The organism is Planococcus sp. ISL-110, assembly GCF_018613575.1.
Classification (GTDB): domain Bacteria; phylum Bacillota; class Bacilli; order Bacillales_A; family Planococcaceae; genus Planococcus.
Genome location: NZ_JAGGPX010000013.1, coordinates 55,739 through 109,606, shown reverse-complemented (window position 1 = coordinate 109,606; position 53,868 = coordinate 55,739). Strand labels below are relative to the sequence as shown.

Sequence of the window (53,868 nt, the reverse complement as noted above, 5' to 3'; positions counted from 1 at the left end):
GGCAACAGAAGGCCGTGTTCCGGCGGATGCATTGGAAGAAGGCTTAACGGCACACGTTGAACAGCTGTTGACGGCATTTGATGCCTACGCAGCAGGCGATTACGAAACAGCGTACAGCTCGATTCGTGAAGCCTATGCGCATATGACCATGCCGGCAGCTGGCTTGTCAGCGGCCATCGTGGACCAGTTCCCGGAAGAATTCGGGGCAACGGAAATGCCATCTGAAATGCCTGCGACAGGCATGGGCGGCACAGCAGATGCAGGTACGATTCCTTACCTATGGATCCTAGCTGGCCTAATGCTTGCTGGATTGACGACAACCCTTGCATTGCGTGCGCGCAAGCAATAATAAAGACCAAATTGCGGAACAAGGTTAAAGGAAAGTGAAAAGGAGTGCCCTGAAAGCCATCATAAATGGCTTCTGGGCACTCCTTTTTTGCGTTAAATGAAAGAAAGAGATCCGCCTGCACGGTCAGGAAATAAATTTATAGAAATATAAGTGAATGAACTCCAAAAAGACTATTTATTAGCTCACTTAACTGCTAATATATAGAAAAGATTAAGGACTTATTGCTGGGATGTGGCAGTTTGGTATTGATAATATCCAGCGAAACGATAAAGTCTGTTTTCTTTCCATACCAAACTAACTGGAGGCACCGATGAAAAGCATCGTTAAACAATTTCTCTTACTGCTTGGCTGTTCGTCTCTCGCTTATTTCCTCATTTTCAATCAAGGGCTCATTGGCGGATTGATGATTGCCGGGATGTTCTTTTTGGTCTGTCTGGTTGTTTTTTCTGCCAGCATCATAGGTGTCATAAAAGGCAGTCTGAAGTTCATGAAACTCAGCAATGTCAGAGAAGCGGTCGGGTTGATGGTCTTTTCCATTGCCCTATCGCTTGTAGTCACTTTCGTAACCATCATTAATTCGTTCGTTGTTTATACAACCGGAGATGAAAATCAGGCTTTAAACGATAAAGTCAGGTTTTTTGCATCAACTGTATTCCAGGTTTCTTCGCAGCCCGAACTGCTGAAGACTGAAAAAAATGGTGTGACTTATTACCATTCCGAAAACAATAAAGATAGTATCGCTAAAATCGATGAAGTTCTTCAAGAGGAACGGGAAAGCTTTAATTCGTTTCTGGGCACCCATGACCAGGGCGGCTTGACGATTGAGTTTCATGAGGATTATGATTCGCTGGAAACCGGTTATGGGGCAAAAGATGTCGCGGGTTATTACAATCTGGGCAATAAAAGCATTCACCTCGTTCCGGCAGATGAAAATTGGGAGCTGATTCTGGTGCATGAATATTCCCATTACCAAAGCCACCTTTTCTCCAATCAACATAGCTTGCCGATTACACGAATTCCTTCCTGGTTTGAAGAAGGCCTTGCCGATTATTTCGCTGAGGAATCCAGTGGGTGGTATGACTTGGAAAGCCTTGAAATAGTGGATTTTCATGACCTTGACAGCCAACAGGATTACGACACTGCGACTACAGACACGTTTGATCCCTATGCCCAAAGTTTTTTAGCTGTGGAATCTCTGGTGGCGGAACATGGGGAAGACTTTATCCCGGATTTGTTGATGTCGAGATCAACAAACGCATTCTATAAAAAGCTGGAAGCGATGATCGGCATGGAGATTGAGGAGTATGAAGAGATTTTTCTCGAAAAAATGATAGCCGAGCAAGCACAGCTGGATGTTTGGTTTCAGCAGGCTTATGAGCAGTTGGATAAGAAAGACTATTCAGCAGTCGAACAAACAGCAGCAGCTATAAAAAAAGTGGGAGATCCATATGACATATATGCCGCAGAGTGGCTGTTGTTGGATGTTCTATTGGACCAAGGAGAATTTGAACAAGGCGCTGATTTGCTGAACCGGAAAATTGCAGAAGACACGGAAGAATTTCTCATTGACGATTTATTGCTGCTGGCCGAGATCTACCTGCTCATCGATCCGCAACTATCGCTGAAAGCAGCTTTGGAGGCAGAAAGAGCATATGAAGAAAGCGGATATTATTATTACGATGAAGACCTCGTTCCTGTTTACGAGAAAATCAATTCCGAAGAAGCACTCGCCGGATATCGCCAATTATTGCGTGAAGAATGGGTGTATAATCCATACGTGCTCGACAGCCTGAAAGACAAGTTGAACAAGGAATATCCAGGAGAGTTCTAGAAAAAGGGGCAAAGGCAGCTGCATGTCTTTGTCTTTTTTATTCCAATAATATGGATCCATGCAGCCTCTCTGCTGTTGGGCTTGGCACGGCTGTTAAACCGGACAGTAGAAAAGAGGAAATCATATATGGGGAAATTCCTGCTGCCCTCCAATGGATTTTGGATGGAACACATCAAACAGAAATTCCTATCGCTTTTGCCCTCATCAGCGAATAACGCAGTCATCACCAAAACTGCAGCTCCCAGAAAGAAGAAAACAAATCTGCGGTCAAAGCGAAAAAAGATTTGAATAAAATGGAGATTGGCTGCTGTTGTTTCCTTTGGTTTTGAGTTTCGGTATCGTGCTGTATGGCATATTTACGGCTGCCACTGAAACAGCGCCAATCCGCAACTCCATGCTGTTGTCATTGGCGGTATTTTTGCTGGCATTGTGGGCAGAGGTTCCGTTCTTGCAGAACCATGGGCTATGGCTGGCGTTCATCCTATTCAGCCTGGGCAGATCGGTCTTTCTGATTTTGTCTATACCCAAGCTGAAACGGTTGATGGACAAGACTTAAAAAATCTGACTATTCCAGCTTGAAGCAACTGTCCTCTTTGACATCTCTTCTGAAATAAAGTACATTATCATATGGACGAACAATTGTTAAGGTATATAGATATATCATTCGTGTATAGGGGTGTAATTTATGGAAAATGTATTTGATTACGAAGATATTCAGTTGGTTCCTGCAAAAGCAGTGGTGGACAGCCGTTCAGAATGTGATACGTCAATTAAATTCGGCGGGCGGACCTTCCGATTGCCAGTCGTGCCTGCAAACATGCAGACCATTGTAGATGAAAAAATTGCCGTATTTCTGGCTGAAAATAATTATTTCTATATCATGCACCGCTTTGAACCTGAAAAACGGTTGGCGTTTGCGAAAGACATGCAGCAGCGCGGCCTTTACGCGTCCATCAGTGTCGGTGTGAAACCGGAAGAATATGCGTTTGTGCAGCTATTGGCAGATGAAAAGATTACACCGGAATACATCACAATCGATGTGGCTCACGGCCATTCCAATGCTGTGATCAACATGATCCATCACATCAAAAAATTGCTTCCGGAAAGCTTTTTGATTGCCGGAAACGTCGGTACGCCGGAAGCTGTACGGGAATTGGAGCATGCTGGAGCAGATGCGACAAAGGTGGGGATAGGACCCGGAAAAGTATGCATCACTAAGATCAAGACCGGCTTCGGCACAGGCGGATGGCAGCTGGCGGCACTTCGCTGGTGTGGAAAAGCAGCCAGCAAGCCGATCATCGCAGACGGCGGCATCCGCACGCATGGTGATATTGCCAAATCGGTCCGTTTTGGCGCTTCAATGGTCATGATCGGTTCTCTTTTTGCCGGACATGAAGAATCACCCGGAGAAACCATCAACAAAGACGGGAAGCTGCTGAAAGAATATTTCGGCTCAGCCTCGGAGTTCCAAAAAGGTGAGAAGAAAAATGTTGAAGGCAAAAAGATGTTCGTGGAATACAAAGGATCGTTGAAAGACACCTTGGTCGAAATGGAAGAGGATCTTCAATCCGCCATTTCCTATTCCGGGGGAGATAAACTGATGGCAATCCGCAATGTAGATTACGTCATCGTTAAAAACTCCATCTTCAATGGCGACAAAGTATATTGAATCACACAAAAACCCCTCAATCAGCTGATTGAGGGGTTTTTTTCTGTTTGGCTGTCTTTAGCCGGTCCAGCTGCCAGAAGACTATGGACACCATCAAAACGGTAGCGAAGACGATATACTGAACGCTTGTCGGGAAGACCTGTGTAAATCCATAAACGGCAGTTAGTTCCAGAAGAACAGCTGGAATTTTTCCGAGGGTGCTGGCTGTCCAGAACCGTTTCCCGCTTATCTTCGTAAGTGCTGCGCCGGCCGTAACCAAGCCGGACGGCATAAAGGGCAGGAGGCGCAACAGGATCACCAGGCTGAAAACGCGTTTGGGTGATTGGTGCTGGAATTTCTGCCAAAACGGATGACGCAGCCATTTTGGGTTGGCTTTGGAAAATCCGAAGCGGTACAGATAAAACCCAAGCAAGGCACCGAAAATTTCACCGATAAACGTTAAAGCTGCACCACCATATAGGCCGAACGACTGAATGTTGACAGCGGTCACCAAAACGCTCGGAATAAAGCCGGCAGCTCCGACCGCTAAATTGACGATAAGAAGAACTATAAATTCAATTGACGCAGGTATAAATCCGATGAGCGCTGCCTCCTTTTTATGATAAGAGTCTAGAAAAGTCCGGAAGCTGAAAAACATGGTCTTTTCGATAGAAAATCATTGTTGATTTATTTTACCATGGATGCAAACTTGCGTTAAAGAAAATCTGATTAACTGAAGTTTCTAAAGTTACAGCAACTGGAAACTAAAAAATGCTGAAGCATTTAATTTTTATACCGGGAAGACGTTTTGTTTTTTGTGAAACGGATATGGAATAGTAAAAGAAAAGAAGGGGGAGGATTGGCGAGGGATGAATTGACAAATCAGTCGAATCGATGGATAGAGCCAGTTGGTTGAGCATAAGCAGAAAATACCCAGAGGAGGAACTATTCATGAAGATTACAGACATCATGACAACAGATGTGAAGACATGCACGCCGGAAACGTCTATTCGGGAACTCGCGTCCAAGATGTTGGAACTTGATGTAGGGTCTATTCCAATCAGCGATGGCAAGCGGTTGCTTGGAATTGTAACAGACCGTGACATTGTCATCCGCGGAATCGCTGCTCAAGTTTCATTGGATAGATCTGTATCTCAGATTCTCACTTCAGACTTAGTTACTGGCACAACCGATATGTCTATCAAAGACGCCGCTGAGTTAATGTCCAAACATCAAATTCGCCGACTTCCGATTGTGGAAAATGATCAGTTGATCGGCATCGTTTCACTGGGAGACATTGCCGTCAGGGACCGCAATGAAGATAATGCCAGTATGATATTAGAAGAAGTTTCTGAATCTGATGACACGCGACTGCACTAGCAAGTGATAAAATTTAGAGGGGCATGTCCTTTTGGAGGATATGCCCTTTTCTATCGAGATACATAATTTTCTATGCATATAGAGAGCGGAAACTTAATTGCTTCATAAAGTATTAAAGTAAAAGAAGTTAATGCAATGACTAACAGTTTATATAATGAATTCTTATCTAAAGAAGGTTTCTTATTGAAAAACTGTTGAATTATACGAGGATAAAAGGCGGCATCGACAAGAACGGTAAGGTGTTTTTAAAAGATAGATACTAAATCGATAAGTTAAAGAGGTGGGCACTTGCACAATCAAAAACGAATTCGGGATTATGGGGTGGAAATCGGCAGTATGAAGCCAGGAGCGTTAAACGCCATAACAGATGTAACAGGCGTTACCGTGAGCCATGTCACATTGAGTGACGGCAATATGCAGACAGGCGTGACGGCCATCCTGCCGCATCAAGGAGATGTATTCCACAACAAGCTGATTGCTTCAAGCCATGTCATCAATGGCTTTGGGAAAACAATGGGGACTATTCAGCTGGCGGAACTCGGTACGCTGGAAACGCCCATTGTCCTAACCAATACTTTAAATGTCGGCACAGCAGCCAATGCTGTCATTGACTATATGCTGGAGAAAAACCCTGATATCGGGAACACGACCGGCACGGTAAATCCGATCATCGGCGAATGTAACGACATGTTTCTGAATGATGTGCGAGGCCGCTTTGTCAAAGAACAACATGTGCGGCAGGCGCTGGACCAAACCAGTGTGGAATTTGAAGAAGGTGCAGTCGGAGCTGGACGAGGCATGTTGTGCTATTCTCTGAAGGGTGGGATCGGTTCCGCATCGCGCATTCTGGAACTCGGGCACGGAGCATATACGATCGGCGTTTTGGTGCTGTCGAACTTTGGGATGCTGAGCGACTTGACAATCGGCAGCAACCCGATCGGCAAGAAATTGAAGAAACAGATTCTGCAATCCTACCAGGAAGAAGACAAAGGCTCGGTCATGGTCATTGTAGCTACCGATCTCCCTTTATCTGAGCGGCAATTAAACCGCATGCTGAAACGGGCAGTGACGGGACTTTCCCGAACCGGCTCCATCATTACCCATGGCAGTGGAGAAATCGTTATCGGCTTTACCACCGCCAATAAAATTCCACACGCCAAGCCGCCGCAATGCCTGGAAATCAAAACCATTCACGAAGTGGATATGGACGAAGCCTTTCGAGCCGTTGGAGAAGCGGCAGAAGAAGCGGTGTTGAATTCATTGATCACTGCGGAAGCTGTGGTCGGACGGGATGGCAATGAGAGACCGACGTTAAAAGAATTGATGGAAAAGTTTGAATTATCACTCAGGAACCCTTAAAAGGTTCTTTTTTTCTTTGTTAAAAAAGATGGAAGTAAGAATTTAATTGCATAAAAACTAACGATCTTAATACTTTAGGTAAATAATTATATGGAATAAGAATGTCTCCTTAATGAGAGAGTTTTCAACTATATAAAGGGAGTATGTTAAATATACTTTGAATAAAAGGTATTTAACAATAGGGGGATAATTAATATTCCTACCTAAGTGAACATTTCTGACAGGTTTGAAATGCAAAAAAAATGTTAAATTAACGTTAATCTGTTTACAAGTTGTATAATTAATTGTAGGCTTATAGTGTTATGTAAAATGAATTATTTCAAATTAAAAGTAAAAAATATAGGATATAAGACTTTTTATCTAGTAAAAATAAAGAAGTATCATTAATGTTCTTTAACAATATTTTGTTGTGCTATGCGATAAGGATTCTCCGAAGGGATGAAGAAAATGATTATAGCAGATCCGATTAAAGAGATGACGGTGATTCTGGAGAAGGCGCTGGATGCCGAGGTGGAAGTAACCAGCAATCTCTTTTTAGTAAAAAAAATCAGGAATTTAATTGTTAAGTCTGACAACTCAAAGTTTTCGTTCAAGGTGGGTTGCGATATTACATTTCAAGCTATGCAGCAGTCAGGGAAAACGATCAATAATGCAGAAATTTTGCTCTTGCCATCAGAGCTTCCTGTATTTTTGTCTGCTCTGATCAACCATGCCAGTCCGTTGCCGAATAACTATTCCCAGCGATTGGTCATGGAACCGGATGTCTACTGCCTTTACCTGGAATCTCGGGAACTTCCCGAGATCTTCGCCGAACGTCTTGCTGCAGCCTTAAAGGCAATCGATTGTTAGTCTTCCTGCCTGGAACAGCCTTTCTGTTTTTAAAATTGTCATTGACTAGTGCTCAAGCCAACGAACAGTAAAGGGCGGTGTTCTCATGTATAAGAAATATTTCTCGTACATCTCGGCAGTTCTCTTGCTTTTGACGATGCTGCCTCTGACACTGGCAGCGATTCATTGGTTCCATGAACCACTTGAACTTCTGTTGAGTCTTCATCTTCATCTCCCTTGTTTTCTGAGTGGATTGGGAGTTTTGGCGGCGCTGATCGGCACAAAAGGCGATTTGAGATTCAATCTGATATTGTTGAATGTGCTCACATTGAGTTTGTACCTGATTTTCTTAACCGATTTATATTTTCTATAAATCCTTGACTTATACGAGTATGATCGAGCGGCTTACTGATGCGGCCGCACGATCGTTTGAAATAAACAAAAAAGATGGGAAACAGCGCAAACCCGCGCTGTTTCCCATCTTTTTTTATTCCTCAATAACAGGGCGCACCCAGAGCTTGGAAAAATCCACATAACCAAAATGGCTGATGGAAATGTTCATCAGGTCCACTGAAAAAGGGATCTGCCTTTTTTCATAATATAAAGGAAGCATGATGGATGATCTAATCAGTTCCTGTTCGATTTTCAGGTTTAATGCTGTCCACTCTTTAAAAGCGGTATCTGCGTATTGTTGCATATAGTTGCCGAACTGAGGCTGGGATTTCATAATGGCAGCCAATGGCGAATAGCCATTGGAAAGAAAGTGAAAAAACGAGAAATTCTGGTTCATTTCAAACACTTCACCGTGGACGAAAAGATCGGCTGTTTGGTCTTCTTTTGTATCCATCAGCTTGTCCTGAAAAGACAGCCACTGGATCTCTACCGGAATACCTTCGCTTTCCAAAGCTTCTTTCAGCCATCGTGTTGCTCCATTTGTGTAATTCGCCGACTTGATGACCAAGGGCTGTTCGATTTGAGGTTGTTTTGGCAACGGCAGCGAATAGGGCTGATCCTGCTGTCCAATCAGACAGCTCTGGTGATTGGCCATCGCCCGTGGATGAAACAGGCTGATCTTATGGCGGTGTTTGGCGATGGCGTAGTGGACATAATCGCGCACTTCTTGTCGGTGGATGGGCGAGTCCCGGAACGCATTCAAAATGACGACGCCGAACCCCGAATCACTTTCCACTTGAAACGTCTCTTCCGTTTTATCATTTGCCGAAGATCGGTAAGCAAAGTCAAAGTCCTCAGGCACCTGGATAAACTCTACGGTATCAAGCAAAGGGCGCTCCTTGAAATAATTACCAAATGCCTTTAATATCGTTTTTGATTCGTGATTTTCTTCAACAAAAAAGCTTCCGGAACCGATAGGCTGAAAAGGGGATTCCTTGTAGATGCTGGCATTGATCATGCCGAGCATCTGCAGGCAATAGCTGCAGCCGCCGGGAAATGAGATTTCGAGAGCATGTGGAGAAAGGGTTTTGATGGCAGTAACCGGTTTCCATAAAGCCATATAGGAAACATGCATCCGCAGCCGCTCCAAACAATCGACCACATCATCCGCAGTCAGAATCGAACCATCGTGGAAGTTGACTTCTTTTCGCAGGTAGAGGCGAAGCTTCGTTGGCGTCAAGTCCCAGCTATGTGCCAGTTCTGGAGAAACATGGCCGCGTTCATTGACTGACACCAAACGGCTATAGACCGTGGCGACCATATTGGCACTATGGACATCTGCCGCGTAGAGTGGATGGAGCGTCAATAAGGGATACTTCCTGGGAATGATCATCTTGTCGCTGTCGCTTTGGACGTAGCCGAAATTTGAACGGAATTTATGCATCAGACGCTGCTTGATTTCAGGTGACCAGCCGAATAACAGGTATTTGCCGGCGGCTTCGATAGACTGTTCTTCGATCAATTGAGTGAGTTGCTGTTCATAGACATCTTCCACATTCTTATGCCACTTTATATGCGAAGTATTTCCCCTGCCGCGGCCTGGAGTAAAAGTGAACCAGCCTTCGCCGGACCATTTGCGCAGAAGGCGTGTCGTCTGCTTGCTGCTTAGTCCAAGCAATTCGGCCAGCTGGTATTGCTTGATGTTGCCGGTTGGGACAGCCTGCCATAAAGCCAAAAGCATTTTTTCCATAAGGTCTCCTCCTAAAAGTGGACAAGATTTTAAAAATTGTCTATTTTTAGTATCCTTCGTCTAGTTTAATATACATAAGACAAAGGGGGCTGACAAGATGAAATGGAAAGACTATCCACAGAATATCAAAGTGCGTTTGATTACATCATTTTTTAACCGAGCTGTTACTTCAGCTGTCATGCCGTTCATGGCCTTATTTTTTGCGCAGGAAATGAGCAAAGTGTGGGCTGGGTCCTTTTTGATCATCACCGTCTTTATCGGCTTTTTTGTCAATTTGATTGGCGGCTATATTTCAGATCGTTTCCTGCGTAAAAAAGTGTTGGTATTGACTTCCTCACTCAGTGCTGTCATGTTCCTGTTGATGGCCCTCAGTTTGCTGCCGAGCGCAAAGTGGATTGGTCTGTTTGCGCTGGCTTATGTCATATTCATCATCACCAGCAGCTTGGGCCGGCCTGCGATGCATGCCATCATCATCGATTCCACGACTCCTGAAAACCGCAAGGCGATATACGCCATCGATTACTGGATGGTCAATTTGTCGATGGCCATCGGCGCTGCACTGGGCGGCTTATTGTATCTCAATCATCAAATTGAACTGTTTGTCCTCTTGACCGTAACGTCTGCCAGCCTGCCGATCGCCTACCAGATTTGGCTTAAGGATGAACGCGTCCAAAGCATGAAAAAACAGCATAATAACGTTCTGATCGATCTGCTGCAAAATTACAAAGTCGCTTTCCAGGATCGGCCATTCGTGAAAGTGGTGATTGGCTCCATGTTCATCTTTTCAGCGGAGTTTTCACTGAACAGCTATATCGGCGTCCGGCTTGCTGAAAGCTTCGAGACTTTCACCATCGCGGATTTTGATGTTGCAGGAGTTCGCATGTTGAGCCTGTTGAATATCCAAAACATGCTGCTGGTCGTCTGCCTGACTTTTATGGTCAATAAATTCACGGACCGTTTTCCCAAACAGCATGTTCTGTTGGTCGGGTTGTTGCTTTACAGTGTCGGCTATGTGACCATTACCTCAGCGAACAGCTGGTACTTATTGATCCTGTTCAATTTTATCGGTACAATCGGCGAATTGGTTTATTCTCCGGTCCGCAATGCGGAAATGGCGAATATGATACCGGAAGACAAGCGGGGCTCGTATTCCGCATTCTCCAACTTTTCTTTTAGCGGAGCGGATCTGCTGGCGCGTTCGACCATCATCATTGGCGCCTTTTTGATCCCGACGATGATGTCCGTCTATATCGGAGTGTTGCTGATGATCGGTATGCTACTGGTTTACACCGGATTGTTTGTCGGAAAATCCAGAGAAATGCAAGTGACCGAACCGAAAATTGTTTGAAGAGTTGGAACTGAAAAAAGAAAAATGTCAGGAGAGGTGTTATGGTCATAAGAAAAGCAGTTCCAGCGGACGCCGCACAATTGGTTGACCTCATGAAGCATGTGGAAGAGTCGAATTATATGCTGTTTGAGCCGGGAGAACGAAAAACTTCTGCAGAGCAACTGCAGCAGCGGCTCATTGCGATGGATGATAAATCGATTGTCTTGGTGGCGGAAGAGCAGATGGAGTTGAAAGGCTATTTGTTTGCGATAAATGAAGGCGTCAGACGGAAGCGGCATTCCATCTACGTTGCCATCGGGATCGTGCAGGAAGAACGTGGAAAAGGAAGAGGGACGCAGCTGTTTCAGTCTTTAGAGCAATGGGCAAAAGATTCGTCAATTCATCGCATCGAATTGACGGTGCTGGAGCACAACCAAGCTGCGGTTGCCCTTTACAAAAAGATGGGATTCCAAGTGGAAGGGCTGAAGCGGGATTCGCTGTTGGTCGGCGGCAACTATGTCAATGAATTGTATATGTCGAAACTGTTTTGATGTTTGGACTCACTCAGCAACAGGCTCTCCAACCGGTCAGAAAAACGGCCGGTGGAGAGCTTTTTTCATAAAACAAAGGCTTTGTACTGAAAAACAATTTTTCTGATGCATTTCAATCATATATTTGGTTAATGCTGTATTTTATCTGTATTTTTAGATGTGAAAAATGTAAACTACTAAAGGAAGGCTTTTGTTAGGAGTTGTATCGATGAGTTCATTATTTTTTTTCTTTCTTGAAAACATGGCCTTAATCATTGCCTTATTGTATTTAGCCTTAAAGGCAAAGGAATTGTTGTTCCCTGAATTGACTGAATCAAAGCTGTTAGTGGTATTGAGCATACTATTCATCGGTTTTTTGACTTTCTCAGTGATGTATAATCCTTATATCCATGAAGGGATGCGGCTTGATCTGCGGGAAGTTCCGCTGTATTTCATCTCTTATTTAGGAGGTTGGAAAGTAGGCATTCTGTCAGCGGTGTTTCCCTCGTTTTATCGCTATTCCCTCGGTGGTCCCACCGTAATTGAAGGCATTTTGCAATCAGTGGCGTTGCCGGTCATCATCGGCAGCCTGTTCCGTGATAAAAGAACCGTGAATAAGTTTTTTGTCTTACTGGATTTAAAACGAATGATGATAGGGTTGCTGGTTTTTGAAATACTAAAGTCTCTATGGATGTGGGCAACCACACCTGCAACCTTTTTGATCATATTCTCAATGATGCTTTTTGCCGGAATTGCCACTTTGGCAATGGGGATGATCGTGAATGGAGAAAATCATCATATCCTGATCCGAAAAGAACTGGAGTTTTATTCGAATCAAGATCCCTTGACGCATTTGCCCAATATGCGCTATTTCAGAAAAAAGGTACAGACTTTGGTTTCTCAGCATGTACCGGTGGCTATCGTCATGCTGGATGTGGATTATTTCAAAAACTATAACGATACGCATGGCCATCAAAAAGGGGATGCTGTACTCCGCTCGATTGGCCAATTGATGAGGGACTATACGCGCAATAAAGATTATGTGGCACGATATGGCGGTGAGGAATTCATCTTTTGTATCACAGATCCATTGGATGATCATGAAGCATTGGCGATTGTTGAAAGGGTCCGCGAGCAGATCGAGCAATACCCTTTTGAGGGCGAGGAGCTGCAGCCCGAGGGCAAGCTGACCGTATCAATGGGGGTAAGCCTGCATTCCTGCCATAAAACGCTGGACCAGCTAATCGGCGAAGCGGACCAGGCCATGTACCAATCCAAGCGGAACGGCAGAAATCAAATTTCAGCTTTTGCGGCAGAAGAAAAAAGAGAATCCCGAAAGATTATCTGAAGCAAGACAGCGGCCTTCCTCGAAGGCTGCTGTCTTTTTGTATAATCGTACATAGCATGCTGCTAAACCGGGTAGAAGGAACAAAGAGAACTTAACACTGAGTGGAATGTTTCCGGATAACAAAATGAAGATTGGAGGGAAGGCGATGGATCACAATCTGCAACAGGAAATGGCAGTTCTGGAGGCAGCGGCTGTCATATTGCTTTTCCTGGCGTTTCTGCTGTACCCACTGGCGGCTGCATTGACGAGCCTGCGCTATAAAGCATGGCCATTGTACCGGATTTTTCTATGGTGTCTCGGAGTTTTCACGATCGCGATTACGTTTACGGGACCTTTAGCCGACTTTGCTCAGGCTAATTTCGTCGGCCATATGTGGACTCATCTGCTGCTTGGCATGCTGGCCCCTTTGTTGCTGCTGTTTGCGATGCCTATGACTTTGCTGTTGAGATCGCTGCCTGTGCCCATGGCAAGAAACGTATCTGTCGTTTTAAAGAGCCGGCTCTTCAAACTTTTAAGCAATCCGATTGCTGCGTTTACCCTCAATATTGGTGGGATGTATGTGCTGTATCTGACCAATCTGTTCGCGTGGATGCATCAATCCTTGATTGTCTATGCCCTTGTCCATTTGCATGTATTTTTAGCGGGCTATCTATTTACCGCATCCATCATCTATATTGACGTAACATCCCATCGCCTGAGCTATCTGTTTCGTTCGATTGTCCTTGTGCTGTCACTGGCAGCCCATCAGATTCTGTCTAAAATGATCTATGCCGATCCGCCGGCTGATGTTTCACGGACAGAAGCGGAAATGGGGGGAATGGTGATGTATTATGGCGGCGATTTCGTCGAGCTGGTTATCATCGTGATCCTTTGTTATCAATGGTACAAGGCAACTGCTCCACGCAAGACGGAGCCGGCCGAGAAAGTGTAAAGAACTGGTTTTTGCCAGCGCCGCAAAACACGCCACTTTGCTGGTCTGTCTTATGCCCGTCAGAGCTACAAGGGCGCTTCCGCTTTTCTTTCTTGTCCAGGCTCCAGCAGCCAGATTCTCGGGTCATAAGCCACACTGGCTGTGCGGCAAAAAGCGCCGCTTCGCCAGTGCGTCTTATGCCTGTCGAATCTAAACGCCTGCTTCCGCTTTTCTTTCTTGTCCAGACTCCAGCAGCCAGCCCCTCGAGTCGCTTCAGCCTTACCAGCAATGGCAAAGAACGCCATTACCGGTAAGGCTTCCAGCGCTTGTCGTGGCTAGATGGCTGCCTCCACTTTTCTTTTTGTCCAGACTCCAGCGCCCAGCTCTTTGGGTCATAAGTCAACCCAGCTGTGCGGCTGAAAACACGCCGCTTCGCCGGTCTGTCTTAAGCCCGTCAGAGCTACACGGGCGCTTCCACTTTTCTTTTCCCCGGCAAAAGCTTTTGATTTGGGTTAAACTAAAGACAAGCGTTTAGATTCGAATAACTTGCTCCACTACATAGGATCGAATGGATTTGAGCATCACCATCATTAGGAGGCAATTCATGAATAGTTTTATTGTTATGCAAGGAGAGACTTATCAGGAAGAACACAATGCGGGTGTTCTTTGGACACCGCAGATCGACAAATCAGGCATGGTCCCGCATTCCTGGAATCGGATGCAGGAGTTGAAAAAAGGCGATATCGTTTTTCATTATGTAAAAGGTTTTTTTGTGGCCATCAGCCGGGTGCGGAAAGATTGCCAAAAAGGCATAAAACCGAAAGCTGCGGATGAGCAGCAACCAGAAAACGAAGAGGCATATATCGCGCGCACAGAATATCGGGAGCTTGAAAATCCATTATCCGTCAAAGAGTTTTTCCGGGATATTCAGCCATTGCTGCCTGTGAAATATGCAGCATTCCAGGAAGATGCCAGCGGCAATTCAGGCTATCTTTATCCGTGCAATGAAGAACTGGCGATGAAACTTTTGGAGCTTGTCAGCTCTTTGAATATTTTCACGTTGGAAGAGGAACAGCTGGAACTGGCAATGGAAGTGATCAAAAAAACCGAGCACAATCCATTGCTTGGGCTGATCGCGGAAGCCGAATTGGAAATTAAAACAAAAATGCGCAGGGGCAAGGAACAATTCCGTGAAAGCTTATTGCCTTTATGGAACGGTGAATGTCCGCTTTGTGGGATTGCCATTGGCGACGTGTTGAAAGCGAGCCATGCCAAGCCGTGGAAAGACAGTTCAGATGCCGAGCGTCTGGATCCTTTTAATGGGATCCTGCTTTGTGCCAATCACGCTGCGCTGTATTCAGCAGGACTGATCGCCTTTACAGGCGGAGGGCGGCTGCATATTTCGAGCCGGATCCCAGAAAAGGACTATCCGGTCTACGGATTGCGGAAAAACAGGAAAGTGCCGGTATTGCCTGAGCATGCCCCTTACTTGAGATGGCATAAACGGATCGTTTTTGCCGAACCGAGAAAAGTGAAACTGCTGACAAATCAGGAATAAGTCAGTTTCAACAGATAAGTAGGGCCGATCAGTGAACCCTTTTGAGATCCGTGGAAAGCAGACTGTTAAGGTGATTTAAAAATCTACTCTTCTATTTTGAATTACGTATGTCTTTTGGCGTATGGAATATGCTACACTAAGCTTAAGTGAATAATCATGCAGAAAAAAGGTGCTGATTTATCAGCATAACAGGGAACCCGGTTAGATTCCGGGGCTGTTTCCGCAACTGTAAGTGCGTATGAAATAAGAAAATGCCACTGTTCAGGTGATCCAAATCATCTGGACGGGAAGGTTCTTAGAGTAAAATGATGCACAAGCCAGGAGACCTACCTTTTTTTGAACGTATTTTTACTCTTCGGAAGATAAGGGAATCATACGGCAAAGTGTCTATTTTTGACTGCTGGAGTATGTCTCTGAATAGCTATGCCGCCGCCCTCTTTTGAGGGCGGCTTTTTGCTGTTTTGCGGGAGCGTTCAATGCAGTGGTGTTCACCAAACCAAAGTGAGGTGAAAAGATGATAAAAGACATGCGTTACCTTTGCTATCCGTTTATGCGTGAATCAGTATCCACAGTGGATTTTGAAATCAGGACGGATTCGTTGACCACTCGCATTGGGGAGGCAGTGTCGCTGACTGCTGATGTGGAGGCCGTTCAGCGGGATTTGCAGATTCTCCAGCCGATGGCCTATCACTTGAACGGCTCTGTGCGCGGCAAACTTGCCATCGGAGAAGAAGACCTGAACGCGCTGAGTGACATGTATGATTATTATGTAAACGTAACAAGGGACAAAATCGCTAATTTTGTTTTGCCGCAGGGAACGCAAGCTGCCTGTGTTTTACATGTGTGCCGCAGCGAGGCGAAAAAATCAGTTCGCGCCTTGCATAAAGTGAGTTTGGAAAGGGCGGTACCCGAGATCCTCTTTGATTACGCCAACCTTTTAGCCAATGTGCTGTTTACGATGGCTGTGTATGTCAATCAGCATCATGGCGTGGCAGAAATCCCGTTTGTCAGCAAGTCCTATCCAACGAGACCCAAAAAGAAAGAAGTGGCCAACGACTAATGAAAATAACCTTATTCAAGTATGCATCTATCGGAGCAATGGCATTAGCCCTTGGAGCCTGCCAATCCGACACAACTGAACCTGCCGATACGGAAACGACAGCTGAACCGGAGAAACAAACGGGTTACACTGTAACCGATGACCTGGACAACGAACTGACATTTGAAGAAGTACCTGCAACTGTGGTGTCGCTGATTCCGAGCAACACGGAAATTCTGTATGAAATCGGAGCGGGAGACAAACTTGTCGGCGTCACCGATTACGATAATTATCCGGCTGAAGCATCTGACGTGGAGCGTGTATCCGATTCTGTTGCTTTTAACGCAGAACGCATCATCGAAATGGATCCCGATGTTGTTATCGGCTATTCAACTGGCGGGCCTACAGGGTTCGAAGATCTTGAAGCGGCAGGTATCCAGGTATTTGTCATCGAATCAGCCCAATCTTTTGAGGATGTCTATGGTGATATCGAACAGATTTCCACTGTTATGGGCCTTGAAGACAAAGGCGAAGAGCTGAACAGCTCTATCCAGCAGCAAATTGAAGGCGTTCAGGACAAATTGGCGTCTGTGAAAGAAGAAAAGCAGCTGTATTTTGAAATCAGCCCATCTCCGGAAATCTACACAACGGGCCAGAAGACTTTCCAACAGGAAATATTGAACCACGCCCAGGTGGAAAACTTGTTTGGAGACCTGGAGGGATGGCCGCAGATTTCTGAAGAAGAAGTTATCGAGCGGAATCCAAAAATCATTGCCACAACGGTCTCGTATATCGAAGATCCAATTGACGAGATCAAAGCTCGCGAAGGCTGGAGCGATATTGAGGCGATTCAAAACGATCAGGTCTTTTTCCTGGATTCGGATATTACTTCACGGCCAGGACCAAGAATCGGCGATGCCGTTGAATTGGTGGCTAAAACCGTTTATCCGGAAGCGTTCGAATAAAACCGGAAAACCCCCCGCTATTTTTAGCGGGGGGTTTTTATGTGCACCAGTATTCTATTGAAGCTGTCTTTCGAGTGCATCCTGGTCGATGCCGAACTCCTCTTTCAGAACGCGTCTTTTATCGGCTGCCGACAGTTCTACCTTTTCTTTTTTTCCATTTTCTGAGCGTGTCAGCTGGCTGCCGGATAACGTAATCCGCCCATCGGCAGTTGCACGCGTCACCAGATCATCATGGGTGAAAGGAGAGGCTGTTGAAACTTGGTTAAAGACACAGCCTTCATGAAAATCAGCCAGTTTCTTTTCCTCAGTGGAAAACCGGTACAAAGTTTTTTCCTTCCCATCGGTTTCCCGGATCAACTCATAATAAACGTCATCCACTTGCTGAATGCGATAGGTGCCGCTATGGTCTGTATGACGTTCACCGCCGATTGGAATCGGACTGATGGTGGAGTCGCCGAATCCGGCATCGACAAGGTAAAGGGTGTCTAGCTCTACCAGGATTGCAGCATGAGTATCGGCTTTTGACCACGTGCCATCCGGTTTTTGGACAGTGGCGGAAATCAGTTTTGCATCAAATCCCAGCTGATCCAGCAGCCAGTGGAACAAGCCATTCAACTCGTAGCAATAGCCCCCGCGGTGATGGTTGACGATTTTGTCGTAAATGCTTTCGAGATTCAAGTAAATCGGTATTTTGCGGATGACGTCCAGATTTTCAAAAGGGATATTCTGCATATGCAAAGTTTGGAGTTCCGTTAAATTTTGCAGGAAGTTCTCTTGAATAGCGGCAGCCTTGAAACGGGTTAAATACTTTTCTTTATTCATGAATAATATTCACCCCTTTTTTAAGTTCGTTTGAATAACATAAAATTATTTAAAATAGGAGTCTGGGGAAAAATTTCTTTAGTTGAATGTGTCGTGAATATCGTCTTGTGTTATAGTGAATAAGTAGTGAATCGTAAAAATGAATGATTGGTTAAGCTGGTCAAAAAAATAGAAAGCAGGGTGATGAATTTGGTATCAACTACTGATGTCGCAAAACATGCAGGGGTATCGCAAACGACTGTTTCACGTGTATTGAACAAGCCGGATCAAGTTAAGAAGGATACGTATGATAAAGTGATGGCGGCAGTCAATGAATTGAACTATTCAGCCACAGGTGCGGAAGATGCAATTCCGGTGGCTAGAAACACGAAAACAATCAGCTTAATCGCAGGTCCCTTGGATGATCCGATCTTTATTGGCTCTGCTCCTACAATTATAAGCCTTGCGAAAGAAAGAGGCTATCAGGTTAATGTGCATTTTGTTACGAAAGAAAACGAACACGAAACCTATGACGCCGTTTTTTCCAGTAAAGCGGATGGCTTGATTTTGACCTCGGTCCAGCTTGATAAAGCAGTTCATGAAAAGTTGGTACAGTCAAAAATTCCCTTCATCCTACTAAATTCGAGCTATCCCGGCAGCCCGCACTCTATCGGGCTGAATAATGTGGAAGCAGGGTATCTGGCAGCAAGCCACCTGCTGGACAACAAGCATCAGGAAATTGCCTGGGTAGGCGGACCATTGAATAATCCCACTTATAAGGAACGTTTTCTTGGATTTATCCAAGCGCTCCAGGAAACTAAAAGCAAAATCCGGAAAAAACGGCTGGTGGTAACCGATCCGGACAAAGCGTCTCTGTTGAGAGCGTTCGAGGAGCTTCAGGCCTTGAAGAAAAAACCAACCGCCATTGTGGCAGCCACGGATGAAATTGCCATTCAGCTATTGGATTTCTATCATGAAGCAGGCTATCGAATCCCAGAAGATGTCAGTGTCATCGGCATCGGCAACTCGGAAATGGGGCAGCATTCAGCCCTTGGACTAACTTCCGTCGGCACGGCTGACAGCATCGCGAACCTTGGCCAGGAAGCCGTCAAAAGGCTGCTGGATATGTTGACGCTCGACCAGGACGAAACATTCAATGTGAGTAGGGAAGTACGCCTGCATGAACGGAAAACAACCGCGTCTCTATAATGGACTGATAGCATGAGAAAACAGTGATTGCATTTTCCGTGCATTATAGCCTTACCCTTGTAAAGAGCAACTGTAAACCAAAAAGAGCCATGCTGGAAGCAATTCCGGCATGGCTCTTTTTCGGTTTTGTCATTTCATTTCTTTGTGAGTAAACGGGCATTTTCCTTGGATCGGTTCGCTGTCGTCACCGATGAAAAATTGTTTCCACTCATTGTGTTCCGGGTCGCCAAAGTGGCTGATGTCGGGATGTGTCGGCAAATGATCCCATGCTTCTACGCGCTGGCGTACTTTGTCGCGCGACATGACGCCGCCTTTTTCCGTCCCTTTCAATCCTTCAAAGATCCGGCGCGGCTGAAAGCCAAGAACCATGGCATTGCCAAGGTCGCGGGTTTTCCGCTGCTTGTAAGCCGGGGTGTTGCCAAAGATGAAGATCGGCTCGCCCTGGAAAGTAAAGTCCCATAAATAATGGCCTGGATCCCGTGGGGCATCTTTTGGCCATTCCATTTCATCTTCGTCGTGCAGGTATTGAAGAATGTCCCAAAATTGCTGGCGGTACACATCCAGAGAACCTTCTTCCTTGAACGGTTCAACAAAGACGAACAACCCGTGGCGCTTGTGTTTCGGATCATTGAATAGGGTCAGAAACGATTCGACAGCGGCAGGCAAATTGCTCCAGTCCTGCTGGGTGATATAGGCGTAGCGCAATTCCCCTTTCAATTCCCCGCTCATCCCGAAGTAGCAAGGAAAGGTTTTATCTGTTACGGTTTCGTGAAAGTTCTTGTATTCAGCCAAAAGCCATTCCGGCAGATCGGTCCGTAGTGAAAAATCCTCTTTTGTCAATAAAGGTGAGTTTGTTGTAATCATTGTTTGTTCCTCCATATAGAAAAAATAGCGTCCTCTTTCATGTTCCCTAAGAAACAGCAGGCAAAACAAAAACGGCCTAGAAAAGTCTCAGCCGTTTTGTTTTGTTTAAAAAGCACCCGAGCCTCCGCCGCCCCCGCCGACACCACCGCCGGCAGACATGGAGCCTGTCCCGCTGGCCGAGGCGCTGCTGCTGGAATTGGCAGCAATGAAAATGCCCGTCAGCAGGACCGGGTTATAGAACACGCCAAAGTCTGCAAATGCCGATTCACTATAGGCGTTGGTGAAGCTTTGCGTATTGCGGTTTGCCGAGTTTTCATCCGCCCCCAGGACGTAGGCAAAAGCACGCATTTTTTCGTCCGGCGTCAATCCGTTCCATGCTGCCTCGTCCAGGTTTTCCATGGCAGCGCGCAGCTGTTTCCATTCCTGCCGGATTACGTGTCCTTCGTAAGTGATCGGAGAGTAGAAACAAAAAGCGATAAAGAAAATGCCGAACACGATGGAGAAAAACATTAAAACAAACAAGTTCAAGAGCCCGAAAAAGACAGCGGCTGCAAACAACGCCAGTCCAAGAAGTCCGGCTGTCCAGCGAAACACGGGGTGTTTGCCGTATAAATCATGCTGTTTCACTTCTTCTGCGACACCCTGTTGCCAGTCAGCGATCGATTCGTTGTAGGAGGAATGGTTTAGTTCGTTTTTCGTATAGCTTTCAAGATCTTTGGTTTCAAAGGTTTCACCATCGCCGACCTTATCGAACAGCAGGTCGATCAAGGCGGCTTCATGCGCAAATTCAGTGTTTCGGCCAATCAGCCGGAATTGCTCTTCTGACAGTTGTTCGACATTCTTTTTGCGAACCAGTTCCATCAAGGCAGCTGCCGTTGCAGCAGGGGTCAGGACAGCCGACTTGGTGAAATACAAGGTTGCCGGAATGCTCATCTTCTGCTTAGGGACGAAGAAGGCACCATCTGCCGGTTTTGCCTGTTGTTTGGTCTTGCGTGCCCGGTTCCAGGCCCAGGCAGCCATTGCCGCTAAGAGTGCACCGGCAGCTGGTATCAGCCCGTTGCCGATGGAACTGCCTGTGTCCTGTCTGGCTGCAAAAGCGAGGGCGTCGTTTTGCAGCCTCTCTTTTTCATCAGCCAGCTCCCCGCGGATCGCTCCGTCCTGTTGCGGCAAAGCAGGGAACAGCTCCGCATCAAAGACGACGCGGACATCTCCATTGGTGCCTTCCAGTACGGTGCCCATTTCAAACAGGACCGCGCCGTCGTTTTGCAGGCTGCCCGTTCGGTAAGCTTCGTCATAGCCGACAAAGTCCGTCTCGTCGGCCAGAGCGGGAGGGCTCACCGACACCGTCAGTTGTCCATATTCACTTTCATTGCGGTCATCGAAGAAAGGCCAGTAAAATTCAGCGCCGTCTTCAAATTTCTCGATCGCCTCCTGAATTTCGTAGCGCAATTCGATTATGATGGTTTCATCGCCGCCCGAACGAAACACTTTGTACAGATCGCCTTGACGTTCTACTTCTAATTTTTTGCCGTTTTCATAACCACGGAACTTCTGGATCGAAGTTCCTTCTTTAGGAGCGATTTCTCGTGTGATGCCGTTAAAATCGCCGTCAAACTCATAAGTGTGGTATTCCACTACCTCGACCGCACCATCCGCATTCACCTGCGCGTCGATTGTGACTTCAGTAATCGAATAGTCGACGGCCAAAGCCTGGATGGGAAACAAAATGAAAACCAGCAGCATCATTAAAATCATGAAAGGTTTTTTCTTGTTCATTTCCATCACCTCTTTCTTTATGTACGGAAACAGCAAGTAAAAGTTTCAGAAAGATGGTTTATCGAATTGCCGCATGCGGCAAAATCGCATGGACGCCTTTGACGTCATTGACCACTTGCGTGATATGCAGATCGACTGCCACACTCGATAGGGCTGCTGCTTCAGTCCGGGAGATGTTATACAGTTGCTCCATAAAAGAGACCATCTCAGCGAGTGCGCCGGCCGCGGCCTCGTTGAGGTCCTGGTCGAACCCGAAGGTGATCCATCCGGCTGGCGTGTTTGCACGCGGCATGGACAGTTTCATGTCTTCGTGGAGGACCAGCGTGATATCAACCAGATCCATTGGGCATTCAATCGCGGTTCCAGAGCTTTCCCCATCTCCTTGAAGCGCGTGGCCATCGCCCAAGGAAAACAGCGCCCCGTCCACAGAGATGGGCAGAAACAGGCTGCTGCCTGGCACCAATTCCTTGCAGTCGATATTGCCGCCGAAATAGCCAGGAGGCTTTGTCGGAAAGCTGCCGTCTTCAGCGGGTGCTACGCCCATCAGCCCAAGAAAAGGGGACAAGCCGACTTTAAATTCCTGGCTGCCCAATTCGCAGCTGCCGGTCATTCTTGCTGCGTCCAGTTTCCAATCCACCTGCAGCCGTTCGCTGTCGGTAATGTCCAGTTTGCCATTTTGCCAGGCCGGCAGTCCACCCGCCCAGTTGCGTCCATACCAGCCGGGAATCAGCTTGTTGGTGCGGACTTCCAGCACCATGCCAGGCTTGGCGCCTCGGATTGCAATAGGGCCGATGATCGGATGGGCCAGCTTGTCTTCGTTTTCGCGCGATGTAAAAATTGTCCGTTCCTCAGTTTCAGAAGCCGAATAACCCCATTGGATATCGATTGTCTTCAACTGGATCGTATCCCCTGAGTCGATAATCAGAATGGGCTCGTAGTCTCGATTAAAGGAAGAATGAAGCTGGCTTGAATTGAGTGGTATGGAATGGATCACAGAAATGCCCCTTTCAATAAAATGAGTTTTCACTTATTCTTCTGATTATACTAAAAAACTTGCTGTACGGACAAAAAAGGGTGTTGCTGTGAAGGCAGGGAAGAGCAATGGGGAAACCAAAAAAGAAAACCATTTATAACGGAAAGCCAACCTGTGCCTAAGCAACTCCACTAATGGGATTTTGAAAGGGCGTGTTCAAAGTGGAAATCGAAAATTTACTGAGAGTTCAGACCAGGCAAGAATTAAGAGCATGGCTTGAGGAAAATTCAACTACAAGAAGGTGTTGTTGGGTATTGGTCACTGTGACAGAAAAACCGAATGCCCTTCGGTATCTCGATGCAGTTGAGGAAGCCTTATGTTTTGGGTGGATTGATGGAATAATGAAGAAAATAGCAGAAAACGAACTGGCTCAAAGGCTTTCGCCAAGAAAAAAATCCAGCAATTGGACCGATTTGAACAAAGAAAGAGTAAGAAGGCTGGAAAAATTAGGCTTGATGAAAGAGGAAGGATTGAAAATTCTTCCTGATATGCGGCCGGAATCTTTTATGGTAGATAAAGAAATTGAAGATCGCCTGAAAAAAGACAAGCAGGTATATGAGAATTTCCTGAAATTTCCTGAATTGTACCGCAGGATCCGAATTGATAACATACAAGGCTATAAGAAGGACGCTGAAATCTTCAATAAAAGATTGGACAAGTTTATAGAAAAAACGAGAGACAATAAAATGTATGGCCAATGGAATGACAATGGCCGCTTGATCGATTATTGAGGACTGAGCTGATCACGGAATTCAACATCGCTGCTGTCTATCTATACCAAAGGCGGATTTAATAACGATGCCATTCTGCCAGGACATCGCCGATCTGCCGCTTGTTGATCACCAGATCCGCATAGCCATCGAGCGGTGTTGCTTCCCGGTTGACGATGACCAGTTTCGCGCCATGCTCCTTGGCGATGAGCGGGAACTGGTTGGCAGGGGTGACAGACAGCGAAGAACCGAGAACAATGAACAAGTCAGCCCGGCTTGCTTCTCCAAATGCCATTTCGAAAGCTTGCTCCGGCAGCATCTCCCCGAACAGCACCACAGAAGGGCGGAGGATGCCGCCGCATTCACAGCGGTACGATCCGTCGAGGAATGTTTCGCTGCTATGGGTAGATCCGCATGATTGGCAATGGACCTTCCGCAAAGTGCCGTGCAGCTCGGCGATTTTCCGGGTGCCGGCCAGCTGATGGAAGCCGTCGACGTTTTGGGTGATGATGGAGTCGAGCCGTCCGTCGGTCTCCCATTCCGCTAAAATGCGGTGGCCGTTATGCGGTTCGAATTCCTTTACACCCAGAACGCGTTTCCGGTAAAAGTCGATAAATTCTTCGACGTTCGTATTCAGCGCCTCGACGCTTGCGATCCGGCTGGGATCTTTTTGCTGCCACAGCCCTTGGTTGGCTGAGCGGAAGTCGGGCAATCCGCTTTCGGTCGACATGCCGGCACCGGTAAACACAACTGTATGTCTTGCATTCACTAGCCAGTCTTTGATCATTCAACTCACTCCTCTATAAAGCGCCTTTCAGGTCTGTTTATTGTTTCGGCCATGGCCGTGCATCCGCTTCAATGACTCCCAGCAGCTTGCTTCGGCGTTCCTGCAACTTTTCATAAGCCTCGCTATACTCCTTGTCAGGAACGAGAGGGATTCCAGCTTTGCTGAGATATGTGAAATCCGGCAGATCGGGTACATTTTTTGACGGTTTGTAAAAGGATTTGTTGAGTGTCTCCAGATAAAGCTGCACACTAGAACGCGCTTCTTTCAGTAGCAACCGGTTCGGGTGGCGGTCTATGGGCACGCCGAACTTGATGATGCTCAGCGCTTCGTCAAGAACCACGACCGCTGTCGGCATGGCCGATTGATTGTTTGCTGCGTGGTAGTAATGCAGTACGGGATAAGCGATGTGCTGGGCCGTTAAGGTGCTTAACTGCTCCGAATAGGTATTCAACAGCGAATCGATGTCGTGAAAATCACGGCCATTCCATGCGCTTTCCACCAGTTCTTCCGCGGAGTTTCCCACGCCGTGAATGCTGGCGGCGAAAGAACGTTTGACAGTAACCGCACTTAAAATGGAGATCAAGTAGGTCACGCCAAAGGTGATGAACAACATTCCAGTACCGGTTGCGAGAACCGTGAAGATTTGCCAAACTCCTTCTGTGGGGGCGAAATCGCCGTTGCCCAATGTGAAGATCAAATAGCCCGCAAAATAAATGCGATCAAACCACGAGATTGGGTCATTTCCATGAGAAGGCGAAATGGAGCCCTCGAAACCTGCAAAAACCAAAGTCCAACCTATCCACAGTGTGGCGATCCACATCACAAGCGAAGCGCTTAAAACTAATGGGCCAGCCAAACTCAAAGACTTTGAATGGTCACCTGCAATCATGCGGAAAGCTCTCCAGACGAACGATGACAGCCGATCAGTAACCGGTCCTGCTCCGCCATCGATCCACAGCGTTGTCCAAGTAAAGTCGACAATGCACAGGACAATCAATAGAATTCCAAGTACCAAATAAAGTGTATCCAGAAAAATCATTCCTTTCAGACAGAAGAATAATTGACTGTCAAAAATAAGCCATCTCTTTCCATAATAAAGCTTTTAGTGGGCAATGTATAAGTTAACGATCTACAGCCAAAAGCATTTCAAGAAGAGAATATGCTGAAATGTGATAAAATAAGAGAGAAAAATAGCAAGAAGGGACGTGCAGCAGATTGATCAACATTCGATCGGGTGCCCTTTTTGAAAGAGCACCTCTCGCTTCAAAAAATATTAAAACAGCACTTTATATAGAAAACATCGTCATTTTAGGCGATTCTGTGGCCTATGGCTATGGCACCAAAGGCGGCATCGCCAATCACTTGAAAGAGACCTTCCCGGCAAGCAGCATCACCAATCTCGGCATCAACGGATTAACCAGCAGTGGGCTGGTCCAGAAAATGCGGACAGATTCCTGGCTTACCCCGCTCGAGACAGCCGATCTGGTCCTGTTGAATATCGGCGGCAACGACCTGCTTCGCGGGTTCCGTGATGGTGGTGCAAAGGGCTTGATTCGCCAATTTGCCATCCTGAAACGCACCTATCGCCAGAACCTGCTTGAAATTTATTCGCTGCTTCGCCAGGCCAATGATGGCGCCATCATCGTCCAGAACAACTTATACAATTCCATGAAAAAAGAAGAACAGTATTTCGGCTTCACCAACCTGCTGTTCCGCTTATGGAATACGGCGATTGGTGAAAAAGGAGTCATTGTGTCCAAAACAGATGCAATGGGGAAAAATCCGTCCATCTGGCTTGATTCCATCCATCCTAATGACGAAGGTTATAAACTTATGCATGAATTGTTGATGCATACCTTATCCACGACAGGCTTCACCATTCATTCAGACAAAAAATAGCAGGCGCTTTCCAAACCGGTGGCTGCCCAACAAAAGTGCAGGGATCTACTGTGCTTTTTTTTTTCTGAAAAGGATTGCTGACTGAACATGATTTGATGATAATAAAGAAAATCATCAATAAAAAGAACGGAGGAGTGGATGAAAAAAGCTGTCGTTTTCTGTATATTTCTGGCTTTGCTGTTGCTACAGGTTTGCAGCAAGGAACCTAATGAGGTGGAGGAGGATGAACCATTGTCTGAAATTGAAGGAAGTTGGGAAGGCGCAATTCAAGTGCTCAATCAGCCATTGGCAATCACCGTCTTATTCGACGGACAACAAGCTGCAATCTCTATACCTGTTCAAGGGATAGTGGATTTCCCGCTGACAGCCATTGACTTTAACGATCCGTCGATTCATTTTGAAATGAATATTCAAAATCAGCAGCTCCTGTTCGATGGCACGCTGGAGCAAGAGACGATTGCCGGTACGTTCACGCAACAGGGACAAAGCTTTCCGTTCGAGCTGACTCGAGCCGCCGCATCTGCAGAAGAAGTAACTGGCACAAAAGTAGAGATTAAAGTGGCAAGCGGCACCATGAAGGGGCTCATCCTAACACCAGAAGGCGAAGGGCCGTTTCCCGCGGCATTTAAAGGAATAAATTTTGCCGGTGAAGAAAGTAAAATAAAAACTCTTTATTTATCGTGTTTTTTTGATAAAATAAGAAGAGGAGATGATTAGAAGCTTTCGCAGATAAAGCCGGTCGCTCTGAAAAAGGGAGGAAGAGTCAATTTCTAATAATTGGTTATGGTTGCCGGTATTGATTTTTTTGATGAACTGCATCCGCTATGCAGAAACGCTGATGCATCGCGGTCTGGCTTCTTACCAGGTCATTTTGTTCTCATTCAGTATCATCGGCATCGTATATTTGCTGTGGGTCATTTACAAAGGAAAACTAGTGCGCAATAAACCAACCGGCAAACGACATTTCAAGATTTGAACACCGGTACCAAAAAGGTTTGCCCCATCTAGATGAGGGGCAAACCTTTTTGGTTTTTCGGGGTTAAACCGGATAATATTCGTCATCCAACAGATTTTTCAGCGCCTGTTTTTCCAGGTTGATCTCACTCATCGTGCGGACCCCTGTTTGGCGGATCAACAACAGCGGTAAACTCCAGCCCTGCAGCGCATGCTGCAGCATAAAAGCGCTGACGGTTCCGCTCAGGAATGCCCATTTCCTATTGACTGTGAGCGTTAGAATAGAAGACGACAGGGCAAGGGAAGCCATCGCGACTTCCAGGACTCGTTCGGTGTCCCATTCGCCCTCGAGCTCGGCAATGCGTTCCCTGATCGCTTCCGGTTCCTGGCGTTTGAATGTATTGATGCGGGCTTCGGTACGACGTTCGATCTGTTGATTGATGTGGTCGGGGGTCGCTTTGTTGATTTTTGTCTGTGTTGATGGCAATGCCTGAATTTGCGTGTCCATAGTTGATTCCTCGCTTTCGCTGTATGGTATTAGTATTCCGCATTGAGCATCGGCTAAACTCTTTATCACTTTTTAACTAGAATAAGTGAACAAAAGCATTGGCTTCTGGCATTGCTTAGGCAAGTTACAAAAAACGTTTCAAGCGGACGTATTCCGAAAATGGAGCACTGCTTATAATCGTGCAAGCTGCATGATCCACATACTTTGTACCCGAAACTAGAACTGGTTTACGGAATACCCAAACAGAGGAGTACTGTCAGCATTAATTAGTTCAACGTATATTGCTGCCGTATTGTTGTTGTACACAAACGCTTTATACGGTTTTTAATGGTTCAGCAATGGGCAAATCACAGCGATAGCTGCCGGAATTCGGCGTCCAATGCTATAATTGCCTGGAAAAGTCCAGAAAGTTCAAGTGCCGCCGTTAGTGTTCATGAGCAAAAAAGGAGGAATTGCGATGATTCGTGTGCTGTTTGTGTGTCTAGGAAATATCTGCCGGTCACCGATGGCGGAAGCCGTTTTGCGGGAGCGGCTGTTTGAAGAAGGCTTGTCCGAAAAAGTGGAAGTGGATTCGGCCGGGACGGGAAACTGGCACATCGGCAAAGATCCACATCCGGGAACGCTGAAAATCCTGGATGATCACGGCATCTCAGCCAACGGGATAAAAGGGCGCCAGCTTCAATGGAAAGACTTTGATGATTTCGACTATGTCATCGGCATGGATCGGACAAATATTGACGACATCCGTTCGATGCTTGGCCAGCCGGACCATCCGAAAATCCTTCGGTTCCTGGACTTGACCGATCACCTGAAGGATGTGCCGGACCCTTATTTTACCGGTGACTTCCAGGAAACGTATAAGCTGATCGGTGAGGGCTGTGAGGCGTTGCTGATGAAAATAAAGGATGACCATAATTTGTAATCCATCCAAAAAACGGCCAGGAAAGGTTTCCTGGCCGTTTTTTGGATGGATGTTATCTTTCAAATTGTGCCCACACCTCCGGCAGCAGGTCCGTCAATTCATGCGCCAGCAAGGTATGGGGAGAGCGGTTCTTGGTCCATTCATCTGCGCAGGCTCCGTGAAGATGGACCGCGTTCAGCACCGCATGCTTCCAATCAGGATGGCAGCACAGCATGCCGAGCATCATGCCGGTCAAGGTATCGCCGGTACCGCCTTTGGCCAGCGCACTATTGCCAGTCGGGTTTGCCCAGACTTCGCCGTCCGGAAAAGCCACAATGGTCTTTTGGCCTTTTAAAACGATGGCGGCGCCTAATCTTTTCGCCCAGACCCCAGCGTAATGAGCCCGATTTTCCTGCAGGGCTTCGACTGCTACCCCGGTGATTCGGGAGAATTCGGCAGGGTGCGGCGTCAGGATGATTGGTGCCTTCCGCTCAGGATAGGTCCGCTTGCTTAAAGCACCGGCGTCCAGAATGACCGGCATTGCGCTGCCAAGAAGAACGTTAACGGCGTCTTCGGTTAATGCATCCGGATGGGTACCGGGGCCGATTGCAGCGGCGCGGTAGGAATCGGTCGGTTCCTGCTGTTGTGCGATCCGCTGCAGGCCGTTCTGCAGGTAGGTCGCTTCCGGAAGCCGTGGCACTATCATCGCCATGGCACCGGCCTCTGTGGCAATGACCAGTTTGCCGACGCCGCTTCTCATGGCACCAAGTCCTGCGAGCAATGCGGCGCCCGGCATCTCTTTTGTGCCGGCAATCAATAAAGCCGTGCCGTAGCTTCCTTTGTGGCTGTCCGGGCCTCTCCGGGGGAGCGTCGGTTTTAGCCGCTCTGCCGTCCAGTAACGGGGAGTGTCTGTTGATGGAGACATAAGTGTTTTCCTCCTGTCTGCAACTCGTGTTATTGTTTATGTTCTTCACATTACGCAATTAATTAGAGAATTGCAAAATTATTCAGGAATGGATTTTACCAAAAAAACATCCAATCTGTAAGCCTAATGGTAGACTATTGTTAACATGGCCAATTGGCTGTTCAAAAAGCAAAGGGGATGGATAGAATGGAAGACAAGCAACCGATTCGCTTAACTGAACGCATGCACTTGATCGATGGGTTCGATTTGGGGCTGCCCGAACGGACCGGCACCTATGTTATTGACGAGAAGGAACTGACGCTTGTGGACACAGGGCCCAGCCCTTCTGTCAAATATGTCAAAAAAGGGCTAGCCGATTTGGGGTTTGCGCTCGAAGACGTCAAATACATAATCGTCACCCATGTCCATCTGGATCATTCCGGGGGAGTGGGCCTGCTGCTGCAGGATTGCCCGAACGCCAAAGTGGTGGTCCATCCGAAAGGCGCCCGGCACCTGGCTGATCCAAGCCGCCTGACTGCCGGCGCCCGGATGGTTTATGGGGAGCAGTTTGATCGACTGTTCGATCCGATCGTCGCCATTCCCGAAGAACGCCTGCTTATAAAAACGGAAGGAGACCGATTGGAGATCGGCCCAGGGTGTACACTGGAATTTTGGGACACGCCGGGTCACGCCAACCATCATTTCAGCATTTACGATCCTGTCAGCAACGGCATTTTCGCAGGGGATACAGTGGGCATCCGCTATGACCAATTGGTGGGGGAGGGCATCGAGTTGTACCTGCCTTCCACGTCGCCCAACCAATTCGATCCGGAAGCTATGCAACAGGCCATCGAACGGATGTCCAAGGCGAAACTGGACGCCATCTATTACGGGCATTTCAGTAAAACCGATCATCCCGAGCTGGCACTGCGCCAGTCGGAAGAATGGCTTGGGGTATTTGTTGAAGAAGGAAAGGCCGCCTTTGCCGCTCAATGGGAGCCGGCTCAATTGGCGGATCGTTTGTTTGACCGAATTCAGGCTTATTTGAGAACCCTAGGCGTGCCGGACGACCATGAAGTTTATCCGTACATCCGGATGGATATGCAGGTCAGCGCCATGGGAATAGTGGATATGCTGTCCAAACAACAACAAAGATAAACCTGTGCAATTGCACAGGTGTTTTTTTACGGGCAAATGCAGGCGGGTTTCCAGGGTTTCTTTTGCTGAATGAAAATCGGAGCAGCTATTCTATGGCAACAGCAGTCAACATGAATTGAATGGGAAGATGAATAACGACAAAGAGAATAACGTGAACCACTTCACGCGCCGGGGAAAAATATCCTTCCGACGAATGAATAACTGCATCTATCCGAATAAAGACGGAACTTTTCTTTTTGTGTGAATGAATAAAAAAGAAGATGGTTGTTTTGAATTTCTTGGCTCCATGAATGAATAACTCTGTTTTGTTATGAGAGATTTGAATGGTGCAATTAAATTAGGTTTGGCTGTTTACCTTTCCACCTCTTAAGGGTAAAGAAAATAGCGTGCAGTTGAAGAAATCGCCATTTTTCACCCACATTCCGAATTTGCGGGCGTCTAATGAATGGAAGTTATCAGTGAGAGGCGGAATTTTAAATCATGCAATTATTGACAGAGAAAACGGCTTTTATAACAGGTGCAGGAAAAGGTATCGGGCGGGCGACAGCGTTGGCTTTGGCTAATGAAGGCGTCAATGTTGGACTGATTGCCCGGACAGAAGCGGATTTAGTGAAGCTTGCTGCAGAAATCAAGTCGCTGCGGGGCCGTGCCGCTTATGCAGTGGCGGATGTTTCTGATTTAGAGCAAGTGGAAGCGGCAGTAAAAAAATTGACAGCTGAACTTGGAACTGCCGATATTTTAATCAATAATGCCGGCATCGGCAAATACGGTCCGTTTTTGGAATTGGATCCGAAAGAGTGGAAGCGGATCATCGATGTCAATTTGATGGGCATGTATTACGTGACCCGAACTGTGCTGCCCCAAATGATCCAGAAGAACGGGGGAGACATCGTCAACATTTCCTCAAGTTCGGGATTGCGTGGGTCAGCGGGTTCAAGCGCCTACAGTGCTTCGAAGTTCGGGGTGCTTGGCATGACAGAATCGCTGTCGCAGGAAGTCCGCAAGCACAACATTCGGGTTTTTGCGTTGACGCCGAGCCGAGTCGTTACAGATTTGACGTTCAAAGAAGGCGAAACCGAAAAGGAGAAAGAAAAGTTCATGCAGCCTGAGGATTTGGCTGAATACATGGTGGCACAGCTCAAGTTGCATCCGCGTATCTTTATTCCGACATCGAGCCAATGGGCAACCAATCCTTTTTAATCCATAAAAAATGAGCCAGGGAGAAAATCCCTTGGCTCATTTTTTTATTTGGTGGAAAGCTTTGTTACATAGTCTTCTACTTCCTGGGAATTGCTCAACGCCAGGATGCGGTCTGTGTGCTGTGCCATTTCGGCTTTAGAAAGCTTGCTGATTTGCGAGCGGGCTTTCAGAATCGATGAAGCACTCATCGAGAACTCATCCAGGCCAAGGCCGAGAAGGATCGGGATGGCAATTTCATCTCCGGCCATTTCTCCGCACATGCCGGTCCATTTGCCTTCACGATGAGAGGCGTCGATGACCATTTTCACCAAGCGCAGAATGGCCGGGTTGAATGGCTGATACAAATACGACACGCTTTCATTCATGCGGTCTGCGGCCATTGTGTACTGGATCAAGTCGTTGGTGCCGATGGAGAAGAAATCGACTTCTTTGGCGAAGGTATCGGCCATAACAGCCGTCGATGGAATCTCGACCATGATACCGACTTCGATTGTTTCACTGACTTCCACGCCTTCGGTTTGCAGCTTCGCTTTTTCTTCCAGCAGCAAGGCTTTCGCCTGACGGAATTCATCAAGTGTCGCAATCATTGGGAACATGATTTTCAAGTTGCCATGGATGCTGGCGCGCAGCAAAGCACGCAGCTGCGTTCGGAACATATCCGGCATTTCCAGGCACAGGCGGATTGCGCGCAAACCAAGGAATGGGTTTAGTTCTTTTGGCAGCTCCAGGTAGGACAGTTCTTTGTCGCCGCCGATGTCGAGTGTCCGGACAACGGTCGGTTTGCCCTGCATGCCTTTTAGGACAGCGGCATAGGCTTCGACTTGTTCATCTTCTGTCGGGAACTGGTCACGTCCCATGTACAGAAACTCCGTACGGTACAAGCCGATCGCTTCACCGCCGTTATCCAGGACGCCGGCAATGTCTTTTGGCGTGCCGATGTTGGCGCCGATTTCAACAGCGTGGCCGTCAGCGGAAACGGTCGGTTCGTTTTTCAGTACGGCCCATTCTGCTTTCTGCTCGTCATAGGCCGCTTGTTTGTTTTTGTATTCTTCGATGACGCTGTCTTCCGGTGCGATTAAAATCGTTCCGTCCAAGCCATCCACAATGACGATGGTGCCGTTCTGGATATCCGCCATTGCGGTTTTAGCGCCGACCACGGCCGGGATTTCCAGCGTGCGCGCCAGGATCGCCGAGTGGGAAGTGCGTCCGCCGATATCGGTGATAAAGCCTTTGACGAACTGGGCGTTTAACTGAACCGTATCGGAAGGGGTCAAATCTTCCGCAATGATGATGACTTCATCTGAGATCATGCTTGGGCTTTGGATGCTGACACCGAGCAGGTGGGCCAATACACGTTTTCTGACGTCACGGATGTCCGCGGCGCGTTCTTTCATGTATTCATTGTCCATCGCTTCAAACATGGAGATGAACATATCCGACGTTTCCTGCAGCGCAAACTCTGCATTGACCTTGTCTGTGGTGATTCGCTCTGTAATCGGACCGACAAGTTCAGGGTCGCTCAGGACCAGCAGGTGGGCACCAAAAATTGCGGCTTCCTTGTCACTGATTGTCTCAGCCGTTTTCTTTTGGATCACTTCAAGTTCGGCAATGGATTTTTCCAAAGATGAAGTCAATCGCTCCAATTCGCTGTCGACATCCGAAATTGTCCGTTTATCCACATTCAATTCCGGATTTTCTAAGCGAAAAGCTTTAGCGATGGCTATTCCATTCGATGCTGCTATTCCGGACATTGTTTGTGTCATTGGTTTGAAATCCCTTCGGCCTTCATTACGTCCGCTGCTTTTTCAATCGCTTCGTTTTCGTCTTCGCCATCCGCTGCAATGGTCACCACTGAACCGCTTGGAATGCCTAAAGACATAACGCCCAAAATGGACTTCAAGTTTACTTTTTTGCCTTTGTGTTCAATCGTAATGTCTGACTTGAATTTTGACACCGCTCCAACTAATGCGGATGCCGGACGTGCGTGCATACCTGCTTCATCTGTAATTGTAAATTGTTTTTCGACCATGATAAATTTCCTCCTTTAATGGATGCAATCATTTTTGTTTATTCGCTGACCGAATGTGACGGTTTTTGAGCGAATGGGAATAAAAAATGACGTTTTTTGATTGCTTATGAACGATTATGATTGATTGTGGAAGCGATTTCAAGTATTATCTATTTAACAGAACTTTTACTCTATTAAAGAGAAGGTGATAACTTGCTGACCAACGAACGGCATGCCTATATTTTAGCGCTGCTGGAAGAAAAACAGACAGTCAAAATACAGGAACTGGTGGAATCGACAGGTGCATCGGAATCAACCATCCGAAGGGACCTGACCGATCTCGAGCAATCGCAAAAACTCGAACGCGTTTTCGGCGGCGCTATCCTGCCAGGGCGGAATCTGATGGAACCCAGCATTTCGGATAAATCCACACGGTTCCTGGAAGAGAAAATCAGGATAGCGGAATATGCCTCCTCGCTCGTTCAACAAGGAGACAGCGTATTCCTGGATGCCGGCACCACGACCTTTCAACTGATTCCGTTTCTGAAAGACAAGGATCTGGTGGTCGTGACCAACGGATTGACACTCGTCGAAGCCCTTAACGAACAAGGCATCACCACCTACTTGACCGGTGGTTTGATGAAGCCGCGAACGGGCGCTTTTGTCGGTTCCCACACGATCCAGGCGCTCCAGAACTACCGGTTCGATGTCTGTTTCCTCGGCATCAACGGATTCCACCGGGATTACGGCTATACCACACCGGACCCCGAGGAAGCAGCCATCAAGCAGCTGGCCAGTTCCTTGGCGCGAAAAACCTATGCGCTCGCTGATCATTCCAAAGCCAATAAAATCAGTTTTGCTAAAATTATGGATTTGGACCGCGCAACTTTAATTGTAGATGAAATTTCCAAAGAAGCCAATGCTGGGCTCGAAAAAAAGACAATAGTAAAGGTCGTGACACCATGATATACACCTGCACGATTACCCCTTCCATCGATTACACGGTATATGTACCCGAATTCGAAAGCGGAAAACTAAATCGTTCTGAAGAGGTTTATTACTACCCCGGCGGAAAAGGCATCAATGTTTCCCGTGTGTTAAAGCGGTTAGGCGTCTCCAATCAGGCGCTCGGCTATGCCGGAGGCTTTACGGGACACTATATAGAAGAGTTTCTAAAAAATGAAGGCGTTGATGCAGATTTTATCCAAACGGCGGAAATCACCCGCATCAACGTCAAAATCAAATCGGACAAGGAAACTGAACTTAACGGGCCGGGACCTGAATTAAACGAGGCGCAGCTGTCGGCATTGACTGAAAAAGTGCGCAGGATGAACCGGGGCGACTGGTTTGTATTGGCCGGCAGCCTGCCGGGATCGATTCCAACGGATTATTTCTCGGAACTGGCGAAAATTTGCCAGGCCAACGAGGTCCGGTTCGTGCTCGACACATCGGGCCCGGCGCTAAAAAGTTTGGTGGCTACTCCGGTCTTCCTGATCAAGCCCAACCAACAGGAATTGGGCGAGTTGTTCGGTGTGGAAATCACCAGTCTTTCAGAAGCTTTCCATTATGCCAGCAAGCTGGTGGCACAGGGCATCGAACATGTCGTCGTTTCCATGGGTGGAGACGGGGCGTTGCTGGTGACAAAAGACACGACCTTGATCGCCAAAGCTCCTCAAGGTACCGTCGTCAACACGGTCGGTTCCGGCGATTCGCTGGTCTCCGGGTTTATCGCCTCATACGCGGGAGATTTGGATCCTGCCTTGGCGTTCCGTTATGGTGTCGCCAGCGGCAGTGCGACTGCCTTCCGTTCAGATCTATGCCGCAAGGAAGACGTCGACAAGTTGCTCGGTGAGGTAGAGATTTATCCATATGACGAAAAGGATGTGACAAAATGAAAATCACTCAGCTTTTAACAGAAGAAACCATTATCTTGAACCTTTCCGCCACAACGAAACAAGAAGTGCTGGAAGAGCTTGCCGGACAATTGGACCGCGCCGGCAAATTATCGGACAAACGTGCATTCACGGCAGCTATCCTGGAACGTGAAAGCCAAAGCACGACCGGCATCGGAGACGGCATCGCTATTCCCCATGCCAAGTCTTCCGCCGTCAAATCCCCGGCCATCGCTTTTGGCCGCGCAACCGATGGACTCGACTTTGAATCGCTCGACGGCCAGCCGGCCAACCTGTTCTTCATGATTGCAGCCACTGAAGGCGCCAATGACGATCATTTGGAGGCGCTGTCACGCCTGGCCACGTTCCTGATGGACGACAAGTTCCGCACGAACATCCTCGCGGCCCAGTCGAAGCAGGAAGTGTTGGATGTGGTATCCGCTAAAGAGGCTTCCCTGGATGAACCGGAAACGGCGGCGGAAAACATTCCGGCTGACAGCACACAGAAGAAAATTTTGGCGGTCACCGCCTGTCCCACCGGCATTGCCCATACTTACATGGCAGCTGAAAAACTGAATGAACGCGCCAAAGAGCTGGGCATCGCTCTGAAAGTCGAAACCAACGGCTCGAGCGGCGTGAAAAACCGATTGACTGCTGAAGACATTGCCGGAGCGGATGCCATCATCGTGGCAGCAGACACCAAAGTGGAAATGAGCCGTTTTGACGGCAAGCCCGTCATCCAGACGGCGGTCGGCAAAGCGATCTACGAAACGGACAATTTATTGAACCGTGCCGTAGCAGGCGATGCACCGACCTATAAGCACGACAAATCAAAAGACGAAGCAGATGCAGGGGAAACCAAAGGCGGGTTCTATAAGCACCTGATGAACGGCGTATCGAATATGCTGCCATTTGTGGTCGGCGGCGGTATCCTCATTGCCATCTCGTTTTTCTGGGGCATCAACGCCTCAAATCCTGACAGTCCCGAATACAATGAATTCGCGGCCATGCTGAGCACCATTGGCGGCGGCAACGCGTTCTTCCTGATGGTTCCGGTACTTGCCGGTTTTATCGCCATGAGCATTGCCGACCGTCCCGGATTTGCACCGGGTATGATCGGCGGTTTGATTGCCATCACCGTCACCGGTGTTGAAGAAGCAAGCGGCGGTTCCGGATTTCTGGGCGGCTTGATCGCCGGTTTCCTGGCAGGTTACGTGACGCTGTTGGTCAAAAAAGCCTTTGCTGGCCTGCCGAATTCCCTGGAAGGCCTGAAGCCGGTGTTGTTCTACCCGGTCTTTGCGATTGCCATCACCGGCATCATCATGATGCTCGTCAATCCGCAGCTGACCAAAGTCTACACAACGATTTCCGCTTTCCTTGAAAGTTTGGGCGGCACGAACCTGGTGCTGGTCGGTTTGCTGCTAGGCGGCATGATGGCCATCGATATGGGTGGTCCCATAAACAAAGCGGCCTACACATTCGGCATTGCGATGCTGGATGCGCAAAACTTCAACTTCATGGCAACGGTCATGGCGGCCGGAATGGTTCCGCCGCTTGGCCTTGCACTTGCTACGACACTTTTCAAGAATAAATTCACTAAACCGGAACGTGAAGCCGGCAAAACAGCTTACGTCCTCGGTGCCTGCTTTATCACAGAAGGCGTCATCCCGTTTGCGGCAGCTGATCCGGCACGCGTCATTCCAGCTTCGGTAGCCGGAGCGGCGGTTACCGGTGCCTTGGTCATGCTGTTTGACATCGGCCTGCGTGCCCCTCACGGCGGCGTGTTTGTCATCGGCCTTGTAGATGGAGGCGTTCCCAGCATCCTGCTGTATGTGTTGGCCATCATGGCAGGCGCTGTCGTTACCGCGCTCCTTGTCGGTTCTTTGAAAAAACGTGTGCCAGTAGCCGCATAAGCAACAACCGCTTCAGGAGACAACAAACCTGGAGCGGTTTTTTTGTGCCCATAAGCAGAAACGGAAAAATAAATCTCTCTGAAAATGGAATTCGTGACTGATTTCAACAGGAATTGGGTATTGGATAATACATCTAGAACAGCGGATATCAGAGCGATTTCAGGATAATCGATGAGAAAGAGGTGAACAAGCCGATAACAGTGATTGTCCGCATAGAATCAGGCATTGGCTCGGTGTCTCAGGGGAGGACCGGTCAGTGAAAATAAGCAAGGTTTTTGGGGTCATTCAACCAGGGAAACATTGAAGAAAGGGGCAACACGACCGAAAGGAGCGGCTGGCAATGAAAGTGGTAAAAAATACAGATTTTTTCTGCCATTTCAATAGTGCTTTCTTTCACGGAGACCGTCTGTTCATTGAAAACCATATTGCAGATGATGTCGTGTGGACGATTGTCGGTTCAGAGCCGATTACTGGGAAACAGGCATTTCTCGATGCGGCATTTGGGGTGGAGGACGGTTATAGGGATGTAGATTTCACCATCGATATTGCTGTTGCTGCCAACGGGGAGGCTGCAGTCAAAGGAACGATGAAAAAGAAGGGACTGGCGGATAAGGCGAAAGTTTACGCCTACTGCGATTTTTACGTAATGGAAACGGAAAGCAGCGAAAAAGTAAAAGAACTGACCACCTTCGTCATCGAATTAAAAGAATAAATACGTTACGGATGCTAAACCTCTATTGCATAATAGGGGTTTTTAAGTGGGCTGCAGGAGAGAGAGTATATGGAGGGTGTAAAATAATAAATGTAACTACTTACATAAGGGTATTTGATAACCAGTTCAAAACAGCCGACAAGCAGAAATATGGGAACGGAAATCCGAAGCAGTCACTGAATTCACGCCAAAAACCAGCTGTTGCGACACCTAGAAGCGGGGGATCTGTGCTTCATAGGCCGAGACACCCGCCAGTCTGTGATGGAGCATTTGGTTAGGGGCCGGTCAACCGGACAGGTGCACAGGCTTTTAGAGTGAGCCGCATGACTGTTTGTGGTAAAATAAAAAAATATTAATAATCAATGGAGGGGTGACTAAATTTGACCATTGTCTGCTTGATTCGCCACGGTGAAACGGATTGGAATGCACAAGGGAAGATCCAGGGAAAAACCGATATTCCCTTGAATGTTGCCGGCACACAGCAGGCCATGCAATGCGGGGCGTATTTAACCGCTGCTGATTGGGATCTGATCATCACGAGCCCGTTGCAGCGTGCTCGGCGGACAGCTGAAATCATCAATGCAACATTGGAATTGCCGCTCGTTGAAATGGAAGAGTTTGCGGAAAAGCATTTCGGTGATGCAGAAGGATTGACCTATGAGGAGCGGGCTCTTACTTTTCCTGATCGGCTGTATCCGAATCAGGAAGATAATGGCTTATTTGCCGAACGGCTGGCAAACGGCCTGAAGATCATCAATGACCGTTATCCGGACCAGCGCGTCTTGCTGGTTTCCCACGGCGGTGTCATCAACGCCATTCTAGGCGAATTATCAGACGGTGAAATCGGCTCTGGAAAAACCAGGCTGCTGAATGCTTGCCTGAGCCATATTCAGTTTGACCAAAGCAATTGGATTATCCAAAACTATAACCAAGTCAGCCATCTGGTACCTTCGCTGAGTGAACGGTAAGTTTTGAAATTTAAAAAATAAAAGCAGCAGAGGCATCATGCCTCTGCTGCTTTTATTTTTTTCCAGCCGCTGCTTTTTCCTTATCGAAGCGGTAGACATAAGTAGCCAGCGCCCCCATGAATAAAGCTGAATTGAACCAAAAGACCAGGTCGCCCAGCATGCCGTTAAAAACCAGTGCGTTCAATGCTGTAATCGCATGCATAACGATGAGGAATAAAATTAAAATTGTCGCAGTCTTCATTGTTTCACTCCGTTCTTTTCCTCATTATAGACATACTGCCGATTAATTCAAGCGACTGTAAGGCGCATATCCAGGAAACGGAGCAATGGGACGTGAATGTTGGGCGCGCACATGGGATAATGACAGAGAGTCTGTCAGATTTAGAGGGGGAGCAGCCATGGTCAAATGGAAAGAAGAAATGGTGATCGATAGTGAGATCGAAAAAGTGTGGAGTTTGTTCAAAGATGACAACATCAAAAAACTGATGCCGAAAGTGGAAGAGCATATCCTGCTGGAAAACAGCAATGACCAGCTTGGTGCCAAACACGCCCAAAGCTATCATGAAGGCAGCCAGCTGCAAACCTATATCGTCGAGACGGTGGGCTACGAAGACCTGCCGGACAGGAAGCTCAAACAAACCCAATTTGATATGGGGCAGAGCTTTCAGGTGTTTTATTCGTTTACGCTATTGAAAGAAGGCGAAAACCATACGAGGTTTGTTTACGAAGGGTCTAACAAAGGCAAGGGGCTGATGGGGAAGGCGATGCTGCTGGCGGGCAGTAAAAAGACCCGCCACCAGACGGTCACCGCATTCATGGAGCGTGTACGTGACGAAGCGTTGAAATTATAAGGGGGTATTGGAATGGTCCAGTGGAATGAGAAACGTGTGATCGAGGCGCCCATCGACAAAGTGTGGGCATTGTTTTCAGATGAGCAGCTGCAGACCATTATGCCGCAGCTGGAGAAGCACCAATTGGTCAAAGGGCCACCGAATCGGGTAGGGTCGAAATACGCGCAGCAAAACCGGATGGGCAGCCGTTTGGTCAGCTATGTCATGGAAATCACTGCCTATGAGGATTTGCCGGAGAAAAAGCGCAAAGACATCGGTTTTGTGGCGGCAGGGCTTTTCAAGATTTCCTTAAGTTTTGCGCTGACCCGGATCGACGACGAAAAAACCCTATTCGTCTACAGCGGCTCCAATACCGGCGCCAATCTGTTCGGCCGTACTTTGCTGAAGCTTGATCAGCAAAACAGCAGCAAGCAGGAAGTGGAAGAGCTGATGGCACGGGTGGCAGCAGCGGCCGAAGAATGAAGATCTACATCATCAGATCTGTAGGGAGCGGCAAAACCACGTTGGCTCGCCAGTCTCTTTTGAACATTCCGCATTTTAAATCGGACAATTTTGTTTGGCAGCGGCAGAGCGGCGAAGATTTCCGCAATGCCGAACCTGTCAGAGATGCGCAGTTTCTTGCAGCCATCGGACAGTCCAACTGGATCATCGAAGATGTCCACATCGGCTGGACAGAAAGAGCGGTCCAGGACGCTGACTGCGTGGTTTTTATGGATGTCCCTTACCACACAAGAACGTTCCGTCTGCTTAGTCGCCACGACAAGCAGAAGACGGGGAGGGAACGGTCTACTCATAGGCCCAGTCTGTCCATGCTCCGGAAAATGTATGGCTGGAACCGCTATTTCGAAAAAATCATGAAGCCGGCATTTTGCAGCAGCTGGGAGTGGTCCAGGAAAAAACGACTATTCTTACAAACCACTAACAAACAAAAGAATTAATAGCAGACCTTGTTCAAGTTAATCTATAAATGTTCTTTTTTATTTACTATGTAACATACTACTTAAGGAATTATGATTAAAATCAAAACCGCCTACAACAAAAAACGAAAATCATCTTGAAACTTCTAAAAAATAAATTTAACATACCTAAAACTTTTCACTAAGTATTAAATTATAGCTTTTTGTGACAGCAGTCTGTAAAATTTTGTATTATGAAAAGAAAGGCAAGCAATGCTTTATCAGCTAGAGGGGGCATGGAACATGATACAGGTTTATGAAAAAGAACAGGTGCTGTGTGTGGAAGGAATTGTTGAAGAAACCCGAGGCAAAGTGTTTGTTTATCTGGTTGACGGCATGCTGATTGATACGGGTCCTGAAAAGCTGCAGGAAGAGCTGGTCGGCTTTTTCCAAGGCCATTCTTTCAATCAAGTGGTCTTGACGCACCATCACGAGGACCATACCGGAAATGCAGCGTGGCTGCAGCAAAATCACGAAATTCCATTCTTTATTCATCCGCTTGGCATCGGAAAAATTAAAGTGGAGGGGGAATACCCCAACTACCGCAAAATCACTTGGGGCAATCGAGATGCTTTTGATGCATCGCCGCTTGGTGGGCAGATCCGCTCACGCACACTCGAGTGGCAGGTCATCCATACACCGGGCCATGCAGACGATCACGTGGCATTGTTTCACGAGCCATCGAGGCGCTTGTTCACAGGTGATCTTTTTGTGTCACCGAAAACACGTGTCATGATGAAAAGCGAGTCGCTCCCGCTCCTTACGTCATCCCTGCGCACCTTATTGGCATTGCCGTTCCAGTCGGTGTTTTGCAGCCATGCAGGCTACCTGGAAAACGGGCGCACGTTGCTGGAACAGAAATTGCAGCACCTGGAAACCCTTCAACAAAACATCATTCAGCTCTATGAAGAAGGCATGCACCCAAGCGACATCGATCGTCAGCTTTTCCAAAAATCTTATGCGATCGTCCAGTTTTCGGAAAGGGAATGGGATACCAGCCATATCGTTTCTTCTGTCGTTGCAGATCATGATTTTAAAAAGAGTCGGCATTGAAAGGACAGGTGTACCATGAAATTACACTTGTTTACGAAGTCGAGTTTGAAGATTGTCGCCTTTTGGATCGCGATTTCTTTGAGGTGATTGAAGAAAGCAAACTAACCACAGCGAAATGGGTCGGTTTGGAAGAACTATCACTTAAAGAGACGACACTGTATCCGGTCGGTCTGCTCGGCCTCATCCGAAAGGCGCCGGAGCCCGTCGAACAGGTACGCTGACCCTTCAGGTATATCCTTCAGTGATTCAGGAACATTCAGAGAAATTTTGGTATACTGAAGAAATTAAGCCTGCCTGTTGCGGGTGAAGATTGGTGTTGAAAGGAGAGTGCCTCCATGAACTTTTTCATTATGTTGCTGCAACTGCTGGCAGTGGCCCTATTTATTTATTACGTAAGTGGCCGTTTAATGGGTTCCAAAGTCAACTTCACCAAAAGAATTCTTTCGGTCTTGTTGGGGGTCAGTTTAACAACCTTAGTTTATTGGTATTCTTATCTGCGCTATACGGATTTTTTAAACGAAAACATCGCTTTTGCCGTTACGGACGCCAGTTCCATCATCTGGATCGGCAGCATGCTGCTGATCTCGATGCTGTTTTATCTGTTCTTCGAGCTGTTCGATCCCATCGAGCTCGGGGAACGGGGCGAACGCATCACCGGACAGAAGTTCATCATCCACCGTCTCCGGCATCGATGGCGGCGCCAGAAACGCTTGAGCCAAGTGTTGGAGATCGCTGTCAGGAACGGCTTTTCCCGCACCATTCGCTATGCCCGGCACCGGGAAAGCAACCGGGATTTCGCCATCGCTTTCCGGGATACGCTGGAACAAAGCGGCGGGATTTTTATCAAGTTCGGGCAAGTGCTGTCCACACGCACCGAGTTGTTTTCACCGGTCTTCATCGAAGAACTGGAGACGCTGCAGCAAGATGTCAAGCCCCTGACTAATGAGCAGGTTACTATGATTTTAAAAAACTCCTTATCGGCGAGTGTGGAAGACGTCTTTTCCGAATTCCAGATGGAGCCACTGGCTGCGGGCTCTATCGGCCAAGTGCACCGGGCCGTCCTGAGAACAACGCAGGAAGATGTTGTGATCAAATTGCTGCGTCCGGAAGTCAAAGGCATCATGCGCAATGATTTGGACATTCTCGTCGAGTTTGCCGATTGGGTCGCCAGCAAATCAAAATGGGCAGAGAACATCGGCTTCCGTGAACTGGCCATCGGCTTTGCGAACGGCCTGCGCGAAGAAATCAATTTTGAAATCGAAACCCGCAATACCATCCAAATCGCCAATGCCCTGAAAAAGAGCGATTACCAGGTGAAGATTCCGCATGTCTACCGGGAGTACAGCAATGACAACCTGATTGTTATGCAGTATTTCCAGGGCAAGAGCGTTTCCAGGGGACAGGATGTCTTTGAGCACTTTGATGTCGACCAGAAAGAATTCGGGCGAACGGTGCTGTTCTCCTTTTTCGAACAAATGCTGTTTTCCGGCATATTTCATGCCGATCCGCATCCGGGCAACATCTTTATCGATCAACAGGACGGCCTACCGATTCTGCTGGATTTTGGTGCTGTTGGACGGCTGGCCGCTCCGCAGCAGGACGGATTGAATCTATTCATCATCGGTGTCCAGCAAAATGACGCAGAAGTCATTTGTGACGCCATCAACGTCTTGGTGGAAGACAATAGCCAGATAGACCGCCAGAAGCTCGAACAGGCGGTTGGCCAATTGCTGTTGAAGATTTCCTACGTCGACAAGATTCAGACCGAAGAACTGATCCACTCCATGTTCGATATCGTGCGTGAATTCGGCTTGGCGTTCTATCCCTCTGTCGGTATGGCACTCCGGTCCTTGATCAGCCTGGACAGCACGCTTCACACCATCGACCCGAAATTCGATATGTTCACTGAAGCCAAGGTCTTTGCGAAAAAATACAAGACCGCTGTGTTGAAAAAGCCGTTCAAGGAGCCGCGTGAAACGAAACAGCGACTTGAAGAGGAACTGGCGCTGCTGATTCCGGAAATGATGAAATTGCCAAAACGGGCCGATCAGCTGATCCAACGCATCGAAGGCGGCAAGATCATCCTGCATCATGACGTTTTTTCCGATAAGCACAACGCCAATTTTGTCCTGCAGCTGTTTTCCCGTTTCGTTTTGCTGATGTCCGGCATTACTTTCGGGCTGATCTCAGCGGCCCTGCTGGCCATTGCCCAGTTCATCAATCCCGAGTACGCCGTCTACCTGAACACAGCCGCCTATTCCGGATTGTTCCTGTGTGTCATTCTGCTGGTCCGGTTGTCCATTCAGGCGATACGCGATATGAAACGAAGCACTACGTAAAAAACTGCATCCTGAAAAGGGTGCAGTTTTTTTATGGATGCTATTCTGGACTATAAGCAACTGTGTTTTTTCCAAGTATGGATAATTTAAATGAGTTGGATGTATTTAAAGCTTTGTCGAACAAGACCCGTCTGGATATACTGAAATGGCTGAAAGAACCTGAAAAGAACTTCCCGAAACAGCAGGCGCATTTGCCGAAGGAGGTCAGCATCGAAGGTGGCGTTTGCGTCGGGGACATACAAGATAAAGTGAATTTATCTCAGTCCACGGTTTCGCATTATCTGTCCATCGTGCAAAAGGCAGGATTGCTGGAAGCGGTACGGTATGGGCAGTGGACGTATTACAGAAGGAACGAAGAAACCTTGGCTAAAATTGCAGAATTCGTGAAACAGGAGATTTGATTCCGAATGGGAGGCAGATCTCTGTCTGCTTTATATATCGATTATTCTAGATATATCTATATTGATTATCCTCAGTCTTTTGTGAAAAGAGTGGGGACCATACCATCTAAATAAACTACGAAGTTGGAGTGAACCGTTGTATGGCCGCACGTGCACAGGAAGATCTATTGAATACGAAACAAAAAATATTGGCATTTACTTTAACTTTATTAACCTTCGTCATGGGAACGAGTGAATTTGTGATTGTCGGGCTGTTGACAGAGGTCTCGAGCGATTTGAATATCACATTGGCAACAGCAGGGACGTTGATCTCCGGGTTTGCCATAGCCTATGCCATTGGCACGCCGTTATTGACGGCCTACGTCAGCCGTTTCCTGAAATATCCGTTGATGCTTTTATTCATTTCCATCTTCATCATCGGTAACGTCATCAGTGCGTTATCAGGAACTTATGAACTGTTGATCGTTTCACGAATCATTACGGCCGTTGTCAGCGGTGTCTTGATCTCTTTATCGATGAGCATCGCGAGCGACACGATGCCGGTGGGATCAAAAAGAAGAAACGGTGAAAACCCCCGCATACCAAGGTTCGGGATTATAAGAGATATAGACACCCCGCGAGCTGCTGGGTGTTTTTTGTGTCGTTAAGCTAGTAAGATTAGTAGGACAACAAAGGTGGTGAAGTTATGAGGAAAAAAAGCGTTGGTATCATTATTTTCATTCAACTTGCGATGACGATTTTGCTTGTTTATGATTTTTTTCCACAGTTGAATATTCCTGTTGGAATACCCGAAATCATGGTATTGGGAATCTTGCTGTTGTTGGTGTCTGTGGGCATTCTTAGCAGCAGGTTGAATAGCAAAGACGTAAGAGGAACCTGGGTCTGGCAGTTGGCATCAACGGGCTATTTATTTTTGTTGATTGGCATACTTACAATGCTGGGGGGCGTTTCACAAACAGAAATTTCTTTCCAGAATCCTATTTTGTGGGTAGTACTAGCTATTTCTGTGCATGAGATTCATCAGCAAAAGAAAAAGCTGAAATCAGCAACCGCACTTGATTAAGAGGAGTGAAGCCCGGTTTTACTGCATGGGTAAAACATTTGTTGATTAATTAAGCTCACTAGTCTGTAATCATTAAAAAGGGGCTTGATGCATCAAATGCACACTTAGAGAGTTCCTGTGAGATAAGTTGCTAACGCGTGTTAATATCAGCTGCTGATGGCTAAGAAACGTTTAGAGACTTATGCAAAGCTTGTCGCGTTGAATAGACATGAACATAACAGTACAAAATAATAATGGCTGGTTGTGATCATACCGCTTAATAATTAACTGAATTGGAACAGTTGAATACGGAAGTACGGAGAACTCATAAGAAATTCCATAACAGAATCTCTATACTAAAAAGCAGAATACCTGATAAGAGGAGAGTTGGCAGCCAAAAGACATTTTTCTTTAAATCTCATTTTAGTTTACATAATATAAATTATCGGAAGTAGTGTTTCACTTAAAAAGTATACTCAAGACAGTGAGACGAAACCGATTTTTAGGTTGATTTTGAGTGCTTTTGGCTTATTTCACGGATTTCCCACTATTCGCTGTTTTTATGCAATTTCATTGACTGCTGCAGATTTACTTGTTGGATCTGTTCGCTGAAGAATTTTTATCTCGCCAGACAAAATTCTTCAGCAATTTTAGTTTTTGACAGATCCAAACGTAAATTGGTTTCTCGAACAGACTTTGCATAACTGTGTACGCATAAGCGTGAATTGATTACATCACCAGCAAATTCCACCGATGTCCGTCCAAATCCGCAAATCCCGCACCGTACAATCCGTCTCGTTCGGTTGGTTCACCAAACACAAATCCGCCTGCTCGTTTCACGTTGCCAATCGTCTCATCAAGTTCTTCTTTGGTATCGACTGAAATTGAAAACAACGCTTCTGTCGACTGATCGGTGTCCGTCAGTGCATTGTGCGTATAGCTTTTGAACCGCTCCTCCTGTACCAGCATGACATGCACCTGATGATCGCCCACGACCATTCCACCCATTTGGTTGTTGTCCTCGCCTTGCTCCATGATTTCCATGCCAATATCATTGAAAAACTCTCTTGATCGGTTTAGATCTTTGACCGGTAAATTGATCCACAGTTCTTTCATGATTTTCACCTGCTTTCTTGGCAAAGATTCCAGCGCCTTCAGTCAAATCTGCTGGCCAATCACCGCCTTTTTCATTTATTCACTTCGAGTCTAGCTTAATTATCAGAATATTAACACTCAAAACCCTCCAGTTTTCAGCAATCTGGAGATAAAACCAGCACTTTAAGTTTGTTGGCCACCGCCCTTTTCCCCTAATTCCTCCCCAACTTTGAAACCATTTCCTGTTTGTAACGTATTTAAAGCAGGCAACCGGGATGAAATTCTTATGGGCATGCTCCGGGACGACTACTATAGATGGTGAATGTGTCTGTGCCGCTCCACCAAGCAACCAGCTTATTCCCTCTAATCTGGTGATTAATTGGTTTCTAAAGAATTTTTTCTATCAATTCTTGCCAGATAGGCCTTCTTTTTAACGGAATTTACCGGTATTATACAGCAATTCTTATTAATTCTTGTTAAACTGGAAGAAAAGCAGAAATGAGCGATTTTTTTGTCTGAAGCCAAAAATGAAATGACCGATCTTTTCCGATTCCATACCATTCAGCATTTTTTGTATCCGCGTGGTCAATCCCGGCATCAGCCGCTCCACCGCCATCCTGACAGCGTTGAATTGCTGCTGGTGCTGGAAGGAAGCGTCCATTGCCACATTGACAACCAAGCCTACTCCGTCCCGCCTGGCACGGTTTTGCTCGTACAGCCTGGCTTGTGGCATGAGCTAAAGTTTACCACCGCACAACAGCAAAGCGGTTACCGCCTGTCTTTTACAAGAAAGCGCTCCACAACGCAGGCTCTAGAGGTGGCATTGCCCCCTGTTATTTCTATCAGCGACCTTAAAAGACTAGAAGCGCTTTTCGTCGGGCTCCAGCAGGAAAGCGCTCAGCCGCAGGCAGATTCGAAACAGCTGGCCCATTACCTGATCGGCTTGATTTTGACGCTGTTAAGCCGTTTCGCAAGCAGCTGGTGTACCCCCTCCTCCAAGAATGCAGAGGCGACCGTCCAGGAAATTAAACGTTTTATGGAAGAAAACCATTGCCGCTCCCTAACACTGGAGGGCCTTGCCGATCGGTTCTGCTTGAACAAATACCAACTGGCACGGCTCTTCAAGCAGCATACCGGCATGAGCCCGCTGCAGTACATCATCTCCCGCCGCATGGATACGGCCAAACAGCTGCTTGCCACCACTGACAGCTCTGCAGCTACGATCGCCGGCAGCGTCGGCTACAAAAGCGAGACGCAATTTCAGGCAGCGTTCAAAAAAGCGGTTGGCATTACGCCCAGGCATTACCGGCTGGAATTCAAACAGAAACCGTGAATTCCGATTGCGAAAATATTTATTTGTTAAATTAAAATATAAATGGCATTAGTTAGGAAAATACTCTATCATACATAACAAGAAAGCATATTGTTGTAAAGAACGGCACGTATTTATCCAACTGCCAACCAGCAGTTGAAGTCACCGGGAGGACCAGATTAGTGAAAAATGACAAACACCACAGGAAAACCTCCACAATTAAAGAACTGTCCTCTTCAACTGACTTGCTGTACAAAGACCTTTTTGATGGAATGATCCAGCAGGCACCTGTCAGCATGTACATACTGAACGGTTGGGCTTATTCCTATGTGAATCAGCAGTTTTGTGAACTGGTGGGTTACAGCGAAGAAGAACTGCTAAGTGGCCGCGTCACCCTGGATACCTTAATTCATCCGGAAGACCTGACCATCATTCAGGCCCGAATTGTAAACGACTCCAACATTGAGGGTGCCTATGCACGCTACCGTGTCAGGGTGTTTAGAAGCGACAGACAGCTGCGCCATGTTGAAATCCATTCATCCAGAAAACAATGGCAAGGCAAAACTGTCCTGTTTGGAACCGTTATTGACATTACCGCAGAAGTAACCGCCAATCTGCTGGTAAAAGAAAATGAAGAACGGCTGAATTCCCTTTTCACCTACAATCCGGATGCTGTATTCACGTTCGATACCGACGGGCAATTTAAAACGGCCAATCCAGGATGCGAAACGCTGTCCGGCTATTCAACTGCGGAAATTCTTCAATTAACGTTCACGCCTTTGATTGTTTCAGAAGATCTGCCTACTGCCCTGCTTCACTTCAGCAATGCGTTGAACGGCATTGCCCAAACCTATGAAATCGCCATTATCCGAAAAGATGGAGAAAAGCGGAATCTGCTGGTCACCAATTTCCCGATGAAAGCAGGCGGAAGCATCATTGGCGCCTATGGCATCGCCAAAGATATCACGGATGAAATCAACTACAAAAAATTGATGGAAGGGCTGGTGTTTTTCGATCCGCTGACACGGCTGCCGAACCGCAAATTATTTGAAGACCGGTTAAAACAGGCGATCGAAAGCACTGAATGCGACAAACTCCAACCGGCAGTACTGTCGTTGAACCTGGATCGCTTTAAATTCATCAATGATTCGTTCGGCCACCAGTTTGGGGATGAATTTTTAAAAGGGATCGCACAACGGCTTTTGGACAGTGTCGACGGGAGTGACACCGTGGGACGGTTTGCAGGCGATGAATTCGCGGTGCTGTTGCCGAACCTCGATCAGCAACAGGTTTTCCAGCTAGCGGAACAACTCCATGAATCCCTGGCCAAACCTTTTGAGGCACTGGGCCATTCCGTCTCCATCTCGGCTAGCGTCGGCATCGCTTTCAGCATCGGACCGCAAGAAACCGTCGAAGCGCTGATCAAGAAAGCGGACGCTGCGATGTACTATACCAAAAAATACAAGACCCATCAGTACACGGTGTATTCCGAAGAACTGGATCAACAGTCTGCTTATCGGCTGACCATCGAACGAGAGTTGAAGTCAGCCCTCACGAAACAGGAAATGGTGCTGCATTATCAGCCCATCATCGATTTGAGGAGCGGCCAGCTGAGTGCCATGGAAGCCTTGATCCGCTGGAATCATCCAGAAATGGGCTTGGTGCCGCCCGATTGCTTTATTCCGGTGTCCGAGGAAACCGGACAAATCGTCCCCATTGGCCGGTGGGTCCTGCACACTGCCTGTACACAGAATCAAGCCTGGCAGGACGAGGGATATCCGCCCATTAAAATCTGTGTCAATATTTCAACCATCCAGCTGCAGCAGCCCAATTTCGTCCAAACGGTCAAGGCCATTCTGGAAGAAACCGGTCTGAGCGCCAAGTGGCTGGAACTGGAAGTGACCGAGAGTATTTTGCTGGTGGACACAGACCTGCTTAAATGCAGTCTGCAGAGCTTGAAAGAGCTGGGCATCTCCATGTCCATTGACGATTTCGGCACCGGGTACACGTCTCTCAGCTATTTGCGCCAATTTTCCTTTGACCGGGTGAAAATCGACCGCAGCTTTATAGAAGATATCAGCAGGGACCTAAACGGCAAAGCCATCACCGCCACCATCATTTCCCTGGCGCATCGATTGAACATGACCGTCGTAGCAGAAGGCATTGAAGACCACACGCAATTGGCTTTCCTGCAAGAGGAACAATGCAATGAAGGCCAGGGCTATTACTTCGGCCGCCCGCTGCCGGCTGAACTGCATGACCTGTCCACGCGATTCACGAAATGACCAACCACACAAAAAGACGACCATAGAAATTCGGTCGTCTTTTTGTGTGGTATTTTTTCAAGAAGGCGGCGCGCTGTCTTCCACATAAGCGTCGATGACCACCGGTTTCCGGCTAAGCTTGGCTGTTGCCAGCGCATCTCTCAACTCGCTGCGGGTCTTCGCAGTATAACCTTCCCCGCCGCAAGCCTGTGCAAATGCCGCAAAGTCGATGTTCGCCAAATCGGTTTCGGTCGCTTTGTTGCCCATTTCTTCCTGCTCGTGTTCAATGAGCTGAATTTTTTGGTTGTTGAACACCACCAGGATCATCGGCAAATCGTATTTGACGGCCGTAACAAAGTCCTGCATGCCCATGGAAAAGCCACCATCGCCGAGCAGCGACACCACCTGCTTGTCCGGATATGCCAGTTTCCCGGCAATCGCCCCCGGCAATCCGCAACCCATGGTGCCGAGCCACGCCGATACGACGAGCTGTTGCTCGGTCAGCTGCAGGTAACGCGCCGCCCACAAAGTCACGCTGCCTACATCAAGCGACACAACTGCATCCCGCTCCAAAATAATTTGCACTTCCGCGATGACGTGCTGCGGCTGCAGACGTTCTGTTTCTTTTGCCATATCTTTTTGTAGCGTTTCCTGCCACACTGCGCGTTTTTCTTGATACTTCAAAAGGAAGCTATCTTCCTTATTCCCTAAATGTCCAGTCAGCCAGGCGGCGGCCGGTACCAGCTCTCCGACCACTCCCACCAGTACCGGATAATACTTGCCGATGACTTTCGGATCGACATCAATTTGAATGGCCGGTGCGTCTTTTGGCAAATACTCCCGGTAAGGAAACGAGGTGCCCGCCAAGATCAACAAATCAGCTTCTTTCATGGCCTGTTCCGCCGTATCGGTGCCAAGCTGCCCCAATTGCCCAAGGTTATGCGGATGGTTGTCCGGAATGATGCCTTTCGCCGGGAAGGACGCGATAAGTGGCGCTTTCAATTTTTCCGCAAATGCAAGCACCTCGGCCGTCCCACCTGCTGCGCCTTTGCCGGCTAGGATCACCGGTTTTTTCGCAGCCTGCAACAATTTCAACGCCGACTGCAAGCCTTCTTCTCCCGCCCGGATGTTCGGTTTGACATAAGCGGGGGAAGTCAGTGCTTTGTCGCGCTTGATCTTGGTACCGAACAAATCATCGGAAACGATCAGCACTGCCGGCCCTGATTCGGCATACGCCGTCCGGATGGCCTGGTTCAGCATATCCGGCAGCTGTTCCGCTTTCTGGACGCGTCGGTTGTAGACCGTCGCTTCTTCGAACAACGACTCCATTTTCAGCTCCTGGAAGCTGTCCGTGCCGACCAGCTCGCTGCTGACCTGACCGACGATCGCCAGTACCGGTGTTTTGTCTTTTTTCGCATCGTACAGACCGTTCTGCAGATGCACCGCTCCAGGACCGGCAATCGACAAACAAACACCGATCTTGCCGGTCAATTTGGAATAGGCGGCTGCCGCAAGCGCTCCGGTTTCTTCGTGGCGAATCTGGATAAAGCGGATCGCTTCTTCTTTTCGCAGTTCTTCCATAAATTCATTGATGGAGTCTCCAGGCATTCCATAGATGTGGTCGACTTTCCAGGCTTTCAGCAACTCAATGGCGTGGTCCCCTGCTGTCCTGTCAAACATGGACATCCCTCGCTTTCAAAAATTTAGGCATAAGCCCTTATCTCTTGCTCCATACCTCCAGCCGTTCAGCATTAAACGTCAGGACAGGAAAAAGAGACCGTCGCCGCCTGCGGCAATGAAGCTCTTGGGCTTAGATGGAATCGTTCCGGCAGTCTCGGTAAAACCGTTCCTCCTACTTTAAACTTGGTTGCTTGTGCTCCTACTTTTTCAATAACACCCGCAAATTCGTGTCCCATGATAAGGGATGCTACTTGACCAGTTAGTTGGTCTTCTTTTTCAGTAGGGACAAATACCGGTCTTTCTTGATGCTCATGCAAATCACTGCCACAAAACCAGCCCATACTTGATCTTCGTCAAGAATTGAAAATAGATTGAGAAATTCTTATTTCCTGAAAAAATAGAATGATCTCACGAAAAATATCGATTAAAGTGGCAGGAAATAAAAAAACAAGAGCGGGAAGAATTTTCTTCCCGCTCTTGTTTCGATTCAGCAAAATGCATACTTCAGCCTACTTGAATATTCATCACTTCTTATTCATAGCAATTGTTTGCTTGTATCCGGTCAGTCTAAAAAAGGCAAGGCGGAAATTTCATTGGTGTCGACAAGCGCGCCGGGAGCCACAAGCAACCCTTCCAAACCCACCAGCACCAACGGAATCCATGCATAATGCTGCACAATCACTTCTATTGCCGTAGTCCTACTTCTTAAAACCAACCAGTAAAGTTTTAGAAGTATTGTAGGCCACTTAATAGAGAAGGACTATTTTCTTCTTAAAATTTAATTGTTCGCAAAATGTAATTTAAGCGAACATATAGAGGTGGAAAGTACTTTTCCTAGAAAATGAGTAAGTTAAATCTTACTTTTATAAAACCGCTTTTAAATACGTGGATAAGCTTTCTTCCACGCATTGGGCAATCAACTCAACGAAAGGCTGCGTATTCCCTTGTATGCTCGCTGTTTCCAACGTTTCATAATACGTTAAGCGCTGAATGTTTTCCGCTTTGACGATAGCAGGAGGGAAGCCATGACCCATTAAGATCAAATTCATTAACAATCTCGCGGTTCGGCCATTGCCATCTGCGAATGGGTGAATATAAACGAACTTAAAATGAAACAATGCGGCCAGCTCCACCGGATGCATTTGGTTCTTTTCTTGGTCATACCAGGCGAAAAGCTCTTGCATTTCATTTGCCACCTGCAGAAAATGCGGCGGTTCATGCTGGCTACCGGAGATCCGTACGTTGATGGAGCGATAAGTACCTGCATTTTCATCGTCGATGTTCTTTAAAATCAAGTGATGAATCGTTTTTAACGTTCGCTCATCCAACGGTTCAGTTTGAGTGACCTGCTCCTCAATAAAGCTGATAGCTTCAGCATGATTAATAACTTCGAAATGTTCCTGCAGCCGCTTGCCGCCAATAGTTAAGCCATCTTCCATGACGACTTTGGTTTCAATCAGCGA

The 53,868-nt window shown here is 47.3% G+C and carries 55 protein-coding genes, 1 pseudogene and 1 riboswitch (1 of these 57 running past the window's edge); of the genes and pseudogenes, 39 read left to right on the top strand and 17 right to left on the bottom strand.

Annotation, left to right across the window (positions count from 1 at the left end; translation table 11 throughout):
• The 4 genes and pseudogenes from J7I83_RS09565 to guaC all read left to right on the top strand — a co-directional run.
• Positions 1 to 349 (top strand): annotated as a pseudogene (locus J7I83_RS09565) (hypothetical protein); the annotation flags it as partial.
• 310 nt (positions 350 to 659) lie between these two features.
• A complete protein-coding gene (locus tag J7I83_RS09560; protein WP_215100477.1) occupies positions 660 to 2,180 on the top strand; it encodes a gluzincin family metallopeptidase in 1,521 nt (506 codons plus the stop codon).
• Positions 2,181 to 2,490: 310 nt separating this feature from the next.
• Entirely contained in the window at positions 2,491 to 2,736 is a 246-nt protein-coding gene (locus tag J7I83_RS09555) for a hypothetical protein (protein ID WP_215100476.1), read from the top strand.
• 129 nt (positions 2,737 to 2,865) lie between these two features.
• On the top strand, positions 2,866 to 3,849 hold the full coding sequence (guaC, locus tag J7I83_RS09550) for a GMP reductase (RefSeq protein WP_215100475.1): 984 nt from the start codon (positions 2,866 to 2,868) through the stop codon (positions 3,847 to 3,849).
• Between the two features lie 16 nt (positions 3,850 to 3,865).
• On the opposite strand, the gene J7I83_RS09545 is transcribed toward guaC, so the two are convergent.
• Entirely contained in the window at positions 3,866 to 4,486 is a 621-nt protein-coding gene (locus J7I83_RS09545; protein ID WP_215100474.1) for a TVP38/TMEM64 family protein, read from the bottom strand.
• A 293-nt stretch (positions 4,487 to 4,779) separates the two neighbouring features.
• Between J7I83_RS09545 and J7I83_RS09540 the strand changes: the two genes are divergently transcribed.
• The 4 genes from J7I83_RS09540 to J7I83_RS09525 all read left to right on the top strand — a co-directional run bounded on the left by J7I83_RS09540 (position 4,780) and on the right by J7I83_RS09525 (position 7,768).
• Entirely contained in the window at positions 4,780 to 5,208 is a 429-nt protein-coding gene (locus J7I83_RS09540; protein ID WP_215100473.1) for a CBS domain-containing protein, read from the top strand.
• 288 nt (positions 5,209 to 5,496) lie between these two features.
• Complete coding sequence (locus tag J7I83_RS09535) at positions 5,497 to 6,567, top strand: DmpA family aminopeptidase (protein ID WP_215100472.1); 1,071 nt, start codon at positions 5,497 to 5,499, stop codon at positions 6,565 to 6,567.
• Between the two features lie 438 nt (positions 6,568 to 7,005).
• A complete protein-coding gene (locus tag J7I83_RS09530) occupies positions 7,006 to 7,416 on the top strand; it encodes a DUF1259 domain-containing protein (RefSeq protein ID WP_215100471.1) in 411 nt (136 codons plus the stop codon).
• Between the two features lie 85 nt (positions 7,417 to 7,501).
• The gene (locus J7I83_RS09525) at positions 7,502 to 7,768 is read left to right on the top strand and encodes a hypothetical protein (RefSeq protein ID WP_215100470.1); all 267 of its coding nucleotides are present in this window, start codon (positions 7,502 to 7,504) and stop codon (positions 7,766 to 7,768) included.
• Between the two features lie 114 nt (positions 7,769 to 7,882).
• Here the strand turns inward: J7I83_RS09525 and J7I83_RS09520 are convergent, their stop codons facing one another.
• A complete protein-coding gene (locus J7I83_RS09520; RefSeq protein WP_215100469.1) occupies positions 7,883 to 9,538 on the bottom strand; it encodes an ABC transporter substrate-binding protein in 1,656 nt (551 codons plus the stop codon).
• A 97-nt stretch (positions 9,539 to 9,635) separates the two neighbouring features.
• Between J7I83_RS09520 and J7I83_RS09515 the strand changes: the two genes are divergently transcribed.
• The 7 genes from J7I83_RS09515 to J7I83_RS09485 all read left to right on the top strand — a co-directional run bounded on the left by J7I83_RS09515 (position 9,636) and on the right by J7I83_RS09485 (position 17,215).
• Complete coding sequence (locus J7I83_RS09515) at positions 9,636 to 10,886, top strand: MDR family MFS transporter (RefSeq protein WP_215100468.1); 1,251 nt, start codon at positions 9,636 to 9,638, stop codon at positions 10,884 to 10,886.
• Between the two features lie 41 nt (positions 10,887 to 10,927).
• Complete coding sequence (locus tag J7I83_RS09510; RefSeq protein WP_215100467.1) at positions 10,928 to 11,416, top strand: GNAT family N-acetyltransferase; 489 nt, start codon at positions 10,928 to 10,930, stop codon at positions 11,414 to 11,416.
• 208 nt (positions 11,417 to 11,624) lie between these two features.
• Complete coding sequence (locus J7I83_RS09505) at positions 11,625 to 12,743, top strand: GGDEF domain-containing protein (protein WP_215100466.1); 1,119 nt, start codon at positions 11,625 to 11,627, stop codon at positions 12,741 to 12,743.
• 145 nt (positions 12,744 to 12,888) lie between these two features.
• Positions 12,889 to 13,674, top strand: coding sequence for a cytochrome c oxidase assembly protein (locus J7I83_RS09500; RefSeq protein WP_215100465.1), 786 nt, complete (start codon positions 12,889 to 12,891; stop codon positions 13,672 to 13,674).
• Positions 13,675 to 14,257: 583 nt separating this feature from the next.
• A complete protein-coding gene (locus J7I83_RS09495) occupies positions 14,258 to 15,211 on the top strand; it encodes an HNH endonuclease (protein WP_215100464.1) in 954 nt (317 codons plus the stop codon).
• Between the two features lie 149 nt (positions 15,212 to 15,360).
• Positions 15,361 to 15,559: riboswitch (cobalamin riboswitch) on the top strand.
• A gap of 166 nt (positions 15,560 to 15,725) precedes the next feature.
• Positions 15,726 to 16,271, top strand: coding sequence for a hypothetical protein (locus J7I83_RS09490; protein ID WP_215100463.1), 546 nt, complete (start codon positions 15,726 to 15,728; stop codon positions 16,269 to 16,271).
• Entirely contained in the window at positions 16,271 to 17,215 is a 945-nt protein-coding gene (locus tag J7I83_RS09485) for an ABC transporter substrate-binding protein (RefSeq protein ID WP_215100462.1), read from the top strand. The genes J7I83_RS09490 and J7I83_RS09485 overlap by 1 nt, the downstream gene beginning before the upstream one ends.
• A gap of 54 nt (positions 17,216 to 17,269) precedes the next feature.
• On the opposite strand, the gene J7I83_RS09480 is transcribed toward J7I83_RS09485, so the two are convergent.
• On the bottom strand, positions 17,270 to 18,037 hold the full coding sequence (locus tag J7I83_RS09480) for an arylamine N-acetyltransferase family protein (RefSeq protein WP_215100461.1): 768 nt from the start codon (positions 18,035 to 18,037) through the stop codon (positions 17,270 to 17,272).
• 183 nt (positions 18,038 to 18,220) lie between these two features.
• On the opposite strand from J7I83_RS09480, the gene J7I83_RS09475 reads away from it, so the two are divergent.
• Complete coding sequence (locus J7I83_RS09475; protein ID WP_215100460.1) at positions 18,221 to 19,225, top strand: LacI family DNA-binding transcriptional regulator; 1,005 nt, start codon at positions 18,221 to 18,223, stop codon at positions 19,223 to 19,225.
• A 129-nt stretch (positions 19,226 to 19,354) separates the two neighbouring features.
• Here the strand turns inward: J7I83_RS09475 and J7I83_RS09470 are convergent, their stop codons facing one another.
• The 3 genes from J7I83_RS09470 to J7I83_RS09460 all read right to left on the bottom strand — a co-directional run bounded on the left by J7I83_RS09470 (position 19,355) and on the right by J7I83_RS09460 (position 22,859).
• Positions 19,355 to 20,089, bottom strand: a complete 735-nt coding sequence (locus J7I83_RS09470; RefSeq protein WP_215100459.1) for a YqcI/YcgG family protein — start codon at positions 20,087 to 20,089, stop codon at positions 19,355 to 19,357.
• A 105-nt stretch (positions 20,090 to 20,194) separates the two neighbouring features.
• Positions 20,195 to 21,865, bottom strand: a complete 1,671-nt coding sequence (locus J7I83_RS09465; protein WP_215100458.1) for a DUF2207 domain-containing protein — start codon at positions 21,863 to 21,865, stop codon at positions 20,195 to 20,197.
• A 58-nt stretch (positions 21,866 to 21,923) separates the two neighbouring features.
• Positions 21,924 to 22,859, bottom strand: coding sequence for an acetamidase/formamidase family protein (locus J7I83_RS09460; RefSeq protein WP_215100457.1), 936 nt, complete (start codon positions 22,857 to 22,859; stop codon positions 21,924 to 21,926).
• A 200-nt stretch (positions 22,860 to 23,059) separates the two neighbouring features.
• Here J7I83_RS09460 and J7I83_RS09455 point away from each other — a divergent pair, with 200 nt between their 5' ends.
• On the top strand, positions 23,060 to 23,629 hold the full coding sequence (locus J7I83_RS09455) for a YdeI/OmpD-associated family protein (protein WP_215100456.1): 570 nt from the start codon (positions 23,060 to 23,062) through the stop codon (positions 23,627 to 23,629).
• 58 nt (positions 23,630 to 23,687) lie between these two features.
• Here the strand turns inward: J7I83_RS09455 and J7I83_RS09450 are convergent, their stop codons facing one another.
• Positions 23,688 to 24,395, bottom strand: coding sequence for an NAD-dependent protein deacylase (locus J7I83_RS09450; protein WP_215100455.1), 708 nt, complete (start codon positions 24,393 to 24,395; stop codon positions 23,688 to 23,690).
• A 37-nt stretch (positions 24,396 to 24,432) separates the two neighbouring features.
• Complete coding sequence (locus J7I83_RS09445; RefSeq protein ID WP_251047564.1) at positions 24,433 to 25,410, bottom strand: potassium channel family protein; 978 nt, start codon at positions 25,408 to 25,410, stop codon at positions 24,433 to 24,435.
• 200 nt (positions 25,411 to 25,610) lie between these two features.
• Between J7I83_RS09445 and J7I83_RS09440 the strand changes: the two genes are divergently transcribed.
• From J7I83_RS09440 to J7I83_RS09430, 3 genes are all read left to right on the top strand, one after another.
• Positions 25,611 to 26,294, top strand: coding sequence for an SGNH/GDSL hydrolase family protein (locus J7I83_RS09440; protein ID WP_215100453.1), 684 nt, complete (start codon positions 25,611 to 25,613; stop codon positions 26,292 to 26,294).
• Positions 26,295 to 26,525: 231 nt separating this feature from the next.
• Entirely contained in the window at positions 26,526 to 27,011 is a 486-nt protein-coding gene (locus J7I83_RS09435; protein WP_215100452.1) for a hypothetical protein, read from the top strand.
• A gap of 79 nt (positions 27,012 to 27,090) precedes the next feature.
• Complete coding sequence (locus J7I83_RS09430; protein ID WP_215100482.1) at positions 27,091 to 27,270, top strand: hypothetical protein; 180 nt, start codon at positions 27,091 to 27,093, stop codon at positions 27,268 to 27,270.
• Positions 27,271 to 27,333: 63 nt separating this feature from the next.
• Here the strand turns inward: J7I83_RS09430 and J7I83_RS09425 are convergent, their stop codons facing one another.
• Complete coding sequence (locus J7I83_RS09425) at positions 27,334 to 27,756, bottom strand: DUF2892 domain-containing protein (RefSeq protein ID WP_215100451.1); 423 nt, start codon at positions 27,754 to 27,756, stop codon at positions 27,334 to 27,336.
• A 457-nt stretch (positions 27,757 to 28,213) separates the two neighbouring features.
• On the opposite strand from J7I83_RS09425, the gene J7I83_RS09420 reads away from it, so the two are divergent.
• Positions 28,214 to 28,678 carry a low molecular weight protein-tyrosine-phosphatase gene (locus J7I83_RS09420; RefSeq protein ID WP_215100450.1) on the top strand — a complete coding sequence of 155 codons (465 nt, stop codon included), beginning with the start codon at positions 28,214 to 28,216 and terminating at the stop codon, positions 28,676 to 28,678.
• A gap of 52 nt (positions 28,679 to 28,730) precedes the next feature.
• On the opposite strand, the gene J7I83_RS09415 is transcribed toward J7I83_RS09420, so the two are convergent.
• On the bottom strand, positions 28,731 to 29,582 hold the full coding sequence (locus tag J7I83_RS09415; protein WP_215100449.1) for an NAD(P)H-hydrate dehydratase: 852 nt from the start codon (positions 29,580 to 29,582) through the stop codon (positions 28,731 to 28,733).
• A gap of 186 nt (positions 29,583 to 29,768) precedes the next feature.
• Here J7I83_RS09415 and J7I83_RS09410 point away from each other — a divergent pair, with 186 nt between their 5' ends.
• Positions 29,769 to 30,719, top strand: a complete 951-nt coding sequence (locus tag J7I83_RS09410) for an MBL fold metallo-hydrolase (protein WP_215100448.1) — start codon at positions 29,769 to 29,771, stop codon at positions 30,717 to 30,719.
• Positions 30,720 to 31,199: 480 nt separating this feature from the next.
• The gene (locus J7I83_RS09405; protein ID WP_215100447.1) at positions 31,200 to 31,919 is read left to right on the top strand and encodes a 3-ketoacyl-ACP reductase; all 720 of its coding nucleotides are present in this window, start codon (positions 31,200 to 31,202) and stop codon (positions 31,917 to 31,919) included.
• A gap of 44 nt (positions 31,920 to 31,963) precedes the next feature.
• Here the strand turns inward: J7I83_RS09405 and ptsP are convergent, their stop codons facing one another.
• Both ptsP and J7I83_RS09395 read right to left on the bottom strand, forming a co-directional pair.
• A complete protein-coding gene (gene ptsP, locus J7I83_RS09400) occupies positions 31,964 to 33,682 on the bottom strand; it encodes a phosphoenolpyruvate--protein phosphotransferase (protein WP_215100446.1) in 1,719 nt (572 codons plus the stop codon).
• A complete protein-coding gene (locus J7I83_RS09395) occupies positions 33,679 to 33,948 on the bottom strand; it encodes a phosphocarrier protein HPr (protein WP_215100445.1) in 270 nt (89 codons plus the stop codon). The genes ptsP and J7I83_RS09395 overlap by 4 nt, the downstream gene beginning before the upstream one ends.
• Positions 33,949 to 34,140: 192 nt before the next feature.
• On the opposite strand from J7I83_RS09395, the gene J7I83_RS09390 reads away from it, so the two are divergent.
• From J7I83_RS09390 to J7I83_RS09370, 5 genes are all read left to right on the top strand, one after another.
• The gene (locus tag J7I83_RS09390; protein WP_215100444.1) at positions 34,141 to 34,893 is read left to right on the top strand and encodes a DeoR/GlpR family DNA-binding transcription regulator; all 753 of its coding nucleotides are present in this window, start codon (positions 34,141 to 34,143) and stop codon (positions 34,891 to 34,893) included.
• Positions 34,890 to 35,822: a 1-phosphofructokinase gene (gene pfkB / locus J7I83_RS09385; protein ID WP_215100443.1), complete on the top strand. Its 933-nt coding sequence runs from the start codon at positions 34,890 to 34,892 to the stop codon at positions 35,820 to 35,822. The genes J7I83_RS09390 and pfkB overlap by 4 nt, the downstream gene beginning before the upstream one ends.
• Positions 35,819 to 37,732 carry a PTS fructose transporter subunit IIABC gene (locus J7I83_RS09380; RefSeq protein WP_215100442.1) on the top strand — a complete coding sequence of 638 codons (1,914 nt, stop codon included), beginning with the start codon at positions 35,819 to 35,821 and terminating at the stop codon, positions 37,730 to 37,732. Before pfkB ends, J7I83_RS09380 begins: the two co-directional genes overlap by 4 nt.
• A gap of 340 nt (positions 37,733 to 38,072) precedes the next feature.
• Positions 38,073 to 38,444 (top strand): nuclear transport factor 2 family protein, encoded by a 372-nt coding sequence (locus J7I83_RS09375; RefSeq protein WP_215100441.1) that lies wholly within the window; start codon positions 38,073 to 38,075, stop codon positions 38,442 to 38,444.
• 380 nt (positions 38,445 to 38,824) lie between these two features.
• Complete coding sequence (locus J7I83_RS09370; protein WP_215100440.1) at positions 38,825 to 39,412, top strand: histidine phosphatase family protein; 588 nt, start codon at positions 38,825 to 38,827, stop codon at positions 39,410 to 39,412.
• Positions 39,413 to 39,464: 52 nt separating this feature from the next.
• On the opposite strand, the gene J7I83_RS09365 is transcribed toward J7I83_RS09370, so the two are convergent.
• Positions 39,465 to 39,653 carry a hypothetical protein gene (locus tag J7I83_RS09365; protein WP_215100439.1) on the bottom strand — a complete coding sequence of 63 codons (189 nt, stop codon included), beginning with the start codon at positions 39,651 to 39,653 and terminating at the stop codon, positions 39,465 to 39,467.
• A 157-nt stretch (positions 39,654 to 39,810) separates the two neighbouring features.
• On the opposite strand from J7I83_RS09365, the gene J7I83_RS09360 reads away from it, so the two are divergent.
• The 9 genes from J7I83_RS09360 to J7I83_RS09320 all read left to right on the top strand — a co-directional run bounded on the left by J7I83_RS09360 (position 39,811) and on the right by J7I83_RS09320 (position 46,075).
• Entirely contained in the window at positions 39,811 to 40,263 is a 453-nt protein-coding gene (locus J7I83_RS09360) for an SRPBCC family protein (protein ID WP_215100438.1), read from the top strand.
• 12 nt (positions 40,264 to 40,275) lie between these two features.
• Complete coding sequence (locus J7I83_RS09355; protein ID WP_215100437.1) at positions 40,276 to 40,725, top strand: SRPBCC family protein; 450 nt, start codon at positions 40,276 to 40,278, stop codon at positions 40,723 to 40,725.
• Positions 40,722 to 41,201 (top strand): P-loop NTPase family protein, encoded by a 480-nt coding sequence (locus J7I83_RS09350; RefSeq protein WP_215100436.1) that lies wholly within the window; start codon positions 40,722 to 40,724, stop codon positions 41,199 to 41,201. Before J7I83_RS09355 ends, J7I83_RS09350 begins: the two co-directional genes overlap by 4 nt.
• 261 nt (positions 41,202 to 41,462) lie before the next feature.
• Positions 41,463 to 42,272, top strand: a complete 810-nt coding sequence (locus tag J7I83_RS09345) for an MBL fold metallo-hydrolase (RefSeq protein WP_215100435.1) — start codon at positions 41,463 to 41,465, stop codon at positions 42,270 to 42,272.
• Positions 42,269 to 42,493: an NUDIX hydrolase gene (locus tag J7I83_RS09340; RefSeq protein WP_215100434.1), complete on the top strand. Its 225-nt coding sequence runs from the start codon at positions 42,269 to 42,271 to the stop codon at positions 42,491 to 42,493. The genes J7I83_RS09345 and J7I83_RS09340 overlap by 4 nt, the downstream gene beginning before the upstream one ends.
• A 114-nt stretch (positions 42,494 to 42,607) precedes the next feature.
• Complete coding sequence (locus tag J7I83_RS09335) at positions 42,608 to 44,611, top strand: ABC1 kinase family protein (protein ID WP_215100433.1); 2,004 nt, start codon at positions 42,608 to 42,610, stop codon at positions 44,609 to 44,611.
• 77 nt (positions 44,612 to 44,688) lie between these two features.
• A complete protein-coding gene (locus tag J7I83_RS09330) occupies positions 44,689 to 45,012 on the top strand; it encodes an ArsR/SmtB family transcription factor (protein ID WP_215100432.1) in 324 nt (107 codons plus the stop codon).
• A gap of 140 nt (positions 45,013 to 45,152) precedes the next feature.
• The gene (locus J7I83_RS09325) at positions 45,153 to 45,659 is read left to right on the top strand and encodes an MFS transporter (RefSeq protein ID WP_251047563.1); all 507 of its coding nucleotides are present in this window, start codon (positions 45,153 to 45,155) and stop codon (positions 45,657 to 45,659) included.
• A 38-nt stretch (positions 45,660 to 45,697) separates the two neighbouring features.
• Complete coding sequence (locus J7I83_RS09320; protein ID WP_215100431.1) at positions 45,698 to 46,075, top strand: hypothetical protein; 378 nt, start codon at positions 45,698 to 45,700, stop codon at positions 46,073 to 46,075.
• A 708-nt stretch (positions 46,076 to 46,783) separates the two neighbouring features.
• On the opposite strand, the gene J7I83_RS09315 is transcribed toward J7I83_RS09320, so the two are convergent.
• On the bottom strand, positions 46,784 to 47,170 hold the full coding sequence (locus J7I83_RS09315) for a VOC family protein (protein WP_215100430.1): 387 nt from the start codon (positions 47,168 to 47,170) through the stop codon (positions 46,784 to 46,786).
• Positions 47,171 to 47,660: 490 nt separating this feature from the next.
• Between J7I83_RS09315 and J7I83_RS09310 the strand changes: the two genes are divergently transcribed.
• Positions 47,661 to 48,482, top strand: coding sequence for a helix-turn-helix transcriptional regulator (locus J7I83_RS09310; RefSeq protein WP_251047562.1), 822 nt, complete (start codon positions 47,661 to 47,663; stop codon positions 48,480 to 48,482).
• A gap of 161 nt (positions 48,483 to 48,643) precedes the next feature.
• Positions 48,644 to 50,746 (top strand): putative bifunctional diguanylate cyclase/phosphodiesterase, encoded by a 2,103-nt coding sequence (locus tag J7I83_RS09305; RefSeq protein ID WP_215100429.1) that lies wholly within the window; start codon positions 48,644 to 48,646, stop codon positions 50,744 to 50,746.
• 57 nt (positions 50,747 to 50,803) lie between these two features.
• Here J7I83_RS09305 and J7I83_RS09300 read toward each other — a convergent pair whose 3' ends face one another.
• The 3 genes from J7I83_RS09300 to J7I83_RS09290 all read right to left on the bottom strand — a co-directional run.
• Positions 50,804 to 52,405: a pyruvate oxidase gene (locus tag J7I83_RS09300; RefSeq protein ID WP_215100428.1), complete on the bottom strand. Its 1,602-nt coding sequence runs from the start codon at positions 52,403 to 52,405 to the stop codon at positions 50,804 to 50,806.
• Positions 52,406 to 52,476: 71 nt separating this feature from the next.
• Positions 52,477 to 52,746, bottom strand: a complete 270-nt coding sequence (locus J7I83_RS18200; protein WP_251047561.1) for an alcohol dehydrogenase catalytic domain-containing protein — start codon at positions 52,744 to 52,746, stop codon at positions 52,477 to 52,479.
• Between the two features lie 522 nt (positions 52,747 to 53,268).
• Positions 53,269 to 53,868: the 3' portion of a Fic family protein gene (locus tag J7I83_RS09290; RefSeq protein WP_215100427.1), read on the bottom strand. It continues 144 nt past the right edge of the window; only the last 600 of its 744 coding nucleotides appear in the window; its start codon lies off the right edge, out of view; its stop codon occupies positions 53,269 to 53,271.

Excerpts from the sequence above, each read along its gene's own strand:
- J7I83_RS09520 (WP_215100469.1), bottom strand. The coding sequence starts at position 9,538 with ATGGAAAAAATGCTTTTGGCTTTATGGCAGGCTGTCCCAACCGGCAAC.
- J7I83_RS09500 (WP_215100465.1), top strand. The coding sequence starts at position 12,889 with ATGGATCACAATCTGCAACAGGAAATGGCAGTTCTGGAGGCAGCGGCT.
- J7I83_RS09365 (WP_215100439.1), bottom strand. The coding sequence starts at position 39,653 with ATGAAGACTGCGACAATTTTAATTTTATTCCTCATCGTTATGCATGCG.
- J7I83_RS09410 (WP_215100448.1), top strand. The coding sequence starts at position 29,769 with ATGGAAGACAAGCAACCGATTCGCTTAACTGAACGCATGCACTTGATC.
- J7I83_RS09525 (WP_215100470.1), top strand. The coding sequence starts at position 7,502 with ATGTATAAGAAATATTTCTCGTACATCTCGGCAGTTCTCTTGCTTTTG.
- J7I83_RS09505 (WP_215100466.1), top strand. The coding sequence starts at position 11,625 with ATGAGTTCATTATTTTTTTTCTTTCTTGAAAACATGGCCTTAATCATT.
- J7I83_RS09405 (WP_215100447.1), top strand. The coding sequence starts at position 31,200 with ATGCAATTATTGACAGAGAAAACGGCTTTTATAACAGGTGCAGGAAAA.
- J7I83_RS09335 (WP_215100433.1), top strand. The coding sequence starts at position 42,608 with ATGAACTTTTTCATTATGTTGCTGCAACTGCTGGCAGTGGCCCTATTT.
- J7I83_RS09395 (WP_215100445.1), bottom strand. The coding sequence starts at position 33,948 with ATGGTCGAAAAACAATTTACAATTACAGATGAAGCAGGTATGCACGCA.
- J7I83_RS09380 (WP_215100442.1), top strand. The coding sequence starts at position 35,819 with ATGAAAATCACTCAGCTTTTAACAGAAGAAACCATTATCTTGAACCTT.
- J7I83_RS09415 (WP_215100449.1), bottom strand. The coding sequence starts at position 29,582 with ATGTCTCCATCAACAGACACTCCCCGTTACTGGACGGCAGAGCGGCTA.
- J7I83_RS09450 (WP_215100455.1), bottom strand. The coding sequence starts at position 24,395 with ATGATCAAAGACTGGCTAGTGAATGCAAGACATACAGTTGTGTTTACC.
- ptsP (WP_215100446.1), bottom strand. The coding sequence starts at position 33,682 with ATGACACAAACAATGTCCGGAATAGCAGCATCGAATGGAATAGCCATC.
- J7I83_RS09515 (WP_215100468.1), top strand. The coding sequence starts at position 9,636 with ATGAAATGGAAAGACTATCCACAGAATATCAAAGTGCGTTTGATTACA.
- J7I83_RS09425 (WP_215100451.1), bottom strand. The coding sequence starts at position 27,756 with ATGGACACGCAAATTCAGGCATTGCCATCAACACAGACAAAAATCAAC.
- J7I83_RS09545 (WP_215100474.1), bottom strand. The coding sequence starts at position 4,486 with ATGTTTTTCAGCTTCCGGACTTTTCTAGACTCTTATCATAAAAAGGAG.
- guaC (WP_215100475.1), top strand. The coding sequence starts at position 2,866 with ATGGAAAATGTATTTGATTACGAAGATATTCAGTTGGTTCCTGCAAAA.
- J7I83_RS09485 (WP_215100462.1), top strand. The coding sequence starts at position 16,271 with ATGAAAATAACCTTATTCAAGTATGCATCTATCGGAGCAATGGCATTA.
- J7I83_RS09465 (WP_215100458.1), bottom strand. The coding sequence starts at position 21,865 with ATGAACAAGAAAAAACCTTTCATGATTTTAATGATGCTGCTGGTTTTC.
- J7I83_RS09530 (WP_215100471.1), top strand. The coding sequence starts at position 7,006 with ATGAAGAAAATGATTATAGCAGATCCGATTAAAGAGATGACGGTGATT.
- J7I83_RS09560 (WP_215100477.1), top strand. The coding sequence starts at position 660 with ATGAAAAGCATCGTTAAACAATTTCTCTTACTGCTTGGCTGTTCGTCT.
- J7I83_RS09315 (WP_215100430.1), bottom strand. The coding sequence starts at position 47,170 with ATGAAAGAACTGTGGATCAATTTACCGGTCAAAGATCTAAACCGATCA.
- J7I83_RS09490 (WP_215100463.1), top strand. The coding sequence starts at position 15,726 with ATGATAAAAGACATGCGTTACCTTTGCTATCCGTTTATGCGTGAATCA.
- J7I83_RS09480 (WP_215100461.1), bottom strand. The coding sequence starts at position 18,037 with ATGAATAAAGAAAAGTATTTAACCCGTTTCAAGGCTGCCGCTATTCAA.
- J7I83_RS09540 (WP_215100473.1), top strand. The coding sequence starts at position 4,780 with ATGAAGATTACAGACATCATGACAACAGATGTGAAGACATGCACGCCG.
- J7I83_RS09510 (WP_215100467.1), top strand. The coding sequence starts at position 10,928 with ATGGTCATAAGAAAAGCAGTTCCAGCGGACGCCGCACAATTGGTTGAC.
- J7I83_RS09320 (WP_215100431.1), top strand. The coding sequence starts at position 45,698 with ATGAGGAAAAAAAGCGTTGGTATCATTATTTTCATTCAACTTGCGATG.
- J7I83_RS09300 (WP_215100428.1), bottom strand. The coding sequence starts at position 52,405 with ATGTTTGACAGGACAGCAGGGGACCACGCCATTGAGTTGCTGAAAGCC.
- J7I83_RS18200 (WP_251047561.1), bottom strand. The coding sequence starts at position 52,746 with ATGGGCTGGTTTTGTGGCAGTGATTTGCATGAGCATCAAGAAAGACCG.
- J7I83_RS09470 (WP_215100459.1), bottom strand. The coding sequence starts at position 20,089 with ATGATTACAACAAACTCACCTTTATTGACAAAAGAGGATTTTTCACTA.
- J7I83_RS09355 (WP_215100437.1), top strand. The coding sequence starts at position 40,276 with ATGGTCCAGTGGAATGAGAAACGTGTGATCGAGGCGCCCATCGACAAA.
- J7I83_RS09495 (WP_215100464.1), top strand. The coding sequence starts at position 14,258 with ATGAATAGTTTTATTGTTATGCAAGGAGAGACTTATCAGGAAGAACAC.
- J7I83_RS09345 (WP_215100435.1), top strand. The coding sequence starts at position 41,463 with ATGATACAGGTTTATGAAAAAGAACAGGTGCTGTGTGTGGAAGGAATT.
- J7I83_RS09420 (WP_215100450.1), top strand. The coding sequence starts at position 28,214 with ATGATTCGTGTGCTGTTTGTGTGTCTAGGAAATATCTGCCGGTCACCG.
- pfkB (WP_215100443.1), top strand. The coding sequence starts at position 34,890 with ATGATATACACCTGCACGATTACCCCTTCCATCGATTACACGGTATAT.
- J7I83_RS09325 (WP_251047563.1), top strand. The coding sequence starts at position 45,153 with ATGGCCGCACGTGCACAGGAAGATCTATTGAATACGAAACAAAAAATA.
- J7I83_RS09330 (WP_215100432.1), top strand. The coding sequence starts at position 44,689 with ATGGATAATTTAAATGAGTTGGATGTATTTAAAGCTTTGTCGAACAAG.
- J7I83_RS09375 (WP_215100441.1), top strand. The coding sequence starts at position 38,073 with ATGAAAGTGGTAAAAAATACAGATTTTTTCTGCCATTTCAATAGTGCT.
- J7I83_RS09350 (WP_215100436.1), top strand. The coding sequence starts at position 40,722 with ATGAAGATCTACATCATCAGATCTGTAGGGAGCGGCAAAACCACGTTG.
- J7I83_RS09475 (WP_215100460.1), top strand. The coding sequence starts at position 18,221 with ATGAATTTGGTATCAACTACTGATGTCGCAAAACATGCAGGGGTATCG.
- J7I83_RS09360 (WP_215100438.1), top strand. The coding sequence starts at position 39,811 with ATGGTCAAATGGAAAGAAGAAATGGTGATCGATAGTGAGATCGAAAAA.